Raw genomic sequence first — 57671 nt, 5'->3', positions numbered from 1 at the left:
ACACTTAAACTAAGAAGGAGGACACTTATGTCTGAAATTAGAATTTTGCATATTATGTCTTCTTTTGGTGGAGGCATTTCAACCTTTATTTATAATTTGGCTAAAGGAGCTAAGCATCAGCAAATGATTTTCGATGTAGCTACTTATAGCCGAGTACCCGCTGATTTTCAAAAGGCAATTGAAGCAACAGGGGGTAGAATTTATCAACTGGATAATCCTAAAAAAACTTCTTGGTCTGCTTTTAAACATAGTTACGCTCAAGCTTTTCACGATAATAGCTATCAGGCAGTTTATTGCCATATTTCAGGTTATCGTGCCCTAATCTACTATCTCTTAGCAAACAGATTACAAGAAGGGGATCGTTTTGATTTTTATATCCATGCCCATTATCGCTATCTTGATAACGATTCCTCTCTTAGGCATAAATTGTCACGCTTAATTGATCCTGTTATTAATAAGTGTTTATCGCGTCTTCCAATCGGGTGTTCACGTTCTTCAGTAGAAGAGCTTTTTAATTTAAAGCCCGATGCATCTTTTGTGGTCATACCAAACAGTATCGAGCCAAATGATTTCTTCTTTGATTGGGAAGATAAAAAGGCAGCTCATAATTTTTGGCTTAGCACATTTAATAAAAGGAGTGATAATAGTCTCTTGATCGGTCAGATTGGTCGTTTAACAGCAGTTAAGAATCATTCTTTCACTTTCGATATAGTGAGCTATAGTAAAACTCAAACTCAACAACTGCTTTTAGTGATTGCTGGTGATGGGGCAGATCGTGATAGTTTAGAAGCTCAAGTCCACCAAAAAGAGATTGAGCGTCAGGTCTTTTTTGCAGGCCGGATAAGTCCAATCAGAGAGTTGCTAGTAGGTATTGACTTATTAATTATGCCATCACTGTCTGAAGGGTTTGGAACCATTGCTATTGAAGCTCAAGCTGCAGGAGTGCCCGTAGTTGCAAGTGATCAGATACCTCAAGAGGTGGATTTGGGCTTTGGTTTAATTCAATTCGTCTCTCTTGATAGTGATCCTGAATTCTGGTATCAAAGTATTATTAACTTCTATCACCAAGCGAAGAATAAGATTCCTAACCAACAAGAACGCTTGAAAGAGATTCAAGCGAAATCTTTCACTAATGATGCAGCTGCAGAACTCTATCGCCAAGTATTAGTGCATCAAGTGAATCACTTTCAAATAGATTCGAGGTAGTTTATGAAACATTTCATGAAAAGATTAACGGGTTTTTCCTTAGGGCCGATTATTGGGGCTTTAATTTCACTGATTCAGATTCGAATTTTGACTCAGTTGTTAGTGGCCGATCAATACGGTGTCTCAGGATTATATCGTAATTTAATATTAAATATCCCTAACTTTCTTTATATTGGATTAGATCAAGCTTTTTCTCGTGAATTCCATCAAGCTTCCTCAAAAAAACATCTTTTTCAACAAGCAATTATAATTCCTATCGGAATGGGACTCTTTTTATCTCTCATAATGCTTATTTTTAATCTTCCTATAGCCACTTGGTTATTTGGTGATACTAGTGCAGGGTATATAGTGATTTGGAGTGCGCTATTACTGATTTCCATGATTATCGAACGCTTCGTACTTATTTCGATTCGTATGCAAGAGAAAGCTAAAGAGTATTCAGGCTTTACAATTTTATTGAAAAGCCTAATTTTTGTTACTTCCTTAGCAATGATTGCCATAGGTGTTCGAGATTATCGCGTGGTTGTTTTTGGAATGATTTTTGGCCAGTTAATAGGAGATGGATTGCTTTTCTATCGTTACAGAAACTTATTGCACTGGAAAGACTTTAATTTGGACCGTGTTCTAGTCAGGAAACTATTAGCATTTGGATTTCCGCTAATGGTAGCTATGTCGATTAATTCGGTCCTCAACACGATTGATAGTTTGATGTTAAGATCTTTTTCTACTAAGGATGAATTAGGTTATTATGCTGCAGGGATTGCCATCGTTAACATGATAGGTATTCTAAAAACAGCCTTCGCGACTTTCTGGGTCCCAACAGCTTATCGGTGGCACGATGAAGGCAAGGAAATGAAGCATTATAAATTTATATCAGATGCGGTTTTATTTATTCTAACGGCGATCTTCTTTGGTATTCTGGTCTTTCGACCAATAATCATGATGATTTTAGGAGAAAATTATCATCCCGTCCAATATATTCTTGGTTTGCTCTGTTTTCCACATATTATGTATACTCTTTCTGAGACAACGACTCTTGGTATTGTCTTCTCACGTAAGACTTACTTTAATACTTTAGTTTCTTTACTCGCTTTAGTACCTAGTTTTATTTTAAATCTCTGGTTAACTCCCAGATGGGGCGCTATAGGAGCAGCTACTGCTTCATGCGGAGCCTATATTATGTTTTATTTAGCTAGAACATACTTTTCAAGTCGAACAGGTTTTTATTTCAGCCAATCTAAACATCTTTTATCAATTGGTCTGATGCTTACCGCAGCTTATATCAATACAAATGATACGAGCTATCGTTTACTAATAACTTTGAGTTTAGCAGTGATGTGTCTTTTGGTCCAAATACCTACTATTAAAGATGCCTATCAAATATGGTTACATCCTGAGGAATGGGACTTTAATTAGTTAAGATTAATAAATCAGCAAGAAAGGAGTGACCCATGTTTTTATATTGTTTATTCTTAGTTATGAGTGTTTTTTTAGGTTCGCAGATTTTAGCCATTGAAACACCTATTGCACAAATCACTCTTTATCGCATACTTGCCCTATCCTCCATTCTTATTCTTGCTTGGCAAGTCTCGCATAAGGATCGGAATCTTCTTCTTGTAGTGCCTTCAGTAGCAACACGCATGCTTATATGCTTTTTAACCTGGTGGCTGATTGCTTTAACGACAGGTCTCTGGGCAGAAAGTTTTAAAGATTGGATCCAAGTTTTCTTCTTAATGACAGTCGGTATGTCTACAATAACTGCGCTTTATTTTTGGGTGGATTCTAAACGGCAATGGATGCGATTAGCTCAGGCTATGTGGTTTATGATGACTTGCTTAGTATTTTGGGGGCTCTTCGAAATTATCAGTAATGTGTATTTGTTTGCTGACTTAAGTAAATTAGATAAGTATGGAACTTTTTCAGCTCAGCCGTGGACTAGAATTCCAATCACTTTTTTTGCTAATCAAAATGATTATGCTACCCTTCTTTTAGCTTACCTGGTTCTATGCTCGGTGTTGTATTATTCGAGTCGTCGTCATTGGCATAGATGGACTATTTTATTTATGTTCATATTATCCTCATTCTTGATTTATCAAAGCGGTTCACGGATGTCTTTGATTTGTTTGTTTATCTTTATATTGATGCATTTTCTTCGTTACTATAAGTTCGATCTATTTGAAGGAAAAAGGCTATATCTAATGATATTTGTAGTTATTATGGCTTTCATTATTCCACCTGTACGTGAAAAGGTTTTTGAAGTAATCTATTTTGGTGGACCGAAAGCAGGACTATCTGGTGATACAAAACGAATGAACATCTGGCGAAATGGACTTATATATTTGACACAAACATTCGGTTTAGGGGTAGGGTCAGGTAATATTGAATACTGGGCAAAGGTGAGACCTTTTTGGCCGACGAATGAAATAACGAATATGCATAATTGGTGGCTCGAAATTCTAGTTTCAAATGGTATCCTATCTTTCCTGTTATATCTTTGGGCATATTTAGGGATGCTGAGACGGTTAAAATTTTTAGCTAGGCTAGGTCAAAAAGTTTCCCGAATACAAAGCGATATTTCCTTTGCTTTCTATAGTTTTCTAATTATTTTCATACTAGCAAGTATTACTAGCGCAAACAATATGTTGATAGAATGGCACTGGGTCTTCTTTGCTTTAATGATAAGCTGGGTTAAAATTGTAGATAAAGATGCACTGAGGCAAGATGATGAGATCAAAAGGAGATTAACGATATGAGTTTAGCTACTATATTTAATGAGTTTTACCGCTTTATTATTAATAATTTAAGAAGAATTATCTTTGGATCTGTAATTATTTCTCTTTTAGTAGTAGGGGGAAGATATGTTGTAAATCGCATAATTAATAGTGATACCATAGAGTCGTATAATTATTTAGCCCATGCATATCAGCAAGAACCTGCTTCTTTTCAAGTGATTGTAACGATGGAAGATGGGAGTTTGTTTTCAACAGCAGCTGTATTTGATGATTATTTTGCTACACCAGCTATCGTTGAACAAATTGAAAAACAGACTGGAGTGAAGTTTGGAAAATGGCTTCAAGCAGAACATGATCTCGAGATGTATAAAACAAACACTTTCCGGGGTGGATTAGCAGGAATTAGAGATGCTGCTTCAAACGTGATCACCTTAAGATTTTTGGTTGGTCAAAACGCTGAAGAAAATTTAAAAATCGCCCAAGCCTATGCTAATTTACTAAAAAACAATAAGTTGCCTTTTCTTGACAAGAATACAGTCACAATTATTCGCTCACCTGAGATCGGAGAAATGATACCGATTGACTTAGTTGAAGATGTTCCAAGTAAAGAGACCTTAACTCCTTTTCAAACAAAAGAAGCTAAAGGAAGTATTATTTATGGAATACTCGGTCTCTTCATAGGAGCTATGCTCTCAATTGTGTGGAGTATGATCCTTCATTATCGTAAACATAAAATTGGTTATGCATTTGACTATACATGGTCAATTAACGATCTTCATTTTATTTTTGATCGACAAGACAGTAAAGTAACGCTTGATAAGTTGATTCAAACACCCAGTAAAAATGATCGTGTAATTCTCAGACAGCAAAAACATCAAGAACCTCATGTTCAAGAATTGATTTCAGCCGATGGAAGTAAATATGGATTGCAAACCGCTAGTTTGGCTAATCTTGACTCTGATCATTTGCCAAATGAGATTGTAATCATTTTAGATGCCAATCTTACCGATAAAGATTGGTATAATGAACAGCGGCAGTTAGCAGAACTTTATCAAGCAAGAATTAAAATTATTCAATTGATTTAAGGAGAAGTGTTGAGATGAAAATAGAAAGAGAAGATATGGTCTCAATAATAACCCCTGTTTATAATGCTGAAAGATTTCTAAAAGAGACAATGATGAGTGTGTTTTCACAAACGTATTCTAATTGGGAGTGGCTATTAGTTGATGATCTTTCTTCTGATTCTAGTGCGCAAATTATTGAGCAATTTGCTAAGGAGGATCATAGAATTCAGTGGGTTCAGTTACCAGAAAATTCAGGTGCCGCAATCGCGAGAAATAAAGCAATCGACATGGCGAGAGGTAAATACCTGGCCTTCATTGACAGTGATGATGTATGGGAGGCTAACAAACTAGAAGTTCAGCTAGCTTTTATGCAAAAAGAAGGCCACGCCTTTACCTACACAAATTTTTCATTGATTGATGAAAAGGGAGAGACCGTTAAAGGGTCTGTTGAGTTGCCGCAAAGTTTAGATTATAGAGGGCTCTTGAAGAATACGGCAATCGCTTGCTCAACGGTTATGATCGATCGTGAAAAGACGGGTGATTTTAGAATGCCTTTAGTTCGTAAAGGGCAGGATACTGCCACCTGGTTGATGTTGATGCGTGAGCGAAAGGTTCGTGCTTATGCTTTAAATAAAGTTTTGAATCATTATCGGCAAGTTTCGGGATCTATTTCTTCAAATAAGTTTTCAGCATTGAAGCGAACATGGCATACCTATCGACAATTAGAAAAACTACCCTTCCATGAATGTCTTTATTATTATTTGCATTATGTTTTTCAAGCGATAAAAAGACGGTTATAATTTTTTTGCAAGACACTGTAAGACTAAGTGAAATTTTACGAATGTTAGGAGATAAAAAATGAATATTTATCAAAATTTATTAGATGGCAAAACAAAATTAGCGGTTGTAGGGTTAGGATATGTTGGAATGCCAATTGCTATTGAGTTTGCTAAGCACGTAGAAACAATAGGGTATGATAATAATGTCAATAAGATTGAACAATATCTTCAAGGCGTCGACCCTACACTTGAAGTAGGTGATGAAGCTGTTAAAAATACAACATTGACTTTTACATACGATCAAAAAAAGTTGCAAGAAGCAAATTTTATCATTGTTGCTGTTCCTACACCAATAAATCAAGATAAAACACCTAATTTAGATCCCGTTATTTCTGCTACTCGAACCGTTGGAAAAAATATGTCCAAAGGAACTCTTGTAGCTTATGAATCGACCGTCTATCCTGGAGTTACTGAAGAACTTTGTATTGCGGAGCTAGAAGAAAGTTCAGGTTTAGTTCATGGTGTTGATTTTTGGGTAGGCTACTCTCCTGAAAGAATTAATCCTGGCGATAAAGTCCATACTTTATCCAAAATCAGAAAAATTGTTTCAGCTACCACCCCAGAAGCTTTAGAAACCATGGCTCAAGTATACGAATTGGTTATAGAAGCAGGCGTACATCGTGCTCCAAGCATTAAGGTAGCTGAAGCAGCAAAAGTGGTTGAGAATAGCCAGAGAGATATTAATATTGCCTTTATGAATGAGCTTGCGTTAGTTTTTGATCGAATGGAAATTGATTCTCAAGATGTAATCGATGCTATGAACACTAAATGGAATGCTTTAGGTTTCTCGCCAGGTTTAGTAGGCGGGCATTGTATCGGTGTTGATCCTTATTATTTTGTTTATGAAGCAGAAAATTTGGGTTATCACAGTCAAATCATTCTTTCTGGCCGTCAAATAAATGATCAAATGGGAGAATTTATTGGGGATAAGTTAATTAAATTAATGGTAAAAGCAGGTAAGAAGGTAACGGATGCTCAGATTGTCATTTTAGGACTTACTTTTAAAGAACATACCCCCGATACCCGAAACTCCAAAGTAGCAGATATTATTAATTATTTACGAGCTTTTAATATTGAGCCTCTTGTTGTTGATCCTTGGGCTGACCCAAGAGATGCAAAAGCAGAATATGATGTGGATTTAACTGATTTAGGTCAAGTTCAGGACGCTGATGCGGTAATTTTTGCAGTAGCTCATGAGGAGTTCAAACAGTTAAATAATGCCAAAATAGAAAGTCTATTTAATCCTGCTTTACCGACTAAAGAAAGAGTTTTAATGGATGTTAAGAGTATTGTCGATGCTACTTATTTCAAAGAAGCAGGTTATACTTTCTGGCGCTTATAGTTTTAATTAATAGAAAATAAAAAGCTTCTCAAGAATTTCTGTCAAATTATGATAGTTATTCTTGAGGTTTTTCAATATTAATTTATTTTTGATCAAAAAAGCTTATTTAGATTTAATTGTATTTTAATTCAAACCAAGAGGTGCCGCAAAATGAAACTTAAAAAAATTCTCTTAGCCCTCCTACTTGTAGTCATTTTCTCAATACATAAAGTACACGCTATGACTGAATATGTACTGCCAAATATTAATGAAGTGGAAGCTTCTCAAACCCATCTAGACAGTGAGCAATTATTGGAATTACTACCTAAAAATGCTGATAGCAATGATCCCTTTTTGGCGCTAGTGAATCCACTTAATCCGGCAAATATTCAAAAGCCAGTTGATTTAATCACATCAAATGAAGGAATACCTTATGCTGCAAGTATTGAAAAGGAGCTTAATCAATTATTACAAGCTGGTGAAGAGTCAGGGTATCATTTCACGATAATTTCTGGTTATCGCACCAGTAATCAACAGGCAGATTTAGAAAGCACAAGAAAACAATCCTTGTTAGCAAGTGGCTATAGCGAAGCAGAAGCTAGCCACTTAACTAATCTTTATACAGCTCCTGCGAATGCTACCGAGCATATGACAGGTTTAGCGATAGATATCCTAGGCCAGGATTGGACGACTATAGGAGGAGGGTTAACAGAGCATTACAGTGAGGTAGGGTCTGCTCAATGGCTAGCGAACTACGCAGCAAATTATGGGTTTATTTTAAGATACCCTCGAGAAAAAACAGAAGTCACAACTTTTAATTTTGAGCCTTGGCATTTCCGCTATGTAGGAAAAGAACATGCCCAATTTATGATGAAACACGGCCTTGCACTTGAAGAATATTTAGCCCTTATCTATGAGCGGGATAAACAATTGGAAATGGAAAAGATGAGTCAGATCGCCGATAAACAAGCTGTACTTAAAGCAAGGGAATGGTTAGAAGAGCAAAGCAAAGTTATTAATGATTTGTTTGAAACGATTCCGCCAAAAAAATAAAAACAAATGCTCATCATCATTGAGGAAAACAAATGCTCATCATCATTGAGGAAAACCAATGATGATGAGCATTTTTAAGTATTTACAAGGCATGATAGATTATATTAACAAGACCGGCAGACAGCATAATTAAAATGGGATTTGCTTTAAATTTATTTAAAAAAAACATAGCCACCGAAAAAATAATAAGCATTAACCAATTAGGATCCATCCATATAATTCTTTCATTGCCCCAAATAGCATTGATGAAAATGGATAAGCCTGAACTAGCTATTAGAGCAACTACCACCGGTCTCAAGATAAACAAAGTGTCTTGCATAAGACTCAGTTTTTGATAGCGATGATAGAGATAGGCTAGAAATGTCACTATTATAATGGATGGTAATGTACAACCAATTGTAGCGGCAACCGCTCCACCTACGCCACCAATTTGAGTGCCAATGAAGGTTGAAGCGTTAATAGCTATAGGTCCAGGTGTCATTTGTGAAATAGTAATCAGATGACTGAATTCTTCTAATGTCAACCAGTGCTCTTGATGAACGACTAAATCCTCAATTATAGGCAGAGCGGCATAACCCCCTCCAAAGGAGAGAAGGCCAATATTTAGAAAAGTTAAGAATAATTGCCAATAGATCATTGAATCACCTCTTTAAAAAGGAATAAATAACGCCACAACATAAAGAAAAGACTATTAACCATGAAACAGGAAAATTGAAATAACTAACGAGAAGAAGAGCAAGCAAAAAAATTAGAATTAAATATTTTTCTTTTTTCTTTACAAGGTCTTTAACCATGTTATAAACAACTGAAACAATGACGGCAGCTACACCTGCTTGCATTCCTTCAAGCATCCAGGCAATCCATTGATTTTCAATAAAAGTTTGATAGAAGTGGGCAATAATGGAAATGATAGCAAATGGCGGCAGGACGGTGGCAAAAACAGTGGTGATAACCCCAAGCCATCCTGCAAGTTGATACCCTACAATTACTGCAGCATTTATCGCAATTGCGCCAGGTGAAGATTGAGCGATGGCAATCATATCAAGCATTTCGTTTTCTTCAAACCACTGATAATCATCGACAAATTGTTTTTTCATCAGACTAACGATTACATAACCGCCACCGAAGGTGAAGGCACTTAAAAGAAAAGTCACTCTAAATAATTTAAGATAAAACTTTAAGTTTCTTTGCAAAGAATCACTCCTAGTAATTGCTAGTTAATAGATAATTAAAATTATAGAGAGAAATCGATAAAATGTAAACCGAAGTTGAAGTATGACAAAACAATAAAATAAACCTATAATAGAAAAGAAATAGATGGAAAGGAACGTCGAAATGAAAAAATTAGGAATTGTCGTTAATCCAATTGCAGGCATGGGTGGCAGAGTTGGACTTAAAGGAACGGATGGAGAAGAAGTATTATCTGAAGCTATCAAACGGGGAGCTAAACCAGAAGCTCCGACTAAGGCGGTGAAAGCTTTGAAAGAATTGAATCCTCTTAAAGATGAATTAAAAGTGTATGTTGCTTCTGATGATATGGGAGAAAATTTAGTTAAAAAGACAGAATTGAACTATGAAGTTATTCATCAAATCAAACACGAGAGCAACGCGTCAGATACCATCGAGTTAGTGGAAAAATTACACGATTTAGAGGTGGATTTAATCCTATTTGCAGGAGGTGACGGAACAGCACGTGATATTGCTTCAGTAACTCAATTGTCAATCCCGACAGTTGGGATTCCAGCCGGGGTCAAAATACATTCACCAGTCTATGCGGTTACTCCTGAACACGCTGGCATACTAGCGCTTAGATATTTAAAAGATAAAGATCTTCCTTTGAAAGATGAGGAGGTCATCGATATTGAAGAGAATGCTTTTCGGCGTGACGAAATAATTACTAAAGTATATGGCTATTTAAGTGTACCTTATGATGAAAGTCATCTCCAGAACCTCAAATCACCTACTCCTCAATCCGATGAGGCGGCTCGAATATCTGCCGCATTAGATATTATTGATAGAATGGAAGAAGATGTTTACTATATTATTGGTTCGGGATCAACAGTTGCCCCTGTAATGTTGGAACTAGGTTTAAATCCAACATTATTAGGTGTTGATATTATTCGTAATAAACAGATCGTTAAAAAGGACGTCTATGAGCAAGAGATATTAGATATTATTGGTGATCAGCCTGCCAAATTGGTCGTAACACCAATGGGGGGGCAAGGCTATCTGTTTGGACGGGGCAATCATCAACTGTCTGATAAGGTTCTATCTAAGTTAGATAAAGAAGATATTATAATAGTTGCTACACCTGGAAAACTGAACACCTTAAAGGGACAACCGTTACTAGTATATACAGGGAACCGTAGAGTAGATGAAAAACTTGCAGGATATCATAAAGTTTTGCTGGGGTATCATAATTCAAGAATGTATAAGGTATCTGCCATTTAACATGCAAATTTTTTGTGAAAAAAGCATATAATGGCCAAGTGGATATCATAATATTAATAACAACTTTTAACCACTTGATTCCAGTTGTGAAAAGAACAACTAATACATTTTGTTGATAATATCCGCAATTTTATCCTTGCTTTTTAAAAATTAGCTTGTGAATACTATAGCTAAATTAATAAAATTACAAAAATTTCAAAACACTCGATAAAATGTAAGAGTTTCCTAGGGTTTTATGGTATGATGAAAGATGCATAGAGATACTATGTGATTTATCTAAAGGGGGAAAAGATTTAATGAAGACAGATATTCAAATCGCACAGGAAGCCAAATTGCAACCCATTGAAGAAGTGGCTGCAAAACTAGGCATTTCTAATGATGTGTTAGAACCTTACGGTAAAACCAAAGCTAAAATTGATTTTACTAAATTAGATATGGACAACAAGGATCTAGGAAAATTAATTCTTGTAACAGCCATTACACCAACTCCTGCCGGTGAAGGTAAAACAACTACTTCAATCGGTTTAGCAGATGGAATGTCTAAAATTGGTAAGAAAACAGCTGTTGCTTTACGTGAGCCTTCATTAGGGCCAGTATTTGGTATTAAAGGTGGGGCTGCCGGTGGCGGATACGCTCAAGTTGTTCCAATGGAAGATATCAACTTACACTTTACTGGTGACTTTCATGCGATTGGAGCAGCAACTAACTTAATCGCTGCCTTATTAGATAACCACATTCACCATGGTAATGAATTAGATATTGATACAAATCGTATTGTATGGCGTCGTGTTGTAGACATGAATGATCGTCAATTACGTAACATTGTAAATGGATTAGGTCGTCGCGTAGACGGTGTAACACGTGAAGATGGCTATGATATTGTAGTAGCATCAGAAGTTATGGCAGCATTCTGCTTATCTAATACTTTACAAGAATTAAAAGAAAAATTAGGAAACATGATTGTTGCTTATACTCGCAAAGACAACAAACCAATTACTGTTAAAGACATCAATGGAGCTGGTGCAGCTACAGCTTTACTTAAAGATGCAATTAAACCGAATATTGTACAAACTTTAGAAGGTACACCAGCATTTATCCATGGTGGACCATTTGCAAACATCGCTCATGGATGTAACTCAATTATTGCTACAAAATTAGCAATGAATTACGCTGATTACACTATTACAGAAGCAGGATTCGGTGCAGACTTAGGGGCTGAGAAATTCTTAGATATCAAGTGTCGTCAAGCTGGAATTGCTCCATCAGCAGTTGTCATTGTTGCAACGATCCGTGCTTTGAAAATGCATGGCGGCGTTGACAAGAAAGAATTGGGGCCAGAAAACGTCGAAGCATTACGTAAAGGTATGCCTAACTTAATGCGTCACATCAACAATATTAAGAATGTTTTTGGATTAAACCCAGTAGTTGCAATCAATGCATTCCCTACGGATACAGAAGCTGAAATTGAAGCTTTACGTGAAGAATGTGAAAAAGAAGGCGTTAAAGTTGTTCTTTCTACTCACTTCTCTGATGGTGGCGAAGGTGCTGTTGAATTAGCTAAAGCAGTGGTAGAAGCAGCTGATAAAGAAAGCAATTTCAAATTTGCATATGATGTGGAAGCTTCAATAGAAGAGAAAGTTGAAACATTAGTAACTAAGATCTATGGTGGTGCTAAAGTTGAGTTTGCTCCATCAGCTAAGAAGAAAATTAAACAGTTCACTGAACAAGGCCATGGAAACTTACCAATTTGTATGGCGAAAACTCAGTACTCATTCTCTGACGATCCAAAAGCACTTGGAGCTCCAGAAGGATTTACTGTAACAATTCGTGATTTAACTGTTTCTGCAGGTGCTGGTTTCATTGTTTGCTTAACTGGTGATATTATGAAGATGCCTGGTTTACCGAAAGAGCCAGCAGCAAACCGTATTGATGTAGACGAAAAAGGAAATATCGAAGGATTATTCTAAAAAGTAACACTTCTCAAATAAAATGAATAGTCGAGCGAGTAAATTATTGCTCGTTCGACTTTTACAGTGTAGTGAATAGAAAAGGGAGGATCTTATGGGTAAGATTTTAGATGGTAAAGAAGTTGGAAAAGCAATTCGCGAGCGCACGCGTCAAGAAGCAGAAGCACTTAGAGAAAAAGGAATTGTACCAAAATTAGTTGTTTTACGAGTAGATGAGAATCCGTCTTCAATGGCATACGAAAAAAATGCTATGAAAGTGATGGAAAAGTGTGGCATTGAAGCAGAGGCTCGGACCGAACTTAATGCGAAAACGACAGAAGATGTTTTGAAGATTATTGACGAATTAAATGAAGATGAATCAGTTTCTGGCGTGATCATTATGCAACCATTCCCAGAAGGCATTGAACGTGCAGAAATTGCTGAGCGTTTAAATCCTTTCAAAGATGTAGATGCCTTGAATCCTGTTAACTTAGGTAAATTAATTAATAATGACCCTACTGCAATGGCTCCTTCTACAGCTCAAGCGTGTATTGAGATTCTAGATTATTATGATTATGAATTAGAAGGCGCAGAAGTTTGTGTGATTGGTTCTTCACCAGTAGTAGGTAAACCACTAGCAGTTATGTTGTCAAACCGGAATGCCACAGTTTCAAATACCCATGTTTACACTAAGGACAACACAATTCATACTACACTTGCAGATATCGTGGTTTCAGCTACAGGAGCTTTAGGTTTAGTTGGCCCTGATTATATCAAAGAAGGAGCAACTGTTATTGATGTTGGCTTCGGTTATAAGGATGGTAAAGCAACAGGTGATGTTCGCTTTGATGAAGTTGAACCAAAAGCAAGTGCAATCACTCCAGTTCCTGGAGGCGTTGGATCTGTAACAACAGGTGTATTAGCTTCACAAGTAGTTAAAGGTGCTAAACTTCTAAATGGTATAGAATAGGAGCCGGTAATGAAAGAATTAAAAGTAACGGAATTTATAAATAAGTTAGCTTCTAATGAACCAACCCCCGGTGGTGGCGCTGCTGCAGGAGTTACTGCAGGTTTAGGAATCGGTGCTATTTTAATGGCTATGCTTTTTTCCCAAAGCGATAAATTATCAGAAGAAGAACAGTCTTTTTTAGCTCAAAAAATTGAAGATTTCGAAAAGAGTAAAGAAGTTTTTGTTAATATTATTGATCGTGATGCGACAGAATTTGAGCCTCTATCCGCTGCATACGGCATGCCAAGAAACAGTGATGATGAAAAGCAAGCTCGCCAGGAAGCTATTCAAAAAGGGCTTGTGATTGCTTCGCAACCTCCGATCGATTTAATTTCGGAAGTAACGAAAATTGTTGAGGACTTTGATAAAGTAATTCCTTTAATTAAAAAGATTATTATTTCTGATGTTGGTGTAGGTCTACAGATGTTAAGATCAGCAGTTCAAGCTTCTTCTTTAAATCTCTATATCAATGGCGGACAGCTTAAAGATAAAGATAAACAAGAAGAGTATTATGATTTAGCTAACACTAAAGTGGCTGACTTATCGACTCAATTAGATGAATATTACTCACAAGTAAAAGACATTTTAATCAAATAAGGTGAAGGAGATAATAGAATGACAAACGTTCAAGTAGATGAAAACGGATTGAAAAAAACACCAATGTACGACTATTATGTCGAAAAAGGTTGTAAAATTACCGATTTTGGTGGATGGGGATTGCCAATTCAAATTACTAAAATTGCTGAAGAGCATGAAGCCGTTCGTAATGCTGTAGGCCTATTTGATGCTTCTCATATGGGGGAAGTTCGTGTTAAATCAGGTAAAATGAATGCTTACGACTGGTGGAATGGTTTGATCACTAACGACGTACACAAGGCTACTTATAATGGTAAGGCTCAATATACTGCTGTATGTAAAGAAGACGGTGGTATGTTGGATGACTTAATTTACTATCGTCGTAATGATGATGAATTTGTGGCAACACCTAACGGATCAAACCGTGAAAAAATCGTTCAATGGATGCACGATCACAACCAAGATGGTCAAGTTGAAATTACAGATGAGACTTATGATTGGGGATTAATTGCCGTTCAAGGGCCAAATGCTGAAGCGTTATTAGCACGTATTACTGATACTGACTTGAAAGAAATTGAATACTATTCCTATAAACAAGATCAAGTAGTAGCAGGTATTGAAAGAGTTCAAATTTCACGTACAGGCTATACAGGCGAAGAAGGGTTTGAATTATATATTCCTTCAGAGCACATGGTTGACATTTGGAAAAAATTAGTTGAAGAAGGTCAGGACTTAGGTGTGAAAGAATGCGCCTTAGGTGCACGTGATACCTTGCGTCTTGAAGCAGGTTTACCATTATATGGAAATGACTTTGACGAAAGCGTCAATCCAATTGCTGGTGGTATTGCTTTTGCGGTTCCAAAAGCTAAAGAAGCAGATTATATTGGCAAAGAAGCCATTGCTGCATACCGTGCTGGTGATAAAAAAGAAGCGTCTCGCGGCTTTAAGATTGATGGTAAACAAATTGCGCGACATGGTATGGAAGTTAAAAGCCAAGATGGCGAAGTGATTGGTGTGGTTACTTCCGGAACTAAATCTCCTTCTTTAGGATATCCTTTAGGTTTTGTGCGAGTTAATAGTAATTTTAAAGTTGGCGACAAAGTAATTATTGACATTCGTGGTAAAGAGATTGAAGCTGAATTAACTAAAAAAGATTGGCTAAGTGCCAGTAAGTAAATTTATCTGAAAGTAGTTTCATTTTCTATAAATGTTTGATAAAATGGTCACATAAATAATATTAAGAAAAGGGGTCATTTATAATGTCACAAGTATTTTTTACAGAAGAACACGAATTTATCGAAATTTTAGCTCCTAACAAAGCACGTATTGGTATCACTGCTTTTGCTGCTGAACAATTAGGAGATATTGTTCACGTAGAATTACCAGAAGTTGACGATGAATTTGATGCAGAAGAAGAAATTGTTACTGTAGAATCAGTTAAATCTGTTTCTGAAGTTTACGCACCATTTGCAGGTAAAGTGGTAGCTATTAACGAAGAATTAGAAGATGCTCCTGAAACAGTTAACGAAGACGCTCAAGGTAAAGGATGGTTCTTCGAAATCGAAACAGAAGAAGATATTGACACATCAGCTTTCTTAACTGAAGAGCCTGCTGAATAAACATAAATTCTTATGAATTTCCTATTAGAGTGACTCTTAGTCACTCTAATATTTAGGTTAAAATTGCTATAAATTTAATAAATACGAATTAAAGAAAAAACAGATGAAGGAGCAGATCATGGCAAACTTTAGATATTTACCTAACACAGAGCAAGATCGCCAAGCAATGTTAGAAACAATTGGCGTAAAAGATATTATGGATATCTTCTCTGACTTGCCAGAAAATGTACGTCGTGAAGGTAAAATGAACTTACCTGAACCACTTTCTGAAATGGAAATTGTTAAAGAAATGACAAAAATGGCGGCCTTAAATACTTCATCAAGTCAAAAGCCTTTCTTCTTAGGCGCAGGGACTTATGACCACCATGTACCATCAATCGTAAAACACATTATCATGCGTCAAGAATTTTTGACAGCTTATGTTCCATATCAACCAGAAGTATCTCAAGGTGAATTACAAGCACTCTTTGAATGGCAAACGATGATTGCTGAATTAACAGGAATGGATTTAGCAAACTGTGGTATGTATGATGGGTACAATGCTGTTTCTGAAGCGGCAAACTTAGCCTTTGGACATGTTAAGAAGTCTAATAAGGTATTAGTTTCTAAAGGTTTGAATCCGCAAGCAATTGAAACAGTAAAAACATATGGATTTGGTAAGAATTACTCAGTTGAAGAAATCGCTTTAGAAAATGAAGTAACAAGTCTAGAAGACTTGAAAGCGAAACTCAATCCTGAAGTGGCAGCAGTGATTGTTCAATATCCTAACTTCTTTGGATCAATCGAAGACTTGAAAGCAATTAAAGCTGTTTTAGAAGGAACTAAGACCTTATTAATCGTTTCTGCTAACCCGTTAGCCCTTGGAAAATTAGAAAAACCAGGTGCTTTAGGAGCAGATATTACAGTTGGAGATGTACAGCCATTTGGTATTCCAATGTCACTTGGTGGTCCTCACTGTGGTTATTTTGCTGTCAATGATAAATTAATGCGTAAAATTCCTTCACGTATCGTTGGTGAAACGGTGGATGAAGAAGGAAGACGCGGATTTGTAATGACTCTATCAACGCGCGAGCAACATATCCGTCGTGAAAAAGCGACTTCCAACTATTCATCGAATCAAGCTCTTTTCGCTTTGTCTTCTTCTATAGCGATGTCAGCTTATGGAAAAGTAGGTATTCAAGAATTAGCCCAAGCTAATATTAATAATACTCATTATCTAGCAAAAGAATTAAAAGCAGCAGGCTTTGAAGTAGTTAATACAAAACCGTTCTTTAATGAATTTGTAATTAAATTAAATAAAGATATTCAACAAGTTAATAAAGCCTTATTTGAAAAAGGGTTTGTTGGAGGCTTTGATGCTTCAAAAGCAATTGGAATGGAAAACGCCTATCTACTTTGTGCGACTGAAAAGCGTACGAAAGAAGAGATGGATGATTTTGTAACTGCTTTAGTGGAGGTGGCAAAATAATGATCTTACAAGATTACGATAAATTAATTTTTGAAATTTCACAAGAAGGGCATACAGCGTATGATCTGCCAGTTTCTGAAGTAGAAGAATATGACTTGTCGGCTGAATTAGGCGAATATGCTCGCCAAGAACCTGCCCGTCTGCCTGAAGCTTCTGAATTACAGATTGTTCGTCACTATACGGCACTATCTAACCGCAACTTTGGGGTCGAGTCAGGACCTTACCCATTAGGATCTTGTACAATGAAGTATAATCCTAAAATAAATGAGGACGTTGCCGCAATGGACGGATTTGCCAATATTCACCCATTGCAAGATCCAGATACGATTCAAGGTGCCTTACAATTAATGTATGAGTTGCAAGAATACTTGAAGGAGATTACCCAATTCTCCGCTTTAACTTTGCAACCCGCTGCAGGAGCACAAGGTGAGTTGGCAGCTATTTTAGCTTTCAAGGCTTATTTTAAGTCAATTGGAGAATTAGAGCAGCGTCGTGTCATTTTAATTCCTGACTCTGCTCACGGAACAAACCCAGCAACAGCAATGGTAGCTGGATTTGAAACATTAGAATTACCTTCAACTCCAGAGGGTATCATTGATGTAGAGGCAGTTCGTGCAGCTGTTGGTCCAAATACAGCAGGTATTATGATTACTAATCCTTCTACAGCTGGATTGTTTGAAAAAGACGCGAAAGAAATTGTTGATATCGTTCACGAAGCAGGCGGATTAGCTTATTACGATGGCGCTAACTTAAATGCGATCATGGGCTTAACTTCTCCAGGAGCGATGGGATTTGATGCTTGTCACTTAAATCTTCACAAGACCTTTACTGGTCCTCACGGTGGTGGAGGTCCTGGTTCTGGTCCAATCGGAGTTGTAGACAAGTTGGCACCTTTCATTCCTGGACCAAATGTGGTTAAAAATGGAGACAAGTACGAATTAGAAATGCCTGAAAAATCTTATGGTCGTATTAAAGGCAACTTTGGTAACTTTGGTGTCAATGTACGTGCTTATACTTACATTCGAGCAATGGGTCCTGAAGGATTGCGTCGAGCTTCTGAAGATGCTGTGCTTAATGCTAACTATTTACGAGTACGCGTGAATGAATACTTCGATGCTCCATTCCCTAATTTCAATAAGAATGACTTTGTACTAGATTTAAGTCGTCATAAGAAAGATTATGGCGTAACTGCAAAAGATGTAGGTAAGCGTTTGTTGGATTTTGGAATTCACGCACCGACTACCTACTTCCCATTACATGTTCATGAGTGTTTAATGGTGGAACCAACTGAAACAGAATCAAAACAAGACTTAGATTATGTAGCAGATATCCTGATTAAGATCAATCAAGGAGCCATTGAAAACCCTGAAATTGTTCAAACTGCTCCGCACAATACACCTGTTAGACGGTTGGATGAAGCGGGCGCTTCTCGTAAACCAGTTCTAAAATATACTTTTGAAAAGCATGAATCTGATTCTTCAGAAGTAGAGTAAACAATTAGTTAAAAAACATCAACCGACTTAAAACGGTTGATGTTTTTTTGCCAACTTTTTAAAGGCTTAATGATAATCGTTTTAATTTGGGAATATAATTTGTTATAATGTAGAGAATAGGAGGTGGCTAGATTATGCAAGATAAAGAAAAGCTTGAAATGGAAATCACCAAACTTTTAGAACAGATGCAGAAAGATAAAATTAGAGTAACCCCCCAGAGACGGGCCATCTTGAAAATCATTTTGACAAAGGTAAATCACCCGAGTGTAGAAGAAATTTATCAGCAAGTCCAGGAAGTATACCCTACAATGAGTTTAGCCACGGTATATAATAATGTTCGCGCTTTTGTCAATGCAGGTATTCTACAAGAGTTAAATTTTGATGAAAAAACAAAGCGCTATGATCTAGTTTATCAGCCACATGGACATACTATTTGTCAATCATGTGGAAAAATTGAAGATGTGTTTTTAGATCAGTTCGCGGATTTGTATAAAGAAATTAGCCAACTGGAACGTTTTCAAGTTCAATCGATGGAAGTATCCTTTCGAGGACTTTGTCAAGAATGCTTAGGAAAGAAAAAAGTTTAATAAACCTATTAATATAAAGGGTCAAGTTACTGAATAACTTGACCCTTCATTGAGTTTTATAATAAATGATTATCGATAATGTATCCCCATTACTTTTTCCATGCGAGCGAGGGTTTGAGAAGCTGTTTCATTAGCTTTGACTGCCCCTACTTTGAGAATCTCGTAGAGTTCATCACTTTCAATGAGTTGTTGATAGCGAGCCTGAATAGGTTCAAGTACAGATACAATCAGATCGGCAAGATCAGATTTAAAGAGTCCATATCCCGAGTTTTGATATTGATTTACGATTGTCTCAATCGATTGACCATTAAGGCTCGAATAGATTTCAAGTAAATTAGCTACAGCGGGTTGGTTTTCTTTATCATAGTTGATAATTCCAATTGAATCAGTCACCGCTGATTTGACCTTTTTAATTATTTCGCGGGGTTCATCGAGCATAGAAATTTTATTTTTTTCATTTTTATCAGACTTGGACATTTTTTTATTTGGATCTTGCAGGCTCATCACACGCTTACCTGCGTTAGGGTAGAGCGGTTCAGGTTTAACCAGAACACCTTCACCAAAACGATTATTAAAACGGTCAACAAAATTTCTGGTTAATTCAATGTGTTGACGTTGATCATCACCTACGGGCACATATTTTGCATTATAGAGAACGATATCACCAACCATTAAAGCAGGGTAGCAAAGTAGGCCAGCACCCACAGACTCTTGCTTTGCAGACTTATCTTTATATTGTGTCATCCGCTCTAATTCGCCCACCCCTATTTGACAGGTGATCAACCAAGCTGCTTGTGCGTGAGCGGGTACTTCTGATTGAACAAACACAGTAGATTTTTTAGGGTCAATACCAATCGCTAAATACAAAGCAGCTAATTGCTTTGTCTGTTTTACTAATACTTTAGGGTCTTGAGGAACTGTAATGGCATGTTGATTTACAATACAATAGGTGGCGTGGTACTTATCTTGAAGATCAACAAATGACTTCATGGCTCCGATATAATTACCGAGTGTTGGAATGGACGATGGCTGAACGCCAGAAAAGATAGTTTCTTTCATGATACTCCTCTTTCTAAAGACTGATAGTTACGATAATAATTATAACCTATTTAACTATAAATGCTAGTATTCATTAAAAAGGAGATATTTTTCACAAACTTTTTTTATTCATCAGAAATTCTAATAATTATCATACATAAATCACTTATCTTAACTTGATTTAAAGCTTTTTTGTTGCTATAATTTTAATTATAGTAGTAAATACTTTGTGAAACTCACTTATTGTATCGAAATTTTTCGATTGTTATTAGTGGTATTTTAACAACTATCATTGAATATGTACGTGACCGTAAGAGAGAACAATGTTCACAAGAGAGGATGATCTTTTAATGGTAACATTATATGTAACTCCAAGTTGCACGTCATGTAGAAAAGCCCGTTCATGGCTAGAAGAAAATGATATTCCGTTTGAAGAACGTAATATTTTTACTGAACCTTTAACAATTAATGAGATAAAAGGGATTTTGAGGATGACAGAGGAAGGGACAGAAGATATTGTTTCGACTCGTTCTAAAGCTTATTCTGAATTAGATATAGAAATCAGTGAATTACCTCTAAATGACTTTTTCGAATTGGTGCAAAGTCAGCCAGGTCTTTTGCGTCGACCTATTATTTTAGATGATAAACGCATTCAGATTGGTTATAATGAAGACGAAATTAGACGATTCTTACCACGTGAAGTAAGAGCTCGCGAATTACGTCGTGCTAGAGCTTTAGTTAATGAATAATGCATGAGAATCAAGGGCCTTGGGGCCCTTTTTTGACTGGAAATTGTATGATCGTCTAGGCTTGCATCGCTAATGTATTTTTGCTAAGATTACTAAACATGACATAATGTTTGGTATGTCTAAATGGAAGTAGTATAATAGATAAGAAGGTGGAGGTGAATTGCTATGGAAATGGAACACATTAATGATAACTTAATAAAGGTTTTAATTGGGTCTGAAGATTTAGAAGAACGTGGAATTGATTTTCTGGACTTAATTGGAGATCAATCGCGCATTGAAAAATTCTTTTATTCAATTTTAGAAGAAGTGGATATTGATCATCATTTTCATGATTCAGAAGCTGTGACTTTCCAAGTGATTCCTAACAGCGAAGGCTTAGAATTATATATTAGCCGTGCCAATGTTGAGGAACTGGATGAGGTTTGGGAAGACGAATTGACACGTCGTCTCAAAGAACGAAAAGAAATGGTTCAAAAGGATCGTCTTTCAGAACAAAATGAAGAATCAAAGTCTGGTTCTGCTGGAAAGGCAGAATCATCTTCTGAGAAAAAATCCAAAGAATCGGCGATTGAGTCGATGATGAACTTATTTAATCCGAAATTTGCTCCAGATGAGAAAGAAAATTTAGCAGGTAAATTTACCGAAGAAGTCATTCGGTTCACTTCATTAGACGATTTTTTGAGATTAGCACGTGAAATCCCTAGTCAATTAATTAGGTCGGATCTTTATTATATGAATTCTACTTACTTTTTAGTTTTATATGATTTAGAAAAATCAATTAATAAAGAAAAACTAGCCACCAAATTGCTCGCTTTGTTTGAGTTTGGAGAAATATCGATGGTCACTTCTTCGGTTTTAGCTGAACACGGCGACTTATTACGTGGAGACGATGCACTGTTCTTTTTCGGGAATCAATTTTAATTTGATAATAACACTTTGACCTCCTTTTATCTGTATTTAGATAAAAGGAGGTTTTTTATGTATTTAGCCCTTAATCTATTCGGAGAATTCATCTATGCGGATCAAGCTAAGCGAGATCAAAAATATTTTTGTCTGAAATGCTCACAGAAAGTTATTCTGATAGAAAGGTCAAGAGGTCGGCCTTATTTTAGGCACATACAAAAATGTGCTGCAGATAACTATTATATTGAAAATAAGCTTGAAGGGTTGATAGATGAAAAGCATAAAGGAGAGAGTATTGAACATAAGAAAGCTAAAGACTTGATTATAGAAAATGGCCAAAGATTTGGTTACTTTTGTCAACAGGAAGTTCGATTTGAAAATATAAATCAAATTGCAGATCTTTTAGTCAAAGATAATACAGGCGATTGGATTATAGAGTTTCAAAAGTCAGTCATTCCAGCTCGAGCATTAAGAATCCGCCAACAAGCTTATCAAGACCTAGGTTACCAAGTGCAATGGTTAATCGATGATTGGCATTTTAAACATAAGTTTATGAGTCACTGGATCAGACGTTGTCTCTCCTTTTCTGCTGCATTGGGCTACCATTTATGGACCTTAGATATAAATAAACAAGAAGTGAATTGTTATTATCAGTTACCCTTAATCTATTGTACAGAGAGCTTAGAAATAAATTTTGCAACTTTAAGTAAAGATATGAACTGGATCAAAATTTTTAAAGAAGAGTTTGCTGGAAACTTAAAAAAGACTTCTTTTATGAGAAAAAAATCTATTTTTCAAAAAAAAAACTCGCAAAAATATTCTAGAATATGTCAATCGATAAAACTTAATCCCAGTTATCACTCTTATTTGCGGGAACTATACAACTATAAGCTCAATCTAAATACTTTACCGACTTGGATGTTTGATATGCATTGGGGAATGCTAGCTTTTAAAGAACCCGCTTGGTTAATTTGGGTGTGGGCTTATGAATCATACGTTTGGATGAATCGTGATAGGGATTTTTCTAATCGCACAGAGGACGACTTCTTGTTTAGGCATTTCTTTTCAAGGATGAATGCCCATTTAAAAGAGGCTCATTTTCATGTAGTGGACTTTCCTTTATTAAGTGATACTAAGAAATTAATTGAAGAAACTTTTTATATTCTTTTTTATGTTCTGAAGGATTTGCACGAATCTATTCTTTAAAAGACTGTAAAGAGTGGCTAAAAATGGTTCCCCTAAAAAATTAATTTATTAACTCTAAAATATGATTGATAACGTTCCCATTTATGATTTAATTATGATAAACTGTGATTATCATATGAAAAGGAGTAATGTTATGTCTACACAAAAATCACGCAAACGTTCTGAAATTGAAGAAAAATATACTTGGGATTTAAGATCTATGTATAAAGATCTAGAAGCCTTTGAATCCGACTTTTCTAAGGCTCAAAAGATGATTCAAGAAATAAAGGAATTGGAAGGAACATTAGGTCAAAGCCCAGAGCATCTCGCTAAGGCAATTGAGATGATGAAAGAAACTGAGCGAATTGTAGAGAACTTGTATGTCTATTCACATTTAGTAAGTGATCAAGATCAAACAGTTTCTGCCTCACAAAGTTTACAAGCGCGTACCTTACAGTTAATTACTGAATTGGACGGAGCGATTGCCTTTTTTGATCCGGAATTATTAGCGATTGAAGAAGAAAAGCTAAATGATTTTGTTAAAAACAATGAAAAACTTCAAAGCTATCGCCAATTTTTAGATAATGCCGTTCGTTTTCGTCCACACGTTTTAAGTCATGCAGAAGAGTTATTGTTAGCTAAAGCTGGTGAAATTTTTGCTACTCCAAGTAAGACATTTGGTTTGCTAACGGATGCTGATTTAAAATTCCCAACAATCAAGGATGAAGAAGGTCATGAAGTGGAACTCACACATTCGGTGTATGGGAAAATGCTAGAGTCATCAGATCGCAGGGTTAGAAGAGAGGCCTTTCAACAATACTATAGTGTTTTTGAACAATTTAAAAATACATACGCTAGTTTGATTTCTAGTCAAATGAAAGCACATAATTATCAAGCAAAAGTGCGTCACTTTGACTCAGCCCGTCAAGCGGCTCTCTTCCAAAATAATGTGCCAGAATCAGTTTATGATACCTTGTTAGAGGCAGTCCACTCTCGTTTAAGTCTTTTGCATCGTTATGTGGCTCTTCGTAAAGACTTATTAGGTATTGATGACTTAGAAATGTATGATATGTACACACCTCTTTTAGGGGAACCACCTATTAAAGTCACTTATGAGGAAGCACAGTCGATCATATTAAAAGCTGTAAAACCCATGGGTGAAGATTATGTGGCGATTATGAAAGAAGCCTTTGCTGATCGGTGGATTGATCTTTATGAAAATATTGGTAAGCGTTCAGGAGCTTATTCTTCAGGAACGTACGATTCTAAGCCATATATCTTAATGAACTGGCAAGATTCAATCAACCATTTATACACCCTGATTCATGAATTAGGTCATTCTGCTCATTCATACTTGAGTCGTGAAAATCAAGAACATATCTATTCTGGTTATTCTATTTTCTTGGCAGAAATCGCCTCAACTACTAATGAAAACTTATTGACATATTATTTATTGGATAAATATGAAGATCCCGAAATCCGTCTCTTTATCATTAATCACTTCTTAGATGGGGCTAAAGGAACCGTCTTCCGCCAAACGCAATTTGCCGAATTCGAACACTTTATGCATACGGCTGATGCTGAAGGAAAGCCTTTGACACAAGAATTTCTTTCAGACAATTACCGAGAGTTAAATGCTAAGTATTATGGTGAAGCGGTTAATTCGGATTCTGAAATCATCTTAGAATGGTCACGTATTCCACATTTCTATTATAATTACTATGTATTCCAATATGCTACAGGATTCTCAGCCGCAACTTATTTTGCAGCTAAGATTTACCAAGGAGATAAAGAGGCTTTAGAAAATTATAAAGGTTTCTTGAAATCAGGTTCTTCTAAATATGCTGTGAATACGATGAAGGACGCAGGATTAGATATGACTCAAGCTGACTATATTTTAGCGACACTAGATGTTTTTGAAGAAAGACTCGACGAGTTTGAAACACTCTTAAAAGAACATCGTTCAAAATAAGGAAGTAAAAAAATTAACAAAAGACCTCACATCAGAGCAATAAGTTGATGTGAGGTCTTTTGTTTTGAAGGAAGTTAATCTTTAGTAGGAAGATATGCCTCTAGTCGATAAATAGGATGGCCTTTAGTTGAGAATTTTTCTTCGTATTCAGTCTGAATATTCCCTTCGAAATCACTGTTATGTAAGTCTAACCATACTTGACGTAAAACATAACCATACTGACTTAATGAAGCTAAAGAATATTGGAAGAGCCCCATATTATCTGTTTTGAAATGGATATCACCTTCAGAATTAAGGATAGTTTGATATTGACTTAAAAACTTGGGCGAGGTTAGCCGTCTTTTAGAATGCCGAGCTTTAGGCCATGGATCTGAAAAGTTGAGGTAAACACGACTTACTTCCCCCGTTTGAAAGAAAGTGCTAAGATCACCACCATGGGCATTGATAATTTGCAGGTTTTCAAGTTCTTCAGCGAGCTGTAATTCAAGAATCGATACAGCAACAGAGGTTTGTAATTCGATGGCAACATAATTAATCTGAGGATGTGCTTTTGCCATTCCAATTATAAATTGTCCTTTGCCTGAACCGACTTCGATATGAATGGGTTGGTCTTTAGCAAAACGTTTCTGCCATTTTCCCTTAAAGTCTTGTGGGTTTTGCGTGACATATTGAGGGTAAGACTGAAGCTTTTCAGCCGCCCAAGGTTTGTGACGTAATCTCATGAGGTCTCCTTTTTAATGTTCGTAGATATTTTTCAATAGGACAACAGTTTCATTTACTTGGTAATGTCGATCCTCTGCATAATATTCTTTAATTAGATTGAGACAAGCTAAAAGACTATACCATTTGACTCGTTTTTGAAAAGAATCCGAAAGCGGAAATTGGTAAAGTTCAAACCAACTCATCCAATCCTTAGGTGAGAAATAGTGACAAAGTAAGTAACAAATATCAAATAAAGGATCAGCAATTTTAACATTATCCCAATCGACCAAATATAAATGTTTTTCATCAGTTAGTAAAAAGTTGTTATGATTAAGATCTCCATGACAAATACAGTAATCAATAGTAAAGAAATCTGAATCAATCATTTGAGTCATCGTGGCAATAATTTGGTTAAAGTAAGTATGCGACTGTAAAGAAATCGGAAGGCCTTGATAATAATCTTGAAGTAAGTCCTTCGGAGAGGATTCTTGAGCATTTGCGCGCTTGAGCAAATTTAATAGGGAGTCATTTTGATGAATGGATCGTATTAAATCAATAACTTTTGAACTAGCCATATCTTCTTTTCTTAAACGTTGTCCATCTTCCCATTCTTGAGCAGTCAAGATATCGCCAGTGTAAGTTCGCTGGGTCCATTTTAATTTAGGTGTAATGCCTTCGGCTGCTAAGGCAGCGATAAAGGGCGAGGTATTGCGTTTGAAGAAGACTTTTTCATCTTTACTGACTCCCATGTAGGCTTGACCCGTATTTCCACTTAAGGGAGTCATTCTCCATTCTTCACTGTCATGGTACATGTCCTCGCTCCTTTCTTTAAAGTGATACTTTTTATTTTAACATGCTAATCTTTTAGGTCAACTGCTTTATGCTGGTTAAGTCATAAAGTAGAAGTTAAATCTAATTAAATCATTTGAGTATTAAGATATCAGTTTTGATTAGAGCAAAAAAAGCACCCGAAGGTGCTGGAAAATAAATTAGGCTTCAAAGGTACTGAGAATCTCTCCCGTATAGATATCCGCAACAAAATGATAGTGAATTATTTTCCCATTTTCTTTGCGTGAGATACCTCCTGTATAAACCAAAGGACGAGAATCATACACTGTATATTCGATCGGGTCATAATCAATCCAAGAACCTGTAATTTCTCCTTGCAGTTCAAAGGCCTCGCGAATACTTTCTAAAACTTTCCCTGCACTTAAGGGACGATTTTCTTTGAAAAGCAGAGTACCTGCGGCGCCGATAATGATTCCTGATAGTAAGACAATCGTTCCAAGTAGACTATTGTTTTTATTTTGTGACATAATTTTCCTCCTTATTTTGCTAACAATTTTAACTATGCAATGTTAGGTTGATCATACCACAAATTCCCATCTAAGAATACTCTCCTTACTTGGAAGCCAATTGCTTTTAAGCTTTATTTGTGACAAAATAAAGGTAATCTAATAACTGATAATTAAGGATGAGGAGGGTGTGGCTTAGCCACGGATGATATGAATGAAAAAACATTTGCACTAATTAAACAACTCACTGAATTACAAGGTATTTCAGGACATGAAACACGCGTTAGAAACTTTATGCATCAAGAGATGTCTCCGCTTGTTGATGAAATTTATCAATCAGCTTTGGGGAATATTTTTGGCGTAAAACATAGTCAGAAAGAAAATGCACCACGTTTGATGGTGGCTGCTCATATGGATGAAGTAGGCTTTATGGTGCGTGAAATTACCGATCGCGGTCTGTTTAGAGTAGTTCCGATTGGTGGATGGAATCCTTATGTGATTTCGGCTCAACGCTTTACCCTTCAAACTAAAAAAGGGGACTATCCAGTGGTTTCGGGAGCTGTGCCACCTCATTTATTGAGAGAAAAAGGGTCTCAATCTGCACTTAAGGCGGATGCTATTTTGTTTGATGCTGGCTTTTCTTCTAAAGAGGAAGCAGAAGAATTTGGTGTCAGACTGGGTGATCCAATTGTGCCTCAAGTTGAAACGATTAAAACGGCAAATGGCAAAGGAATTCTTTCGAAAGCATGGGATAATCGCTATGGGTGTACAGTCGTATTAGAAACTCTACGTGAAATTCAAAATGAAGAACTTGCAAATGAACTAATTATTGGAGCAAGTGTTCAAGAAGAGGTAGGCTTAAGAGGTATTAGAGGAGCAGTTCATGAGTTCAAACCCGATCTTTTTATAGCAGTGGATTGTTCGCCTGCTAACGATATTGAAAAAGCCACCCAAAGTGAAGGACAGTTAGGTGAAGGTTTCTTATTAAGAATTCAAGACCCCGGTATGATCACACATAAAGGTTTGCGTGAATATATTGAAGATACTGCTTCCACCCATAACATTCCTTATCAATCTTTCTTCTCCAAAGGGGGTACAGATGCTGGAGCAGCCCATACTATGAATAATGGAGTGCCTAGTGCTGTGATTGGAGTCCCAGCCCGTTATATCCATGGGCATCAAACTCTATTTACAATCGCCGATTACGAAGCAGCAAAAGAAATGCTTTTACATTTAGTTCGTCATTTCGATCGCACGACATATGAGTCAATTATCAAAGGATAGAAGGAGCATATTCATGAAGAGTTTAGCATTTTATAATAGAGAAGGAATTGGAGATGTTTTGCTTTTAACCAATGGCGTTACTGACGAAGATCATTTGATTCATGATAGTAAAGCGAATGTTACAGTAATACTTGATCGTACCAATGATCAGGTAATGGGTATCAATATTCATAATATATCCAATCATTTTACACCGACCGGTCAAGGCCACGTTCGCTTGAATGAGGAAGAAAGATGCCTAGTGAAAAACATCATTAAAGATGCTGGTTTCGATATAGAAATTGAGATCGATCAAGAGGAAAAATTTGTAGTAGGTTATGTAGAAGAGTGTATTCCTCATGAAGATTCAGATCATTTAAATATTACTCAAACACGCGTCAGTGACCAAGAAATATTACAGATTGTGTGTGGGGCAGCTAATATAACTCAAGGGCAAAAGGTTTTAGTGGCTAAGCCTGGGGCAGTTATGCCTTCGGGCGCAATTATATGGCCTGGTGAATTACGAGGCGTTCCTTCTAGAGGCATGATTTGTTCTACCCGAGAGCTTGGTTTAGAAGATATTCAAAATGATCCAGGCATCTGGGAGTTGCCGAATCATTTTGAAGTAGGAACAAGTTTAGCAGAAGTAATTCAAAGCTATTAATTTAGAGGAAAAATCATAAAGGAGATCGCTATGACTTCTGAATATAAAGGTCCTGCTTATAAGAAAGGACGCTCTTTAGCTGATAGCAGAAAAAGAAAATTTCAGCGTGGGATGACCGGACATCGTAGTTCAGATAAAAAGCTTGAAGAACCCGCAATTAAACGCGCGCAAAAAATAAATAAAGACTCATTAATTGGTAAAAATCCAGCAAATTCAAGTACTTTAAAGAACGATGAATTTTCGCAAGATATAGATCACACTAAAGACTATCAAACAGTTTTTGCTCAAAATGCTCATCAACATAAATTTGATAAAGCCAGTCAGGCGATGAGGTCTAAGGAAAATAAGGACGAACAATTTGATAGTGAGGTAAAAGAGACCGATCCTTCCTTTGCCTACGAAATTCCCTTTTTGCGCAAAAATGATTATCAAAGGGTTAGGATGGAAATCAACGATCAAAAGAATTATAATGATTCTTTGTTTACAAGAGAAGCAGAAACTATAAAAAAGGAAAGTCAAACCATAGAAGCACGATTAGCTAATATTGACCATTCCTTGAAAGCAGTTCAGCGTATGCAAGATGGCTATCAAGAGAAGTGGTCTAAGCGCCAAGTTGACCGACAGCTACTTAAGCGTTTGATAAAGGACAAACAATCCTTTCTCTTGTTTGCTAAGGAGGATAATGAATAATGTTAAATAAAAATACGGTATATCATTTCGTAGGGATTAAAGGTTCTGGAATGTCTGCTCTAGCGTTAGTTTTACACGGCGAAGGTTACCAAGTACAAGGAAGTGACGTGGCAACCTACTTCTTTACTCAACAAGAATTAGAAAACCAAGCGATTAAAATCTTAGAATTTTCACCTGAGAATATTGAAGAAGGTCAAACGATTATCGCTGGGAATGCATTCAGCGATGAACATCCCGAATTAGTCAAGGCTAAAGAGTTGGGATTGCCAATTTATCGCTACCATACCTTTATAGGTGATCTGCTTGATCACTATACGTCAATTGCTGTAACCGGTTCGCACGGAAAGACTTCCACCACAGGGCTTTTATCTCATACACTTAAAAATTTAGCACCACTTTCTTATTTAATAGGTGATGGTACCGGTTTTGGCGATGAAGATTCAACCTACTTTGCTTTAGAAGCCTGTGAATATCGTCGCCATTTTATGGCCTATCGACCAGATTATGCCATTATTACTAACATTGATTTCGATCATCCAGATTATTACAAATCCATAGATGATGTATTCTCTGCTTTTAATGACTTTAGTCAACAAGCTAAGAAGGGTATCATTGCTTGGGGGGATGACCCTTATCTTTCGAAATTAGAATCTAATGTCCCAATCTATCGGTACGGACTCAATGCTAACCACCTTTTTCATGCTGCTAACATTGAGCGAACTCAAGCTGGATCAGAATTTGATGTGTTTATTAATAAACAATTATTTGGTCACTTTTATCTACCTGCTTATGGACAGCATAATATTTTAAACGCTCTAGCAGTCATTACTTTCCTTTATTTGGAAGGATTCAAAGCCAAAGATATTGCAGAGCAAATGAAAACTTTTGCAGGAGTAAAACGGCGCTTTTCAGTGCGGCAAGTTCAAGATTTGATTATTATTGATGATTATGCCCACCATCCTAGTGAAATAAAAGCAACCATTGATGCGGCACAACAAAAATACCCAGATCGTCGTGTGGTAGCAATTTTTCAACCCCATACTTTTAGTCGGACGGTTGCATTATTGACTGAATTTGCTGAAGCTCTATCGATTGCAGATCATGTTCATTTGGTTGATATCTTCACCTCAGCTAGAGAGCAATCGGGAGATGTAAAAATTGAAGATTTAGCCGAAATGATCAATGATAAAGTCGAAATTATTTCTCAAGACCATTTATCTCCTTTAATGGATTACAAAAATGAAGTACTCTTATTTATGGGGGCAGGCGATATCGATCACTTGGCACGTCAGTTTGAGACGGCTTATGCAAGACTTCATGTAAAAAATTTATAATGTTATTTGATACTCAAAGCCAGCGAATCCGTTGGCTTTTTTAATAAAGATAGGAGTGGAACAATGTCAAAACGAACTTTGCTTTTAATTGACGGGTCGAGTTTAGCTTATCGGGCTTTTTTCTCAATTCTTGATATCGAACGGTTTAAAAATCGGGCGGGCTTACATACGAATGCTCTTTATTCATTTAAAAGAATGTTAGATAACGTCTTAAACCAATTTAAACCAACGCACGTTTTAGTTGCTTTCGATAAAAGCGATGTAACTTTTCGAACCGGAAAATTTCAAGATTACAAAGGAGGTCGCCAAAAAACGCCTTCTGAATTTAAAGAACAAATGCCTTATTTCAGAGTGCTTTTAGAAGCATATGGTATTAAACATTACGCTCTTGGTAATTATGAAGCAGATGATATTATCGGCACATTAGCCCACCAAGCAGATGATGCCGATGAAGTCATCGTTTTATCTGGTGATAAGGATTTAACGCAATTAGCCTCTGACAAGACAACCGTTTATATTACACGCAAAGGTGTCTCTGATATAGAAGCCTATACACCCGAATCGATTCAAGAAAAATGGGGTATTACACCTTTACAAATAATTGATATGAAAGGCTTAATGGGGGATTCCTCAGACAATTACCCGGGAATCACAAGAATTGGTGAGAAGACTGCGCTCAAACTACTTCATCAATTCGGATCGGTGGAAGCAATGTATGAGCGTTTAGATGAACTAAAAGCTTCTAAAATGAAAGAAAATATTATCAATGATGAAAAAAATGCGCGTATGAGTAAGGATTTAGCACGTATTCTTCATGATGCGCCAATTGAGATCACTATTGAAGATATGATACTTCAAAAACAAGATACCAATGCTTTGGTTGAATTCTATCGCCAAATGGACTTTCATTCCTTTCTTAAGGATTTACAGGCCGATCAAAGTGATTCTGATGCCATTCATCAAGCTGCCAAAGACCTACCCAACATTTCGATTGAAGTAATTGAGTCAGCTGAAGCGATTAACCAAACTATTCTTCCTGAGCAAGCGGTTTATTATAGTGAAACCTTACAAGATAATTACCATTTTGCTCCTGTTGAAGCAGTGGCATGGTTAGATTATGAAAAGAATATTATGTACATCTTGCAAAAAGACCAAGCCTTTTCTAGTCAAGTATTTAAAGACTGGCTAGCAGATCCATCTAAACAAAAAATCTTCTATGATTATAAGCGGGAAGCGGTTATCGCCTCTCGCTATGGTGCAACAATTCGAGGCATCGAAATGGATGTCTTAATTGCTACTTATTTGATTGATACGCATAATAATCAAGAACTTGTAGATATTGCCAATCTTTTGCAACTTCCTGTTACGGTTCAATATGATGAGGCAGTCTATGGTAAGGGAGCGAAACGAAAAATTCCGGAAGATGGAACTGTTTTCTACCAACATTTAGCTAACAAACTACAAACTTTAAAAGAAGTAAAAAGCCCTTTAGAGAAACGATTAGACGGTTTGGAGATGACTGAACTTTATCAAGAAATAGAAATGCCTCTAGCACAAACCCTAGCAGAAATAGAAATCCGAGGAATTAAAGTTGATCGTTCGACTTTAGATGACAAAAATGAGCAAGTTCAAATCCGAATGCAGAAAATAGAAGAAGAAATTCACGAAATGGCTGGCCGTGAATTTAATTTGAACTCTCCTAAACAATTAGGAATTGTTCTCTTTGAAGATTTGGGGCTACCTGTTATCAAAAAGACTAAGACGGGTTATTCAACAGCGGCAGACGTTTTGGAAAAGTTAACAGATAAACATCCGATTATTCCTGCCATTTTGGGATATCGTCAAATCGCCAAATTACAATCGACTTATTTAGCAGGGCTCCCTCCTTACATTAAAGAGGATGGTAAAATTCATACACGTTTTGTACAAACTTTAACTCAAACAGGACGCCTCTCATCAACGGATCCTAACTTACAGAATATTCCTATTCGGATTGAAGAAGGTCGAATGGTTCGACAGGCTTTTGTACCAAGCAAGAAGGGCTGGAAGTTATTTGGGGCGGATTATTCACAGATCGAATTAAGAGTTCTCGCTCATATTTCGCAAGATCAACACATGCAAGAAGCGTTTATAAATAATGAAGATATCCACTCTGCTACGGCTAGAAGAGTCTTTAACCTAGAAGATGATCAGGCAGTAGATGCAGACCATCGTCGCCAAGCCAAGGCAGTTAACTTTGGAATAGTATATGGAATTTCTGATTATGGTTTATCACAAAATCTAAACATTACTCGTAAAAAAGCCAAAGCTTTTATTGATCGTTACTTTGAGATGTTTCCAGGCATCAAAACATTTATGGAATCGATTGTGGAAGAAGCTAAAGAAAAAGGCTATGTAAAAACGCTCTTCAATCGTCGGCGCTATTTACCAGATATTCACGCTTCTAATTTTAATGTTCGTTCCTTTGCAGAACGAACAGCCATGAATTCGCCAATCCAAGGAACCGCTGCTGATATTATTAAAGTTGCCATGGTTCAATTAGATCATCGCCTAAAAGAAGAAGGATGCCAATCACGTATGATTTTACAAATTCATGACGAATTAATTCTTGAAGGTCCAGAAGAAGAAGTGGTGCTGTTAGAAAAAATAGTTCCACAAGTGATGGAGGAAGCTGCTGATTTAAGTGTTCCATTGAAAGTAGACTATCATTATGGAGACAGTTGGTTAGAGCTTAAATAGGATAAAAAAGCTCACAGTTATTAATTAGATACATGAAATTTAACCGGTTTTATCTGATGCATCTAAGAAATTATAATAACAAGTGGGTTTTTTATTTAATAGATTTGATGCGTTTCCATATAGTTGACAACTCTAACATAAAAATTCCATTAAACAAGGCGGATAAATTTTTTGAACTACATTCATTATAAGTAACAAAAATAGATTTGACAGACTCTAACTTTTCCTGTAGAGTTAACTAACTGCTGTGAAAACGTTAACAATCAGTGGTAAAATAAAAGGGGGTTATTTATGATCACGAATGGGTTTCACTTCATCGCGTTTATGCTACTGTTTATCGGAATAATGGTGTGGCTGGAAAGTAAATACAAGGATTCAAAGTTTTTCACTTATGTACCAGCTTTAATCATTATCTACTTTGGAACCATGCTCTTTTCTACTTTTGGATTTTGGCAAGGGGAGGAAGTCTTAGGTGCAAGGGGAGCGATTAAGGATGCTATTCTTCCAGCTATGATTTTTCTAATGCTTCTAAGAGCTGATTTAAGAGATATTGCTAAGTTAGGCTGGAAAATGATACTTTCATTTTTCTCAGCAACAATCACGATTACAATAGGTTTTGTGATCGCTTTCACCTTATTTAAAGGCATCTTATCACCGGATGCTCCGCTCACGCTTGGTGCTTTAGCTGGAAGTTGGGTAGGTGGCGTTCAAAATATGTCAGCTGTTATGGAATCTCTAAATCTAAATAGTGAAAGTATGGGTTATACATTGCTAATTGATTCAATCGATTATTCAATGTGGATCATGTTCTTATTGGCCATGGTTCCATTCGCTAAGAAATTTAATAAGTGGACCCAAGCTGATACTTCTGCTATCGATAGTGTCAATTCGAACTTGACTGTTAAGTTCGACAAAATTAGTTCTGCTATCCAACATCATCATATTCTTTTGTTATTAGGTCTAGCCTTTAGCTTTACCGCTCTTGCGCAAACTTTAGCTAGTTACTTGCCTGGTAATTTTGAAACAGGTTGGACAATTATTATTGTCACTTTTATTGGATTGGCTTGTGCCATGACACCTTTAGGTAAGATTCCGGGAGCCCCTCAAGTTTCCAATGTTCTTCTTTACTTATTGATTGGCTTAATTGCTGCAACTTCAAATTTTGCAGAGTTAACTCAAGCACCGGCATATATCTTGACTGGTTTTGTTATTTTATTGGTTCATGGAGTATTAATGTTAATTATAGCTAAGATTTTCAAACTGGATTTATTCACCTGTGGGGTTGCTTCACTGGCAAATATTGGAGGAGTAGCATCTGCGCCTGTTTTAGCAGCCGCTTATTCCCAATCATTAGTTCCAATTGCTGTTTTAATGGCTTTAATCGGTGTAAGTACCGGGACATTTATTGGAATTTTGATCTCGCACCTCTTAGCGTTTATTGCTTAGAAAAAAATATCACATATATACCGGAGTTAAATTGAGACGATTGGAGCATTCAATCGTCTTTTTTATGTTAAAAATAAGACAATTTCTTTAAAAACCGTTGAAATTTCATACCAAAGATGAAAGTCAACCTTGCTTAGTATATAATTATTGATGTATGTTACAGAAAAGGAAGGTACTTATGAAAAATTTGATAAAACAAATGATGCGTTTTGTTTTTGTCGGAGGAACTGCTACTTTGCTGGATATGGGTATACTCTACCTTCTCAACTATCACTTCGGGATCAACCATCATATTGCTGCGACAATCGCTTTTGTGATTGCAACCTTTTATAATTATCACCTGTCGATGAAATTTGTTTTCAAGAGTAAGTTTGAAGCAGGAGATCGTCATAAAGAATTCCTGGCTTTTTTCATCTTGAGTATTGTAGGACTTTTAATCACCTTGCTAGGGCTAGCTATTTTTGTGGATTGGCTCAAATGGGATGTGATGGTGTCTAAAATATTGGTAGGTGTGATTGTGATGATTTTTAATTTTGTGACGCGTAAAATTTATTTTGAAGGGGAGGCAGACCTACAATGAAAATTACAATTCTCATTCCCTTTTATAATGAAGAAGAAATGATTGAAAAAACTCACAATGTTTTGACTAAAGAACTTGAAAAAATGCCAGATATTCTATTCGAATTACTCTATGTCAATGATGGATCATCGGATAAAACCTTAGACTTGATGCGTCAAATTGCGCGAAGCGATGACCGAGTCAAATATCTTTCATTTAGTCGTAATTTTGGCAAAGAAGCGGGCATGTTAGCGGGTTTTGACTATGCGAGTGGTGAGGCTGTTATTATCATGGATGGCGATTTACAGAATCCACCTCGCTTAATTAAAGAAATGATTGCTAAATATCAAGAAGGTTATGATGTGGTGAATGCTAAAAGAAGTCGTGACGGTGAACGTAAATCGACTAGCTTTTTTGCCAAACTTTTTTACAAAATTGCCAATCGTTTGATGGATGTAAAATTAACTGATGGTGTCTCAGACTTCCGTTTGATAGGACGCCCAGCTATTAATGCTATTACTTCTTTACGAGAATATAATCGTTTCTCTAAGGGACTGTTTTCTTGGATTGGATTTAAGGAGACAGTGATAGAATATGAAAATGAATTGCGTGAAGCGGGTCAGACGAAATGGTCTTTCAAAAAATCTTTAAACTATGCATTAGATGGAATATTATCATTTTCCAATCAACCTTTAAGGATGATCTTTGGTTTGGGGATGGCTTGTATTGTGATAGCGGGTATTTATATTTTGTGGCTATTAATTAACTATTTTATTGATCCTAGCCAATCAGTTTCTGGCTATTTTACAACGATTTTTGCCATCGTTTTTTTTGGAGGTGTCCAATTGGTTTCAATTGGTGTCTTGGGTGAATACATCGGTAAGATTTTTTATGAAGTTAAGGGTAGACCTCACTATATTATTCAAGAAAGTAACATTGAGAAGGGAGATCAAGAATGAAGAAAAAAACATGGATATATGGGATGAGCGGCTTAGCTCCCTTGGCATTGATGCTAGTCGGATGGTATTTGAATGGGTTCTTTCCCTTTGGAGAAAAGTCTTTTTTAGCTATCGATTTTAATCAACAATTTATTGATCTCTATATTTTTATGCGAAATGCCCTCTATTCAGGAGATTTTGGCGCATTTTTTTACTCTTTTACTAAATCAATTGGAGGAAATATGGTGGGTGCATGGGCTTATTATTTAATGAGCCCCTTCAACCTTTTTTATTTGATCCTACCACTAAAGTGGATTTCTTATGCCATCTTTTTGTCGGTATGGTTGCGGTATGGCGCTATGGGCTTGTCGATGGCTTATTATCTGATCAAGCGTCACGATGGACAAGAAAGGCCTTATTTAACCTTACTTATAGCGACTGCCTATGCTTTGAATGGGTTTGCGGTATCTTATCAAATGACACCGATTTTCATGGATGCTCTCTGGTTAATGCCAATTCTATTGGTGGCTCTCGAGCGAGTGCTTGATGGTGAAAAACCGTATGCTTATATTTTCCTTTTAGCATTGACCATGGTGATCCAGTATTATATGGGGTATATGATTTGTTTGTTTATCGTCTTTTATAGCTTTTATTATTTATTTACCGAACACTATCATACATATAAGGGTTATTTTATTAAATACATAGGACAGAATGTTTTACGTTTAGGTCTCTTTTCCTTATTAGGGATTGGACTATCTGCACTAATTTTGGTTCCTAATATTTATAACCTTCTCTTTTCAAAAGCAGCCTTAGACTCAACTATGACCTTTGATTTAAAATTACAAATCAATCCCTTTGATATCTTTGCTAAGCTTATGATTGGAGCTTTTGATAATGAATCATGGTCAGCTGGACCTAATTTGCCCAATATTTATATTGGATCATTAGCTATGGTGGGAGTGATCAGTTATTTCTTAGCGCAAAAAATCAAAGCCAGTCATAAATGGGCCAGTTTTATTATCCTGGTAATTTTCTTTTTCTCCATAACGCACGAATTTACCAGTAAAATTTGGCATATGGGACAAAACCCTGCTGGTTTCTTCTATCGGTTTTCATGGATTTTAGTCTTTTTCCTACTGCTGTTAGCCTATCAAGGTTTAAAAGACAGGAAGATTCAAAGTCAGGAAGTCTTCATCGGTATCGGTATTGCCTTGTTGATTCAATCGGTGGTTATGGTTAAGGACTATTCATTCTTGACCCCTGAACAAAGACAAGTTTCTGCTTTTATCTTCGGAGTGATGTGGTTGATTCTTTACTTAGTAAAACGACCGAACTTAAAATGGATCTTAGTTCTTTTATTAAGTTTCGGGGAATTGACTGCCAATGCCTACCTTTCACAAGGAAGACTTAATCATAATAATGCGTTCAAATTCGAAAATGCACTAACTGTTATTGATGAAGCGATTGACCAAATTCGCCCGAACGACCAAGAGTTTTACCGTATTTCTAAAACTTTTTACCGTTCTAAGAATGATCCGATGACTTTTTCCTACCCAGGCATGACGACTTTTACTTCTAGTTTGGAAGGATCAACTCGTGATTTGTTTGAAAATATAGGGAATTCTGCTATTGATGCGTCAATTTATTATTATGGTTCACCTCTAACAGATGCTTTGCTCGGTGTAAAGTATTTTGTAAATAACGAGCCGTTTTCTAGTGATGATCAAGCTGTGATTGATAAGACCTATATTTTCCCAACGGATGTGACGCGCTTTGATATAGTTAATGATGCTAATAAAGTAAATGAAACGGATCGCTTTAGTATCTACCAAGTCCCTAAAACTTTGCCGATCGCTTTTGGGGTAAGTGACCAAACAGCACAATTAAAACTAGACCAAGATCGTCCGCTTGCGAATCAAAACGCAATTGGCCAAGCTCTTCTTTCTGATCATGCTAAAATTATTGAGCCAGTTGAAACTGAAATGCTTTTAACTAATTTGATTCACGGTGCCACAGAATCGGGTGATCAAATCTTTTCTAGAGACGATAACACTATTCAAGGATCTATGAAATTAACTTTCACTCCCACAACAGATGATCCTTACTTCATAGAAGTCCCTCAGAGTTTATCAACTTATAAGGGAGAAGTAGATCTTTTATTAAATGGACAAAACTATGATTATCGATCAAAATTTGGATCAACTCAAGTCTTTAATATTGCTAATCAGGCAAAAGGCCAAGTACAAGAATTAGAAATAATTATAAAAGCTGATCGCCAATTTAATCTGACGAATCTTAAGGTTTATCGCATGAATCAAAGCAAAGTTAATCAGTTAATTGATGAACGCCAAGTAGAAGCTTTAAAAGTAACGAAGTGGGGATCTAACTTTGTAAAAGGAGAAATTAATATAATAGATAGTCCTTGGGTATTTACTTCTATTCCTTTTGATACTGGCTGGCAAGTAAAAGTCGATGGAAAACTAGTTGAGGACAAGAAAATTTGGGATTCACTCTTAGCTTTTGAAGTAGAACCTGGGAACCACCAAATAGAATTAGTTTTTCGACCAAGAGGACTTCTATTAGGAGCTGGGATAACGAGTATAGCAGTGATTGGTGTGTTGTCTTGGGTTCTTTTAGAGCGAAAATACAAAAAACTCTTGATTTTTGCACCAGTGGACGAGTCTTTCAATACAGAACAAGATAATCACCAATTGCTAAATGAAATAAAAAAGACTGATAAAGAGTCATTAGTTCAACCCATATCAGCGATACACCAGCAAACAGATGATTTCAAAGTAGAGGAGTAGATTTGAAGATGGAAGAAAAACATCATTTAGCAATCTCTTGGACACTTGGTTTTCATCTCTTGTCAGCCTATTTAATAACAGCAATGCTTAACTTACTTATGTACCCCGAATTAAATCTTTTGACGGATTTGGATAATCAGTTGTCCCTTCTATCCTATCTGAGTAGGGTTGTTTTGATCTTTTTGCTTTTGCTGGCGTGGGAAATAAATTTTGCAAAAAGTGATGTAAGAGTAACGACTTTTTCTTTCGTCTTAGTTATTTTTACTTTCCTGACCGCTTGGCAAAGCACGTCTGCTTTTATAATAATCGGGTTGTTTTTTGTTTTAACTACTTACTATGCCTATCTATTTTTTAATAAGATAACGGGACAAAAAACGGTTTTGGTAGGCAGTTTATTTATATTTGTACAAATTGTATATAAAATGTTCGTTTCTCATCAATCAGGAATTGATCAAGAGTTTATAGTAGTGTTTAATTCAATGGATAAAACATTACTCGTCCTATTTATTTTAAGTATAATCTTAGCCTTTTTTCTAACTCATTCTTCTAATCTAGCAAAATTTAAGTTATGGGCTCGTCCTACTCGGCTATGGGGATTATTAATAGTAGCACTTTTGATATACGCGTCTACAGCAGGGGTGTGGTTAATTGCGAGAGTCTTAGTTTATGCCTCACCGACTTATGATATGGGGATTTTTTCCCAAATGTTTGCGAATATGTCTAAAGGATTGGGTCCTATTACTAGCTTAGAAAGAGGTGAAATCCTCTCTCACTTTGCTGTACACCTTTCGCCTATTCATTATTTAATCCTGCCGATTTATTGGTTGTTACCGAGTCCTCAGACCATTCAAGCTGCCCAAGTGCTAGTTGTGATGTCGGGTCTTATTCCTTTATATTTGATTTTAACTAAGCTGAAGTGGAACTCTAAATTACGCATGGTCTTTTTGTTGCTTTATTTGTGGATGCCTTCTTTGACTTCAGGACAATTTTATGACTATCATGAAAATTGTTTCTTAGCTCCCTTAGTTTTGTGGTTGATCTATGCAAATCTTTGTCAATCACCTTGGAAGATGGTGTTGGCTAGTTTATTGTTATTAGCTGTAAAAGAAGATGCAGTTATTTATGTGGTTTGCATTGGCTTCTACTTTTTAATGCAACATCAATGGCCTCAATCTAATGAGAGTAAACGAGCGATTATTATCTGTCAGATTGTTTTACCAATTAGCTATTTTATAGGAGCGGTTTTTTGGTTGAGTCATTTTGGGACTGGAGCAATGACAGGTCGTTTTGCTAATTTCATGCTTCCAGACCAAGAGGGGTTGGTTTATGCAGCTATAAATGCTATCAAAAATCCGTTTTATACGCTAGCAAGTATTTTTACCTATGATAAAATAAAATATTTATTAGTTATTTTTGCTAGTCAAGCATTTCTGCCTTTGATGCAGTCTTCTTGGCGAACGTATCTGTTACTCATACCACTCTTTGTCATTAATCTTGTAAGTGACTGGCCTTATCAAGTGGATCTGTTTAAACAGTATCATTTCGGAACCAGCACTTTAATTCTTTTTATGTCGATCATTACGATTGAAAATTGGCAGAAACATAGGAGGAATATTTTTCTTAATAAGTGGTTTTCCTATGATCAACTTGCAAAATTTTTAGTAACTTTAGCTTTCTTGGTCAGCATATCTTTCTTTGCCGCTTTGGTTGGTCCTAGAAAATATGATTATCAAGCTTATCAAAACAATCCAGAATTCTATCAATCAATCCAAAAGACATTGGATCAAATCCCTAGAAATAGCAAGGTTGTCACAGTTTCTCCCTATACGACGCCTTTATCTACTATTTCAGAATTATATGACCTCTTTTATCATAATAATCGTGAAGTAGATTCAACGATTGATTATGTTGTATTCAATCGGCCAATCTTAGAAGGGCAATCTGAGGAAAAGCAAGTCATTGAAAAATATTTTGCAGCTGGGTATACCGAGAGTGAACTATCTAGTCCAGAAGTTGTTGTATTAAAACATTAGTTAAAAGCCACCTGTTCTGAGGTGGCTTTTTTAATTAGCTTGTTGGCCGGTAATAAGCCTAACCCCGACAAAATATAAAATTCATGATAAAATAGAAGAATAGATTGGATGAGGAGTTGTTAACATGCCAGAACTACCAGAAGTGAATTCTGTTATGCTTGGACTGAATCAATTAGTCCAAGGCAAGACAATTAAAAAGGCGCGAGTTTATTGGCCAAGAATCGTTGGAAGGGAGACTTTTGAAGAAGCCCAATCTTTTGCTATGGAGCTTGCCAACCAACAGATACAATTGGTTGATCGACGAGGCAAATATTTAATATTTTATTTAAGTGATAAAATTATGATTTCGCATTTGCGTATGGAAGGTAAGTATCAGTATATTCCTAAAGATCAGATAGGAGATTATCAAAAGGATAAGCATACTCATCTTGAATTTTCTATGACGGATGGCAGTCTTTTAAATTATCATGATGTAAGAAAATTTGGTCGGATAGAACTGATTAAAAAAGAATCAATAGAAGTCTTTTTTAGAGATAAGAAATTAGGACCGGAACCTATTGAATCAGAATTTAAGTTAGAAAAATTTCAAGTTAGTTTGGCAAAAATTAATCGAGCTATTAAGCCGGTTCTTTTAGAACAAAAAGTAGTTGCAGGTCTAGGCAATATATATGTAGACGAATCACTATTTAGGGCAGGTATCCATCCTTCCAGTCTGGCCAGCTCAATCCCTCCTCATCAGATTAAACGATTACACCAATCAATTATTCAAGTAATTGCCGAAGCAGTCGAAGCGGGAGGCTCATCTATTCGAACCTATCGTAATACATTAGGAGAAGCAGGAAAATTCCAGCACGCTTTAAAAGTTTATGGTCGAAAGGGTCAGCCTTGTGTTAATTGTGGTTCATCAATTGAAAAGATTCAATTGGCTCAAAGAGGAACACATTACTGTCCTAATTGCCAAAAAATTTATTGTTAATCATTGATATGATATAGAATAAGGAGGATTATGATGACGCAATTAATAGCTTTAACGGGGGGGATTGCCACAGGCAAATCAACCGTAGCCCATGAAATAAAAATGCTGGGTTATCCCTACATTGATACGGACCAAATCGCACGGCAAGTGGTCGAGTTTGGTACTGAGGGTTTAAAAAAGTTGGTTGGTCGTTTCTCTGATAAAATTTTATTAGCTTCTGGCCAGTTAAACCGTCAACTATTAGCATCCATCGTTTTTAATGACTCTCAGTCTTTAAAGGATCTGAATCAAATTCTACATCCTTTAATTCTTGATGAGACCAAACACCAAATAGAAAAGTTTGATGATCCTTTTATTTTCGTAGAAGTACCCTTGTTATATGAGGTGGGCTGGCAAGATTTTTTTGATGAAGTGTGGGTCATTTATGCGCCATATTCTATTCAATTAGAGCGTTTGATGCAGCGAGACCAGATGGACCAAGAAACTGCGCAAAAGAAAATCACTAGTCAAATACCAACGATTGAAAAAGTAGTTCAAGCCGATCGGGTGATTGATACGCAATTTGATAGAGAGTCTGTTGCTGACCAAGTGAGTCAAGCGTTACAAGCTTTGTCAAATAAGTTATAATAGATATAGAAACTTTTAAAAGAATTAACTATGTATTTATAGAAAGGGGGAGCTTTGATGGAATGTCCAAAATGTCATCAGCAACAATCAAAAGTAATCGATTCGAGGCCTGCAGAAGATGGTGCTTCCATTCGTCGCAGAAGAGAGTGTATGGCCTGCGGATTTCGTTTTAACACTTATGAGCGAATTGAAAGAACGCCACTTTTAGTTGTAAAACGCGATGGTACCCGTGAAGAGTTTAACCGTGACAAGTTATTGCGTGGTATTGTTAGAGCCGCAGAGAAAAGGCCAATTAGTCGTGAGCAAATGGAAGAAGTGGTGAGTCGCGTAGAAAATAGAATTCGAGAAGTTTGTGAACAAGAAATTGCTAGTAAAGATATTGGTGAATTTGTGATGCCCTTATTAATGGAATTGGATGAAGTCACCTATATTCGTTTTGCTTCGGTCTATCGTGAATTTCAATCGCGTGAGATGTTTATAAAAGAACTAGAAGCCTTAACATCACATTCAAAAACATCAGAGCAAGAGGATCATGGTTTTACAGATTAATCCTTATCAACCTTATCAAGTTAAAATGGGTTTGCCTTTGTCATTCCAGCAAATTCAATGTTTGACTCAACTTTATCAACCTATTATTGGAGCTAAAGCTATCAGTTTATATATGACTTTGGCGCATCAACCTCAAGAAAAACTTAAGTGGACATACCGAATGATGCATTCACGCCTATTGCCTGTACTTAATATGGGTATTCAAGATTTTAATCAAGCACGGATCCATTTAGAAGCTGTCAACTTAATTAGAACCTACCGAGATGAGGCATCGCATGAGGATTATTCACGACAAACGATCTATTATGAAATCCAGATGCCATTGTCACTTGAACATTTTTTTAAACACCCCCAATTATCGCTTGCATTATATAATCAGATAGGAGATGAAGCTTATTATGGCTTGCTTCGTTTATGGAAAAAGGAAGATTTAGGTCAAATGGATTTGAGTGAAATTAGCCTACCCTTCGCAGAAGTTATAAAAGCTAAAAATCAGAACTTTAGGCTAAGCGAGTTGGAAGAAGCGACTGAAGGAATTCAATTACAAGATCAATATGCAAGTTTTGAACCAGATGAAGAGATCTTTCAAAAACAGTTTGATTTAGCCTTTTTTTATCAAGTGTTAGCTAGTAAGCAAATCGAAAAGCAGGATTTGAGTCAAGCGATTTTATTACAAGTAGTTAGTTTAAGTCAGTTTTATGGCCTTGATGAAGAAGCGATGGCACAAGTTGTCAAACTTGCCCAAAATCCAATCACTCACCAGATTGAACTCGAACTATTGAAAACATATGCTGCTAAACATCAGTACTTTAAAGCGCGCCAAATGAATAATCAACCAATGAAAGAAGATTCACTCAGTTTAACTAATGAAGAATTAGCGGATTTGAAAAACAAATTGCAATCACAGTACACAAGCTTTACAGCTCAAGAAATTGAAATTTTACTTATTTGTGAACAGATGAATCCTACTGCCTTTTTAAATCAGATCAAAGAAGAAGCCGGAGGTTTTGCGACAAGTTCAGAACACTATTATTTGAATGAGTTGATGGATAATTCTCGGCTCAGCCGATCGACCTTAAACTTCTTAGTCTATTATTTAATTGTGATGGAAGGACATGCAAATTTTGAAAAAGGAAGATCTAATCGCTTAGCCAATGAGTGGCAACAAGAAGGACTAACTAGCCCAGCTCAAGCCCTTGATTTTTTATATCAGCAAAAGCTCTTTAAAGCTAAGCAAAATGAAATTAAAGATAAAAAAGCAAGTCAATCTTCGAAAAAAATAGGGTTTAATAATAAAATAAAGCAAGAAGAATTAGTGCCTGCTTGGTTGAAGGATCGTCAAGCTCAAAATGAACATTCGAACCTCATGAAAAAGTTTCCTCAAGGGGAAGATCCAACCAAGTCTCCATTAGAAAATGGTAAAAGTAATTCTTCAGATCAAATTAAAGAAGAAGAAATTCGAAAACAACTACAAAAACTCTTAAAGAAGGGGGATGACTAAGATGCAATCCATCAAGCAAGTGATGCAAAAGTTTGAAAACCAAATACCCCAATCAGCTTCTAGTCGAGAAATCACACAAGATCTTCTAAATTATCCAGCCATCAAAAACTTTATTGAAGTCAATCAAGAAAAGATTTCACAGGAAATGATTATGAACTCTTTGTCTAAACTTAATGAGTATCGGATGGAAAAAGAGGCTTTGGCGACAGGGAAAGAAGGGCAAAATCCCGGATTTACTCCTGAACTCTTTATAAATTATAACTATATAGATGTGACTTATGTTCCAACTAAAAGCTATTTGGACATGCAGGCTGAAAAACAAACGGCAGCCTTAATTGATAATCGGATGATGGCTTTGGACGTACAAAAAGCTAATCTTGAAGAATATGATTTAACGAGTCCTCAGCGTTTGGAATTAATGCAGGCAGTTACCCGCTTCATTGAAGAAGTTAAAGAGGACTTACGTTTGGCTAGAGGTATGTATATCTCCGGACCCTTTGGTGTAGGTAAGACCTATCTACTAGGAGCACTAGCCAATGCTTTAGCCGGACTGGGCTTTAAGGTATCAATGATCCATTACCCTACCTTTACCACCGAAATGAAAGCCTTAATTGGTCAAGACAATCAATTGTTTATGATGCTTGATCGTATTAAAAGAGTACCGATTTTAATAATTGATGATATCGGAGCAGAATCCAACTCTGCTTGGTTGAGAGATGACTTGCTCGGAGTAATATTAGAACACCGAATGAAAGAGTCTTTACCGACTTTTTTCACTTCTAACTTTACAATGTCAGAATTAGAAGTGCACTTAGCTGCCAGTCGAAATGCTTCAGATGTGACCAAAGCGGCAAGAATTATGGAAAGAATCAAGTTTTTGGCAAAGGAATGGGAATTATCCGGTACCAATCGTCGGTTAGCTAATCGTTAAACTGTAAAGAGAGGATAGATCATTAATGAGAAATGAATTCGATTCAACTAATTTTAAAAAGGAACAACGTTTTATCCTATTGGTCTTGGCAATCGCATTGATTATTCAGATAATTGTAGCAGGTCTCTACTTTTTTGTTGAAAAGCAGACCGTTTTGCTTTTTCCTATGTTCTTAGGAATATTGGCTAGTTTTACAGGGATTGGACGATTGAGTCAGTTAAATAATTAATTCTTGCAATTTTTTAGAATTGATGGTTTAATAAAATTAACTCAAGATAAGAAATTAATGAGAAGATATGAAGTTTAATTCCCTCATTTTTAGAGAGAGGTCGTTGGCTGAAAGACCTTAATGATAATTAGCTTTACCCCTTCTTTTATGCTCGACCCAAGCAGTGGTGGTAAGTCGAGACGTCGGAGGCGTTAACTCTACAAGATTATCTTATTAAAGATAATGAACTTGGGTGGAACCACGTCTATAACACGTCCCATTGGTTATTATGAACCAATGGGACGTTTTGCTTTCATCTTGAAAAGTTATAAGGAGGAAAAATTATGTCAATAATTCAATTAACATTACCGGATGGTGCTGTCAGAGAGTATTCGGCTGGAGTTACCCCTTTTGAAGTTGCCGAGTCAATATCGCGCTCTCTTGCGAAAGCAACAATTGCTGGGAAATTTAATGGTGAACTGATCGATCATAATCGTCCCATTGATTCGGATGGATCAATCGAAATTATTACCAATAAAAGTGAGGAAGCTCTTCAAATAATGCGTCATTCCACTGCACACCTTATGGCCCATGCAATGACACGTCTCTATCCTGGTATTCATTTTGGAGTAGGACCAGCAATTGATTCAGGGTTTTATTATGATACGGATAAGGACGAACAGGTTACTGAAGAAGATCTGCCTAAGATTGAAAAAGAAATGAAAAAGATCATTGCGGCAAATTACCCCATTGAACGTCGAGTGGTGTCTCGCCAAGAAGCCTTAGAAATCTTTCAGGATGATCCTTATAAGAAAGAATTAATTAACGACTTACCAGAAGATGAGGTATTAACAGTTTATACCCAAGATGATTTTAATGACCTGTGTCGAGGGGTTCATGTTCCATCAACCGGCAAAATTAAAACATTCAAACTTCTATCCTTAGCTGGAGCATATTGGCGCGGAAATTCTGATAATAAAATGATGCAAAGAGTTTATGGAACTGCCTTTTTTAATCAAGAGGATTTGGATGAATTCTTACGCATACGCGAAGAAGCAAAAGAACGTGATCATCGTAAATTAGGTAAGGAATTAAATATTTTTATGATTAGTCCTGAGGCGGGTTCTGGCTTACCTTTCTGGTTACCTAATGGTGCAACGATTCGCCGTACGATCGAGCGCTATATAATTGACAAAGAGATTTCTTTAGGTTATCAACATGTGTATACACCGATTATGGCAAAAACCGACCTATATAAGACTTCTGGTCATTGGGATCATTACCAAGAAGATATGTTTCCACCTATGGATATGGGGGATGGGGAAATGCTCGTTTTAAGACCTATGAACTGTCCTCACCATATGATGATTTATAAAGATGATATCCATTCTTATCGTGAATTACCAATTCGAATAGCAGAATTAGGTATGATGCATCGCTATGAAAAATCGGGTGCCTTATCTGGCTTACAAAGAGTTCGTGAAATGACACTTAATGATGCACATATTTTCGTTCGTCCAGACCAAATTAAGGAAGAATTCAAGCGTGTTCTTCAGTTAATCTCGGAAGTTTATGAGGACTTTGGAATTACTGATTATCGTTATCGCTTATCCTATCGTGATCCTCAAGATACCGAAAAGTATTTTGATGACGATGAAATGTGGGAAAAAGCTCAAGCGATGTTAAAAGAAGCGATGGATGAATTAGAATTAGAATATTTTGAAGCAGAAGGTGAAGCAGCCTTCTATGGACCAAAACTAGACGTTCAGTTCAAAACAGCTATAGGTTTAGAAGAAACCATGTCAACAGTTCAATTGGATTTCCTGTTACCTGAACGATTTGATTTAACATATGTTGGAGAAGACGGACAAAATGATCACCGGCCAGTTGTTATTCACCGCGGGGTCGTTTCAACGATGGAACGTTTTGTTGCATACTTAATTGAAGAATATAAGGGAGCCTTCCCAACATGGTTAGCGCCTGTCCAAGTTGTTCTTCTGCCAGTTAATCTAGAAGCACATGGCGAAAAAGTTGAAGAGATTTATCATGCCTTGAGAAATGTTGGTGTTCGAGTTGAAATGGATTTGCGAAATGAAAAACTCGGTTATAAGATCCGTTCTGCACAAACTTCCAAAGTTCCTTACCAACTAGTAATTGGTGATCAAGAAGTCGACTCCGGCACTGTGAATGTGCGCCGATATGGACAGGATAATTCTGAGTCATTGCCAGTTGCAGATTTTATTGCTTTGATTCAAGAAGATATAAATAATAAATCCAAAAAATAAAGTAATTCAAAGTACTAGAATCACCCATCCTTATCTTTGTTACGAATAGTTATTTGTAACATTTAGAGGATGGGTATTTCTTTATTAACAAATAAAAAGTTACAGTCTTATTGTTAGACTTTCTAAATAGATTGATGTAAAATCTAATGATTCGAGGAGGTAGATTTATGTTTTTAGCATGGAAAGAAATGATTCATTCAAAATCAAGATATATCATGATTGTATTGGTTTTAACCTTGTTAGCTTATTTAGTCTTTTTTTTAACAGGCTTAGCGTTTGGGTTGGGAGAAGCCAATCGGTCTGCTATCGATTTGTGGCAAGCTGATCAAATAATCTTATCATCTTCAGCTAACGGACGGTTAAATGCATCATTGATTCAGGATGAATGGATAGAAGATCTAAGTAAAAATCATTTAGAAGGAATTAGTCTTTTACAACTGGTTGCAAAAACGAAAGAAAAAACTGAAGCGGAAGAGGACCAAAAATTATCCTTGAGTCTTTTAGCTACCGATGAAGATGGATTGGCTCAGCCTAATTTGATCGAGGGAGAAAAAATAACCGAACCTTTCCAAGTAATTGGGACATCGACACTTAAAGATGTGTATGGTTTTGAGATAGGCGATCAGATTCAATTAATTGGGAAAGATCAAAAACTTGAACTTGTTGGATTTACTGGTGATCAAATGTTAAGTGTTACACCCTTATTATATTCGAATTTAGAAACAAGCCAAGAATTAAAGGGGAAAATGACTGAAGATGCGAAGTATTCTGCTCTTTTAGTTCGTGATCACGACCTATTAAAGGAATTAGCTAATGATGAAAACTTACAAGTTTTCACTATTGCTGATTTTATTGAAAAGTTACCTGGCTATCAAGCTCAAAACTTAACTTTTATCATGATTATTGTCTTTTTAATCATTATCGCAGCAATTGTTGTAGGCATTTTTATTTATGTCTTGACCGTTCAAAAAGTAAAAATCTTTGGCGTTATGAAAGCTCAAGGAATTTCTAGTTTTTTCATTGGCAGCTCTGTGGTACTTCAGACGTTAATTATGGCGGTTATTGGGACATTAACAGGCCTTATATTGACCGTTTTGACCGCTATTTATCTACCTGCTAAAGTCCCTTTTGCTTTTTCATGGCAGTTGATAACAATTACCATGGTTTTAATGATCATTTTTGCGGTTGTAGGAGGACTACTCTCTGTTAAACAGATTGTCAAAATTGATCCAAGTCAGGCCATAGCATAGGAGGTAATTATGAAAGCGATCGATGTAAAAAATATTGAGAAAAGTTATCAAGATGGTAATAAGACGATCCAAGCTTTGAAGACGACGAACTTTTCAGTTGACTCAGGAGAGTTTGTAGCGATTATAGGTCCCTCTGGTTCAGGTAAGAGTACCCTGTTGTCAATTATTGGTGGACTCCAAACGCCTTCAAATGGCCAAGTCTATTTAAAGGATCAGAACTTCTCAACTTTAAGTGAAAAAGAACGTACCAAGATGCGGTTTAATGAAATAGGATTCATTTTACAATCATCGAATTTAATCCCTTTTCTAAAGGTGAAGGATCAGTTACGTTTAGTTGATAAAATTAATAAAAAAACCTTTCAGAGAGAACATGCACAAGAATTACTAAAAAAACTAGGCATCGATCAGCTGAAGGATAAATATCCCGCCGCTTTATCAGGTGGGGAACGTCAAAGGGTAGCGATTGCGAGAGCCTTGTATCACGATCCAACACTTGTTTTGGCGGATGAGCCCACTGCCAGTTTGGATAGCGAACGTGCTTTTGAAGTGGTAGATATTTTGGCGGAAATGTCTAAAAAAGAAGATAAGGCTATTATAATGGTGACACACGATACACGGTTAATCTCAAAGTGTGATCGAATTTTTAAAATGGAAGATGGAAGATTGTCACAAAAGTAAAAAACAACACAAGAAATCCCTAGCTTGATCGAACCAAGCCAGGGATTTTAATGTTTATCTGAAATTATCAAAAAGATTTTTGAAAAAGTTCGTAATCGGGTTATCGCGATGATTTTCCAGACTCGTTTCTCGTTGCTCATCTTCTAAGCTATCTGATTCTTCAGAAGTCTGAGTTTCATCTTCAGTAGCTTTAATCTCTTCAGGACTAGGTTTATGATTAACAGGTAGCTTCTCATTTTTGTAAAGATCTGGGTGCTCTGCTAAGGCATCTAAGATTAGGGTTAGTTGATCATATGATGAGGAAAAACTTCCGTCTTCTTGTATGAAATTGCCCATCGAAATAGCAATAATCTCGCGCCCGTTTTCTTTGCCTGTTGCTACAAAACTATCTCCTGCTCCATCTGTTAAGCCAGCTTTTAGACCATTGATACCTTCCCGTTCTAATGATTGACCAGGTAAAAAGGGATTAGGTGTATGAATAAGTTGTTCATAGTTGCCACCTTGCTGGAAAGTATAATCCTTGACTGATGAAATTTCTATAAGTTGTGGAAACTCAGTGATAACATGTTGAGTCATCAATGCTAAGTCTTGAGTCGACATAGCATTTTCATTACTATCAATGGAACCTGGCATACGCCATCCTTCAGGTATGAACTCATTAGGAACTCCAGAAGTTGTATACAAGTCAAAATCGACAATTCCCCACTTATGAAGTTGATCGATCATTGCTTGAGTAGCTGAAGACTCTGAGCCGTAAATCTCTCGCATCAATAGAGAAGCAGCATCATTACCTGATTTCATAATTAAAGCGTGAAGGAGGTCGTCAACAGAGTATTTTTCGCCAGCTATTAAAGGTGTACTGGTTAATTCCGGATTATCGGAGAGAGCTTGAGTAAGATCACTAGGCGCTTCAATCTCACTGGTCAGTTTTAATTTGCCATCTTCGATTGCTCGATATGTGAGATAAGCTGTAAGTATTTTTGTGGTAGAGGCAATAGGATAAGGAATATTGGCGCCTCTTTGAGCTAATATCCGGCCTGTTTCAACATCTACTACGATAAAGGATCTTGAACTGATAGACTTGTCAAAAAAACTGGTCAATTCTTCCGGATAATCATCTGGCATGACGATCGGTTTGTATTCTTTAGCCTTATTGATATCTCTCGTTAGATCAGGAAGTTTCGACAAATTTTCAACTTGAGCGGTGATAGACTGTGGAAAAATTGTGCAAACAAGCATTAGTAAGACTATCCTTCCAAAAATAGATTGCCAATTTTTGGGATGAGTATGCATGGGGTATCCTCCTTTAAATGAGTGACTAACAAGAAAGCTAGCCAATAAACTATTTTATATTATAGCGAATTCTGTTTTTAAGTCCAATTGAGATGAGCTTTTTTTCAAAAAATCAAGAAATAATCAATTTTTACTCATATTTAAAATGATGATGTTATTGAATTGAGAAAATTTTGATAAGTTCGATAAATTGAGTTAAAAATTTATAATTTGATCATTAGTTCTTAATGGTTTATTCAATGTCTGTCTAGAGGATTAAATTAGGCCTTGTATTTTTATTTATACACAGTGGATAGATGAAGGAGAAAATGACGAGTATAGATGGATTGGGAAATTCATCGAATAAAATAAAATTATTGAAGTGATAAGCGGTAATGGTACCACTCATTAATTATTAAATTTAATTCTCCCATAAATGGATCAACTGTTCCAACTCCGTCAGTCATTAGGACTAAAGCGTATATTGCTTGACCGTTTTCATAAAAAATACCAGTGTCGTGATAAGCATAATCGAATTGGCCGTATTTAGTTGCCATTCCGTCATTAATATATAGTTTAAACCGTTGACCGTGCTCAGACTCACTCAAATATTCTACAATTGGAAGATACTTTTTGTTGTCAGCAATTTTTGTTAAATAGCCCAGCAGTGTATTAGGTGTGGCAAAGTTTAGATTAGAGTATAGAGTATCGGGTATTTGAGTAGCTCCTGAATTTTCTATTAAAGCATGATTGAAATGACCGAAATTATTTTGATAGTAATTGATTAAGATATTCCATGCGGTATTATCGGAATAGACTAATAGATTAGCAATCAAATCCTCTAAGCGATACGAAGATTGAATCGGATTATTGGTGATTTGTCCGCCACCTGTTTCAAAGTCATAAGTGCTAGCCGGTAACTGGCTATCCCAATTTATTTTCCCTTCTTCAATTAAATCTAAATAAAGGACAGCCGTGCCGACTTTATTGGTAGAAGCAGCATTTAAGGCTATATTTTCGTTTAAATAGTAAGACTCATCAATTATATAATTTTGATAAGCAATACCTAGGCGTGAAGCTGGGTAGTTGTATTTATCTATGAGTTCATTAATTAGTTCATCAATAGAACCATATTGACTATAATCTCTTGAAAAGGCAATTTTTTCTTGTTTTTTTGAGCTGTCCTTTTCAGGTGAAGGCGAGTCATCGCTTGTTTTTTTTGTAGAATTTACCTCTTGGGTTGATGTATGAATGGTAGTCTCATGTGAGTTTAATTCGGTTTGAGTAAGAGAATTATTTTGACAGCCAGTTAAAAAAACAAAAATAATTAGAATGAATAATCGTTTAAAAGACATTTTTATCTCCTATCAATAATAATTTAATACTTAACAATGGTGTGTAAAAATATATAATGACAACAACTACCCCTATATTAACATTAAATAAGAAACGGTCTAATTATTTAGTTTTCTTTATACGAAAGCTCATTTTTTCATTTTAAATTTTAAAGCTGAGAGGGATGATTATAGTATTCATCTTCTGGTATAATAATGGTTAATAATAGAGGAGGTGGATAATGGCAAGCTGGAAAGAGCTAATTAAAAGTGAAAGACTTGAAGAAAGTTTATTCTTGTTGATGTCAATTTCAGTTCTGTTACCTTTTTACATTGGTAGTGCGATTATTCTTGTGACCACTTTATATTTAATATATCGCCATCGTATAGATTTAGGTCAAGTGATTCGCACTCAAAGTTGGTTATTTATTTTTTTGATATATTGCTTTGTCGTAGCAATTTATTTTAGGAATTATATCGGCACTGCAGTAATAGCGATTCTTTTCCTCATCATATGTCTGTTCACTTTTTATTATCGTTCAATCACTCACCAACTCTTTTTAAATCATTTGAAGATTTTTACTTGGGGATCGATTCCTTTAGCGTTAATGGCTTTTGTCGAATATGCTCATTATGTTTTGACCCACGGATATGATTTGCTTTATATTTTCAAATATCATAATCCTCAAACACGTGCCGAAGCAACTTTTTTTAATCCCAACTATTATGGACTTTATATTGCAATGGTAATGGTGATGGCTATTTATCTGTTTGCAAAGTCAAAAAGGTCACTGGATCGATGGTTATCCCTTATCGCTATCGTTCTAAATTTAGTCTGTTTAATTCTTACAGCTTCAAGATGGTCGATCCCTACGTGTATCGTGGGAATTGTTTTAATGGTATTCTTCTTAAAACCTAAAATTGCTTGGTTAATAGGCTTTGCATTAGCAGGCGGGTTTTTAACTCTATTTATTAAGCCGGATTTATTACCTCGGTTCACAACTTTAGCCCATGCTTTTGATGATCGTTTCGCAATTTGGTATACAGGTTGGCAAATATTTTTAACCAGTCCTTTGATTGGCAGAGGTCCAATGGCGTATGTGACTTTTTATTATCTTTTTGCTGACCAAGGAAAAATGCATGCTCATCAATTATTAATCGACACACTTGCTAATTACGGTTTAGTAGGTATTATGCTGTTAGTAATGGCGTTTAGCCATTATTTTAGAAAAATGATGGATCAACTCTTTAAAGCTGAAACAAGGTTAGAAATAGGTTTAATGGTGTCAATGTTAATTACAGTTTTATTTCATGGTATGATGGATGTAGGTATTTTCTGGATACAGACGGGGTACATACTTTTAGCGATTTTAGCGGTTCCCTTCTCGATGATCGAGCAGTTAGCAAAAGAGTAGAGTGAGTAATAATAGTTTTTTGATAGAAAGATCCAAAGAAATAATACAAAAGGCCGTGCCAACAAATCTTAGAGAGGTTGGCACGGCCTATTTTTTTATTGCTGGTAATGATACCATTCGTTGATACGTAAATTTAGCTCTCCCATGAAGCTGTCTACAGTACCGATATCATTGGTCATTAAAACCAAACTATAAATGGGTTTACCGTTTTCGAAGTAAATGCCGGTATCATGATAGCCATTACCATATTGTCCATATTTAGTAGCCATTCCTTTGTCAACGTACAGCTTAAAACGTTGTCCTTCTTGAGCAATTGACATATAATCGATGATCGGCTGATACTTATCTTCTCTAGCAATCCGATTCAAATAACCAATTAACATATTAGGTGTCGCAAAATTCATATTATGTGTTAAAGCAGTAGGTTTATTACTGATGCCTGATAGTTCTATTAAATCATTACGATAGTCTCCATAGTTATTATTGTAATAATTAATTAAAATATTCCATGCTGTATTATCGGAAAAAACCAAGAGATTAGAGATCAATTCTTTTAAGCTATATGATGAACGTGGAGGACTATTAGTTATCTTCCCGCCCCCTTCTTCAAAATCTTGGGATGTAGAGGGGAGTTGACTGTCCCAATCTAATGCTCCCATCTCTATTAAGTCTAAATAGAGGACAGAAGTACCAACTTTATTAGTAGAAGCAGCATGGCGCGCTTTATTTTCGTTCAAGAAATAGCTTTCCTCAGTCACAAAATTTTGATAAGCAATGCCTAAATTAGATGAATCGAATCCGTATTCATCAATCAAATCTTCGATAACTTCTTCTACAGAGTTATATTGCCCATAATCGATTGAAAAAGAAGTATTTGTTTCTAAGTTGTCAGTATCTTCACTTTCTTTGCTTGTGGTGGTTGTAGTAGAATCATTTATATTCGATTTAACTTCCTCTTCAGAAAGAGTAGTAGATTCTTGTTCAGAAGTATCAGTTTCAGGTTCGTCGGTCCTTAAGACCTCTTCAAGGGTAGATACTTCTAAAGCGGGATCCGCTGTTGTGCCAGGATCTACATTTGTAGCATTTTGCTTCTTATTAATCGCTTGTCTCAATTTATCTGCTTTGGATAAAGTTGTTTCTTTGTTAGGTACTTCTGATTCATCTGATTCGGTAATTTCATTGACAGAAGATATTTCGCTAACATTCTCTTCTTCGCTTTGTTCTTCTAAAGCCCCAGAACTTTCGATAGAAGAAGTCTGAAGAACTGTTGTTTCAAGGGTAGAGGAAGGCGAAGTATTGTTAGATAACTTTTCATTCTGACAGCCGGTTAAACTGATGCAAGTAAGTGTTAGTAATGTCATTAATTTTAGATCCATTGAAAAACTCCTATAAAATTTATATGTCTGCAGTATTATATCATCAATTATATGGGATAGCTAAACAAAAATAAAATTAAAGAAAAATAAACTTGCTATTTATTTCTATTCGTGATAGAGTATATGAGTTGAGAAAACAAGTAGAAACATACCGTTTCTCGCCGGACATTAGAAGATGTAGGGCAAATCATTTATAAAAATAGAGAAAAAATCTTTTTTATAAATTGGTAGAGGCGGCGCGTTTAAATAGACGGGCTGTTTTTGTTTTTATTTGTCACTCATAATAATTATGGAGGTGGACTCATATCGCTAAAGAAGCATTGATTAATGGACAAATTCGCGCGAAGGAATTGCGTGTTATCGGTGATAATGGAGAACAAATTGGAGTTAAATCGCTACAGGACGCCTTAACGATTGCTGAATCTTTTGATTTAGACCTAGTACTCGTTTCACCACAAGCCAATCCGCCAGTTGCACGGATTATGGATTATGGGAAATACCGTTACGAGTTACAGAAAAAAGAAAAAGAACAACGTAAGAATACAAAAGTAGTCAGTGTTAAAGAAGTACGTCTCAGTCCTTCAATTGATGATCATGATTACCAAACAAAATTACGTCAAGCAATCAAGTTCTTGGAAAAAGGCGATAAAGTTAAAGCAAGCATTCGTTTCAGAGGTCGGTCAATTACCCATAAAGATTTAGGATTAGACGTCTTAGAAGACTTTATTGAAGATACTAAAGAGTTTTCAACTGTCGAATCAAAACCAAAAATGGATGGCCGTAGCATGTTTACTGTGCTCGCACCAAACACAGAATCATAATATTATCAAGAAGATAAGGAATTTAGGAGGATTATTATGCCAAAACAAAAAACTCACCGCGGGTTAGCTAAACGCGTTAAGAAAACAGGTTCAGGTAAATTGAAACGCTCACGTGCATTTACTTCCCACCGTTTCCACGGTAAGACCAAAAAGCAACGTCGTCAATTACGAAAATCAGGTTTAGTTTCTGCTTCAGATATGAAACGAATCAAGCAACAAATTTCAGCTTTATAGGAATAAAGGAGGAAGAAAAAGATGGCACGCGTAAAAGGTGGATATGTAACACGTCAACGTCGTAAACGTACTTTAAAATTAGCAAAAGGTTATTACGGAGCGAAGTCTAAATTATTCAAAACGGCTAAACAACAAGTTATGAAATCATACATGTATGCATTTCGTGACCGTCGTCAAACAAAACGTAATTTCCGTCGTCTATGGATTACTCGTATTAATGCAGCCGCTCGTCAAAATAATATGAGCTACTCTGTGTTAATGAATGGTTTGAAAAAAGCTGGTATCGAGGTTAACCGTAAAATGTTAGCAGATATTGCAGTGAACGACGAAGTTGCTTTTTCAGCTTTAGTTGAAGAAGCAAAGAAAGCATTAGCTTAAATTAAATAAAAAGTCTATAAAAAAGGGCTCTATGTCAAATAGGGTTGATGCCCTTATGGAGACTAAGCAACGAATAGTTGCTTGGTCTCTTTTTCTTTTCTTCCTGACACATACAATCTTGATATTAAAAGTATTCTATTTTTAAAATGAGA

52 protein-coding genes are annotated in these 57671 nt (G+C 36.2%); 43 read left to right on the top strand and 9 right to left on the bottom strand.

The window, feature by feature from the left end:
- The first annotated feature begins 27 nt into the window (after positions 1-27).
- The 7 genes from HF969_RS06975 (at position 28) to HF969_RS06945 (ending at position 8215) form a co-directional block, all read left to right on the top strand.
- Positions 28-1206 (top strand): glycosyltransferase, encoded by a 1179-nt coding sequence (locus HF969_RS06975; protein ID WP_090290044.1) that lies wholly within the window; start codon positions 28-30, stop codon positions 1204-1206.
- 3 nt (positions 1207-1209) lie between these two features.
- The gene (locus tag HF969_RS06970; protein WP_090290045.1) at positions 1210-2622 is read left to right on the top strand and encodes a lipopolysaccharide biosynthesis protein; all 1413 of its coding nucleotides are present in this window, start codon (positions 1210-1212) and stop codon (positions 2620-2622) included.
- Between the two features lie 35 nt (positions 2623-2657).
- The gene (locus tag HF969_RS06965; protein WP_090290046.1) at positions 2658-3959 is read left to right on the top strand and encodes an O-antigen ligase family protein; all 1302 of its coding nucleotides are present in this window, start codon (positions 2658-2660) and stop codon (positions 3957-3959) included.
- Positions 3956-5023: a hypothetical protein gene (locus HF969_RS06960; RefSeq protein ID WP_090290047.1), complete on the top strand. Its 1068-nt coding sequence runs from the start codon at positions 3956-3958 to the stop codon at positions 5021-5023. Before HF969_RS06965 ends, HF969_RS06960 begins: the two co-directional genes overlap by 4 nt.
- A 14-nt stretch (positions 5024-5037) precedes the next feature.
- Entirely contained in the window at positions 5038-5802 is a 765-nt protein-coding gene (locus HF969_RS06955) for a glycosyltransferase family 2 protein (RefSeq protein ID WP_090290048.1), read from the top strand.
- Positions 5803-5860: 58 nt separating this feature from the next.
- Positions 5861-7183 (top strand): nucleotide sugar dehydrogenase, encoded by a 1323-nt coding sequence (locus tag HF969_RS06950; protein ID WP_090290049.1) that lies wholly within the window; start codon positions 5861-5863, stop codon positions 7181-7183.
- A gap of 150 nt (positions 7184-7333) precedes the next feature.
- Positions 7334-8215, top strand: a complete 882-nt coding sequence (locus tag HF969_RS06945) for a M15 family metallopeptidase (protein ID WP_090290050.1) — start codon at positions 7334-7336, stop codon at positions 8213-8215.
- A gap of 82 nt (positions 8216-8297) precedes the next feature.
- Here HF969_RS06945 and HF969_RS06940 read toward each other — a convergent pair whose 3' ends face one another.
- The gene (locus HF969_RS06940) at positions 8298-8852 is read right to left on the bottom strand and encodes a chromate transporter (protein WP_090290051.1); all 555 of its coding nucleotides are present in this window, start codon (positions 8850-8852) and stop codon (positions 8298-8300) included.
- 4 nt (positions 8853-8856) lie between these two features.
- A complete protein-coding gene (locus tag HF969_RS06935) occupies positions 8857-9408 on the bottom strand; it encodes a chromate transporter (protein WP_090290052.1) in 552 nt (183 codons plus the stop codon).
- Between the two features lie 142 nt (positions 9409-9550).
- Here HF969_RS06935 and HF969_RS06930 point away from each other — a divergent pair, with 142 nt between their 5' ends.
- The 9 genes from HF969_RS06930 (at position 9551) to HF969_RS06890 (ending at position 19364) form a co-directional block, all read left to right on the top strand.
- Positions 9551-10666 (top strand): ATP-NAD kinase family protein, encoded by a 1116-nt coding sequence (locus HF969_RS06930; protein ID WP_090290053.1) that lies wholly within the window; start codon positions 9551-9553, stop codon positions 10664-10666.
- Positions 10667-10962: 296 nt separating this feature from the next.
- Positions 10963-12633: a formate--tetrahydrofolate ligase gene (locus HF969_RS06925; RefSeq protein WP_090290054.1), complete on the top strand. Its 1671-nt coding sequence runs from the start codon at positions 10963-10965 to the stop codon at positions 12631-12633.
- A 94-nt stretch (positions 12634-12727) separates the two neighbouring features.
- Positions 12728-13582: a bifunctional 5,10-methylenetetrahydrofolate dehydrogenase/5,10-methenyltetrahydrofolate cyclohydrolase gene (locus tag HF969_RS06920; RefSeq protein WP_090290055.1), complete on the top strand. Its 855-nt coding sequence runs from the start codon at positions 12728-12730 to the stop codon at positions 13580-13582.
- Positions 13583-13591: 9 nt separating this feature from the next.
- Positions 13592-14218 (top strand): cyclodeaminase/cyclohydrolase family protein, encoded by a 627-nt coding sequence (locus HF969_RS06915; RefSeq protein WP_090290056.1) that lies wholly within the window; start codon positions 13592-13594, stop codon positions 14216-14218.
- 18 nt (positions 14219-14236) lie between these two features.
- Positions 14237-15373 carry a glycine cleavage system aminomethyltransferase GcvT gene (gene gcvT / locus HF969_RS06910; protein WP_090290057.1) on the top strand — a complete coding sequence of 379 codons (1137 nt, stop codon included), beginning with the start codon at positions 14237-14239 and terminating at the stop codon, positions 15371-15373.
- Between the two features lie 83 nt (positions 15374-15456).
- On the top strand, positions 15457-15816 hold the full coding sequence (gene gcvH, locus HF969_RS06905) for a glycine cleavage system protein GcvH (RefSeq protein WP_090290058.1): 360 nt from the start codon (positions 15457-15459) through the stop codon (positions 15814-15816).
- 118 nt (positions 15817-15934) lie between these two features.
- Positions 15935-17284 carry an aminomethyl-transferring glycine dehydrogenase subunit GcvPA gene (gene gcvPA, locus HF969_RS06900; protein WP_090290059.1) on the top strand — a complete coding sequence of 450 codons (1350 nt, stop codon included), beginning with the start codon at positions 15935-15937 and terminating at the stop codon, positions 17282-17284.
- Positions 17284-18777, top strand: coding sequence for an aminomethyl-transferring glycine dehydrogenase subunit GcvPB (gene gcvPB / locus HF969_RS06895; protein ID WP_090290060.1), 1494 nt, complete (start codon positions 17284-17286; stop codon positions 18775-18777). The genes gcvPA and gcvPB overlap by 1 nt, the downstream gene beginning before the upstream one ends.
- A 134-nt stretch (positions 18778-18911) precedes the next feature.
- A complete protein-coding gene (locus HF969_RS06890) occupies positions 18912-19364 on the top strand; it encodes a Fur family transcriptional regulator (protein WP_090290061.1) in 453 nt (150 codons plus the stop codon).
- Between the two features lie 69 nt (positions 19365-19433).
- On the opposite strand, the gene trpS is transcribed toward HF969_RS06890, so the two are convergent.
- Positions 19434-20423: a tryptophan--tRNA ligase gene (trpS, locus tag HF969_RS06885; protein ID WP_090290062.1), complete on the bottom strand. Its 990-nt coding sequence runs from the start codon at positions 20421-20423 to the stop codon at positions 19434-19436.
- A 329-nt stretch (positions 20424-20752) separates the two neighbouring features.
- Here trpS and spxA point away from each other — a divergent pair, with 329 nt between their 5' ends.
- The 4 genes from spxA (at position 20753) to pepF (ending at position 25211) form a co-directional block, all read left to right on the top strand.
- Positions 20753-21151, top strand: coding sequence for a transcriptional regulator SpxA (gene spxA, locus HF969_RS06880; protein WP_090290093.1), 399 nt, complete (start codon positions 20753-20755; stop codon positions 21149-21151).
- A 165-nt stretch (positions 21152-21316) separates the two neighbouring features.
- Complete coding sequence (locus tag HF969_RS06875) at positions 21317-22072, top strand: adaptor protein MecA (RefSeq protein WP_090290063.1); 756 nt, start codon at positions 21317-21319, stop codon at positions 22070-22072.
- 57 nt (positions 22073-22129) lie between these two features.
- Positions 22130-23260: a competence protein CoiA gene (locus tag HF969_RS06870; RefSeq protein WP_090290064.1), complete on the top strand. Its 1131-nt coding sequence runs from the start codon at positions 22130-22132 to the stop codon at positions 23258-23260.
- A 133-nt stretch (positions 23261-23393) separates the two neighbouring features.
- Positions 23394-25211 carry an oligoendopeptidase F gene (gene pepF / locus HF969_RS06865; RefSeq protein WP_090290065.1) on the top strand — a complete coding sequence of 606 codons (1818 nt, stop codon included), beginning with the start codon at positions 23394-23396 and terminating at the stop codon, positions 25209-25211.
- 74 nt (positions 25212-25285) lie between these two features.
- On the opposite strand, the gene trmB is transcribed toward pepF, so the two are convergent.
- The 3 genes from trmB to HF969_RS06850 all read right to left on the bottom strand — a co-directional run bounded on the left by trmB (position 25286) and on the right by HF969_RS06850 (position 27229).
- Positions 25286-25933, bottom strand: coding sequence for a tRNA (guanosine(46)-N7)-methyltransferase TrmB (trmB, locus tag HF969_RS06860; protein WP_168427182.1), 648 nt, complete (start codon positions 25931-25933; stop codon positions 25286-25288).
- Positions 25934-25945: 12 nt separating this feature from the next.
- Positions 25946-26725 carry a phosphotransferase family protein gene (locus tag HF969_RS06855; RefSeq protein WP_168427181.1) on the bottom strand — a complete coding sequence of 260 codons (780 nt, stop codon included), beginning with the start codon at positions 26723-26725 and terminating at the stop codon, positions 25946-25948.
- 177 nt (positions 26726-26902) lie between these two features.
- The gene (locus HF969_RS06850) at positions 26903-27229 is read right to left on the bottom strand and encodes a PepSY domain-containing protein (RefSeq protein WP_090290066.1); all 327 of its coding nucleotides are present in this window, start codon (positions 27227-27229) and stop codon (positions 26903-26905) included.
- Between the two features lie 189 nt (positions 27230-27418).
- On the opposite strand from HF969_RS06850, the gene pepA reads away from it, so the two are divergent.
- The 19 genes from pepA (at position 27419) to HF969_RS06755 (ending at position 50689) form a co-directional block, all read left to right on the top strand.
- Complete coding sequence (gene pepA / locus HF969_RS06845; RefSeq protein WP_090290067.1) at positions 27419-28492, top strand: glutamyl aminopeptidase; 1074 nt, start codon at positions 27419-27421, stop codon at positions 28490-28492.
- 13 nt (positions 28493-28505) lie between these two features.
- Entirely contained in the window at positions 28506-29135 is a 630-nt protein-coding gene (gene ytpR, locus HF969_RS06840) for a YtpR family tRNA-binding protein (protein ID WP_090290068.1), read from the top strand.
- 30 nt (positions 29136-29165) lie between these two features.
- Positions 29166-29825: a hypothetical protein gene (locus HF969_RS06835; RefSeq protein ID WP_090290069.1), complete on the top strand. Its 660-nt coding sequence runs from the start codon at positions 29166-29168 to the stop codon at positions 29823-29825.
- Positions 29825-31159 carry a UDP-N-acetylmuramate--L-alanine ligase gene (gene murC, locus HF969_RS06830; RefSeq protein ID WP_090290070.1) on the top strand — a complete coding sequence of 445 codons (1335 nt, stop codon included), beginning with the start codon at positions 29825-29827 and terminating at the stop codon, positions 31157-31159. Before HF969_RS06835 ends, murC begins: the two co-directional genes overlap by 1 nt.
- A 63-nt stretch (positions 31160-31222) precedes the next feature.
- Entirely contained in the window at positions 31223-33898 is a 2676-nt protein-coding gene (gene polA / locus HF969_RS06825) for a DNA polymerase I (protein ID WP_090290071.1), read from the top strand.
- Between the two features lie 291 nt (positions 33899-34189).
- Complete coding sequence (locus tag HF969_RS06820) at positions 34190-35344, top strand: DUF819 family protein (protein ID WP_090290072.1); 1155 nt, start codon at positions 34190-34192, stop codon at positions 35342-35344.
- 178 nt (positions 35345-35522) lie between these two features.
- A complete protein-coding gene (locus HF969_RS06815) occupies positions 35523-35924 on the top strand; it encodes a GtrA family protein (protein WP_090290073.1) in 402 nt (133 codons plus the stop codon).
- Positions 35921-36862, top strand: a complete 942-nt coding sequence (gene pgfS / locus HF969_RS06810; protein ID WP_090290074.1) for a glycosyltransferase PgfS — start codon at positions 35921-35923, stop codon at positions 36860-36862. Before HF969_RS06815 ends, pgfS begins: the two co-directional genes overlap by 4 nt.
- Positions 36859-39651: a YfhO family protein gene (locus HF969_RS06805; RefSeq protein ID WP_090290075.1), complete on the top strand. Its 2793-nt coding sequence runs from the start codon at positions 36859-36861 to the stop codon at positions 39649-39651. The genes pgfS and HF969_RS06805 overlap by 4 nt, the downstream gene beginning before the upstream one ends.
- Before the next feature lie 8 nt (positions 39652-39659).
- Positions 39660-41684, top strand: a complete 2025-nt coding sequence (locus tag HF969_RS06800; protein WP_090290076.1) for a DUF2079 domain-containing protein — start codon at positions 39660-39662, stop codon at positions 41682-41684.
- 124 nt (positions 41685-41808) lie between these two features.
- The gene (gene mutM / locus HF969_RS06795; protein ID WP_090290077.1) at positions 41809-42660 is read left to right on the top strand and encodes a DNA-formamidopyrimidine glycosylase; all 852 of its coding nucleotides are present in this window, start codon (positions 41809-41811) and stop codon (positions 42658-42660) included.
- A 33-nt stretch (positions 42661-42693) separates the two neighbouring features.
- Entirely contained in the window at positions 42694-43287 is a 594-nt protein-coding gene (gene coaE, locus HF969_RS06790) for a dephospho-CoA kinase (RefSeq protein WP_168427180.1), read from the top strand.
- Between the two features lie 57 nt (positions 43288-43344).
- Positions 43345-43836 (top strand): transcriptional regulator NrdR, encoded by a 492-nt coding sequence (gene nrdR / locus HF969_RS06785; RefSeq protein ID WP_090290079.1) that lies wholly within the window; start codon positions 43345-43347, stop codon positions 43834-43836.
- The gene (locus tag HF969_RS06780; protein ID WP_090290080.1) at positions 43820-45337 is read left to right on the top strand and encodes a DnaD domain protein; all 1518 of its coding nucleotides are present in this window, start codon (positions 43820-43822) and stop codon (positions 45335-45337) included. Before nrdR ends, HF969_RS06780 begins: the two co-directional genes overlap by 17 nt.
- Position 45338: 1 nt before the next feature.
- The gene (gene dnaI / locus HF969_RS06775) at positions 45339-46268 is read left to right on the top strand and encodes a primosomal protein DnaI (RefSeq protein ID WP_090290081.1); all 930 of its coding nucleotides are present in this window, start codon (positions 45339-45341) and stop codon (positions 46266-46268) included.
- 25 nt (positions 46269-46293) lie between these two features.
- Positions 46294-46497 (top strand): hypothetical protein, encoded by a 204-nt coding sequence (locus HF969_RS06770; RefSeq protein WP_090290082.1) that lies wholly within the window; start codon positions 46294-46296, stop codon positions 46495-46497.
- 323 nt (positions 46498-46820) lie between these two features.
- Positions 46821-48761, top strand: coding sequence for a threonine--tRNA ligase (gene thrS, locus HF969_RS06765; RefSeq protein WP_090290083.1), 1941 nt, complete (start codon positions 46821-46823; stop codon positions 48759-48761).
- Between the two features lie 167 nt (positions 48762-48928).
- Positions 48929-50011: an ABC transporter permease gene (locus HF969_RS06760; RefSeq protein WP_168427179.1), complete on the top strand. Its 1083-nt coding sequence runs from the start codon at positions 48929-48931 to the stop codon at positions 50009-50011.
- A 9-nt stretch (positions 50012-50020) separates the two neighbouring features.
- On the top strand, positions 50021-50689 hold the full coding sequence (locus tag HF969_RS06755; RefSeq protein WP_090290085.1) for an ABC transporter ATP-binding protein: 669 nt from the start codon (positions 50021-50023) through the stop codon (positions 50687-50689).
- 54 nt (positions 50690-50743) lie between these two features.
- Here HF969_RS06755 and HF969_RS06750 read toward each other — a convergent pair whose 3' ends face one another.
- Together HF969_RS06750 and HF969_RS06745 are read right to left on the bottom strand one after the other, a co-directional pair.
- Complete coding sequence (locus HF969_RS06750) at positions 50744-51982, bottom strand: D-alanyl-D-alanine carboxypeptidase family protein (protein ID WP_090290086.1); 1239 nt, start codon at positions 51980-51982, stop codon at positions 50744-50746.
- A 353-nt stretch (positions 51983-52335) separates the two neighbouring features.
- On the bottom strand, positions 52336-53316 hold the full coding sequence (locus HF969_RS06745; RefSeq protein WP_090290087.1) for a serine hydrolase: 981 nt from the start codon (positions 53314-53316) through the stop codon (positions 52336-52338).
- Positions 53317-53537: 221 nt separating this feature from the next.
- Here HF969_RS06745 and HF969_RS06740 point away from each other — a divergent pair, with 221 nt between their 5' ends.
- Positions 53538-54710: an O-antigen ligase family protein gene (locus HF969_RS06740; protein WP_090290088.1), complete on the top strand. Its 1173-nt coding sequence runs from the start codon at positions 53538-53540 to the stop codon at positions 54708-54710.
- A 95-nt stretch (positions 54711-54805) separates the two neighbouring features.
- Here HF969_RS06740 and HF969_RS06735 read toward each other — a convergent pair whose 3' ends face one another.
- Positions 54806-56086 carry a serine hydrolase gene (locus tag HF969_RS06735; RefSeq protein ID WP_090290089.1) on the bottom strand — a complete coding sequence of 427 codons (1281 nt, stop codon included), beginning with the start codon at positions 56084-56086 and terminating at the stop codon, positions 54806-54808.
- A gap of 320 nt (positions 56087-56406) precedes the next feature.
- Here HF969_RS06735 and infC point away from each other — a divergent pair, with 320 nt between their 5' ends.
- From infC to rplT, 3 genes are read left to right on the top strand one after another with little or no spacing between them, the layout of a single operon-like run.
- Positions 56407-56907 (top strand): translation initiation factor IF-3, encoded by a 501-nt coding sequence (gene infC, locus HF969_RS06730; protein WP_143406561.1) that lies wholly within the window; start codon positions 56407-56409, stop codon positions 56905-56907.
- Between the two features lie 36 nt (positions 56908-56943).
- The gene (rpmI, locus tag HF969_RS06725) at positions 56944-57141 is read left to right on the top strand and encodes a 50S ribosomal protein L35 (RefSeq protein ID WP_090290091.1); all 198 of its coding nucleotides are present in this window, start codon (positions 56944-56946) and stop codon (positions 57139-57141) included.
- A gap of 21 nt (positions 57142-57162) precedes the next feature.
- Positions 57163-57519, top strand: a complete 357-nt coding sequence (gene rplT / locus HF969_RS06720; protein ID WP_090290092.1) for a 50S ribosomal protein L20 — start codon at positions 57163-57165, stop codon at positions 57517-57519.
- The last annotated feature ends 152 nt before the right edge of the window (positions 57520-57671 follow it).

It is taken from the genome of Facklamia miroungae (genome assembly GCF_012396555.1).
Taxonomy (GTDB): Bacteria; Bacillota; Bacilli; order Lactobacillales; family Aerococcaceae; genus Facklamia; species Facklamia miroungae.
This window is presented reverse-complemented; position numbering and strand designations above follow the sequence as displayed.

What these genes read in the sequence shown, in the direction of transcription:
- HF969_RS06975 (WP_090290044.1), top strand. Translation starts at nt 28, where the DNA reads ATGTCTGAAATTAGAATTTTGCATATTATGTCTTCTTTTGGTGGAGGC.
- HF969_RS06970 (WP_090290045.1), top strand. Translation starts at nt 1,210, where the DNA reads ATGAAACATTTCATGAAAAGATTAACGGGTTTTTCCTTAGGGCCGATT.
- HF969_RS06965 (WP_090290046.1), top strand. Translation starts at nt 2,658, where the DNA reads ATGTTTTTATATTGTTTATTCTTAGTTATGAGTGTTTTTTTAGGTTCG.
- HF969_RS06960 (WP_090290047.1), top strand. Translation starts at nt 3,956, where the DNA reads ATGAGTTTAGCTACTATATTTAATGAGTTTTACCGCTTTATTATTAAT.
- HF969_RS06955 (WP_090290048.1), top strand. Translation starts at nt 5,038, where the DNA reads ATGAAAATAGAAAGAGAAGATATGGTCTCAATAATAACCCCTGTTTAT.
- HF969_RS06950 (WP_090290049.1), top strand. Translation starts at nt 5,861, where the DNA reads ATGAATATTTATCAAAATTTATTAGATGGCAAAACAAAATTAGCGGTT.
- HF969_RS06945 (WP_090290050.1), top strand. Translation starts at nt 7,334, where the DNA reads ATGAAACTTAAAAAAATTCTCTTAGCCCTCCTACTTGTAGTCATTTTC.
- HF969_RS06940 (WP_090290051.1), bottom strand. Translation starts at nt 8,852, where the DNA reads ATGATCTATTGGCAATTATTCTTAACTTTTCTAAATATTGGCCTTCTC.
- HF969_RS06930 (WP_090290053.1), top strand. Translation starts at nt 9,551, where the DNA reads ATGAAAAAATTAGGAATTGTCGTTAATCCAATTGCAGGCATGGGTGGC.
- HF969_RS06925 (WP_090290054.1), top strand. Translation starts at nt 10,963, where the DNA reads ATGAAGACAGATATTCAAATCGCACAGGAAGCCAAATTGCAACCCATT.
- HF969_RS06920 (WP_090290055.1), top strand. Translation starts at nt 12,728, where the DNA reads ATGGGTAAGATTTTAGATGGTAAAGAAGTTGGAAAAGCAATTCGCGAG.
- HF969_RS06915 (WP_090290056.1), top strand. Translation starts at nt 13,592, where the DNA reads ATGAAAGAATTAAAAGTAACGGAATTTATAAATAAGTTAGCTTCTAAT.
- gcvT (WP_090290057.1), top strand. Translation starts at nt 14,237, where the DNA reads ATGACAAACGTTCAAGTAGATGAAAACGGATTGAAAAAAACACCAATG.
- gcvH (WP_090290058.1), top strand. Translation starts at nt 15,457, where the DNA reads ATGTCACAAGTATTTTTTACAGAAGAACACGAATTTATCGAAATTTTA.
- gcvPA (WP_090290059.1), top strand. Translation starts at nt 15,935, where the DNA reads ATGGCAAACTTTAGATATTTACCTAACACAGAGCAAGATCGCCAAGCA.
- gcvPB (WP_090290060.1), top strand. Translation starts at nt 17,284, where the DNA reads ATGATCTTACAAGATTACGATAAATTAATTTTTGAAATTTCACAAGAA.
- HF969_RS06890 (WP_090290061.1), top strand. Translation starts at nt 18,912, where the DNA reads ATGCAAGATAAAGAAAAGCTTGAAATGGAAATCACCAAACTTTTAGAA.
- trpS (WP_090290062.1), bottom strand. Translation starts at nt 20,423, where the DNA reads ATGAAAGAAACTATCTTTTCTGGCGTTCAGCCATCGTCCATTCCAACA.
- spxA (WP_090290093.1), top strand. Translation starts at nt 20,753, where the DNA reads ATGGTAACATTATATGTAACTCCAAGTTGCACGTCATGTAGAAAAGCC.
- HF969_RS06875 (WP_090290063.1), top strand. Translation starts at nt 21,317, where the DNA reads ATGGAAATGGAACACATTAATGATAACTTAATAAAGGTTTTAATTGGG.
- HF969_RS06870 (WP_090290064.1), top strand. Translation starts at nt 22,130, where the DNA reads ATGTATTTAGCCCTTAATCTATTCGGAGAATTCATCTATGCGGATCAA.
- pepF (WP_090290065.1), top strand. Translation starts at nt 23,394, where the DNA reads ATGTCTACACAAAAATCACGCAAACGTTCTGAAATTGAAGAAAAATAT.
- trmB (WP_168427182.1), bottom strand. Translation starts at nt 25,933, where the DNA reads ATGAGATTACGTCACAAACCTTGGGCGGCTGAAAAGCTTCAGTCTTAC.
- HF969_RS06855 (WP_168427181.1), bottom strand. Translation starts at nt 26,725, where the DNA reads ATGTACCATGACAGTGAAGAATGGAGAATGACTCCCTTAAGTGGAAAT.
- HF969_RS06850 (WP_090290066.1), bottom strand. Translation starts at nt 27,229, where the DNA reads ATGTCACAAAATAAAAACAATAGTCTACTTGGAACGATTGTCTTACTA.
- pepA (WP_090290067.1), top strand. Translation starts at nt 27,419, where the DNA reads ATGAATGAAAAAACATTTGCACTAATTAAACAACTCACTGAATTACAA.
- ytpR (WP_090290068.1), top strand. Translation starts at nt 28,506, where the DNA reads ATGAAGAGTTTAGCATTTTATAATAGAGAAGGAATTGGAGATGTTTTG.
- HF969_RS06835 (WP_090290069.1), top strand. Translation starts at nt 29,166, where the DNA reads ATGACTTCTGAATATAAAGGTCCTGCTTATAAGAAAGGACGCTCTTTA.
- murC (WP_090290070.1), top strand. Translation starts at nt 29,825, where the DNA reads ATGTTAAATAAAAATACGGTATATCATTTCGTAGGGATTAAAGGTTCT.
- polA (WP_090290071.1), top strand. Translation starts at nt 31,223, where the DNA reads ATGTCAAAACGAACTTTGCTTTTAATTGACGGGTCGAGTTTAGCTTAT.
- HF969_RS06820 (WP_090290072.1), top strand. Translation starts at nt 34,190, where the DNA reads ATGATCACGAATGGGTTTCACTTCATCGCGTTTATGCTACTGTTTATC.
- HF969_RS06815 (WP_090290073.1), top strand. Translation starts at nt 35,523, where the DNA reads ATGAAAAATTTGATAAAACAAATGATGCGTTTTGTTTTTGTCGGAGGA.
- pgfS (WP_090290074.1), top strand. Translation starts at nt 35,921, where the DNA reads ATGAAAATTACAATTCTCATTCCCTTTTATAATGAAGAAGAAATGATT.
- HF969_RS06805 (WP_090290075.1), top strand. Translation starts at nt 36,859, where the DNA reads ATGAAGAAAAAAACATGGATATATGGGATGAGCGGCTTAGCTCCCTTG.
- HF969_RS06800 (WP_090290076.1), top strand. Translation starts at nt 39,660, where the DNA reads ATGGAAGAAAAACATCATTTAGCAATCTCTTGGACACTTGGTTTTCAT.
- mutM (WP_090290077.1), top strand. Translation starts at nt 41,809, where the DNA reads ATGCCAGAACTACCAGAAGTGAATTCTGTTATGCTTGGACTGAATCAA.
- coaE (WP_168427180.1), top strand. Translation starts at nt 42,694, where the DNA reads ATGACGCAATTAATAGCTTTAACGGGGGGGATTGCCACAGGCAAATCA.
- nrdR (WP_090290079.1), top strand. Translation starts at nt 43,345, where the DNA reads ATGGAATGTCCAAAATGTCATCAGCAACAATCAAAAGTAATCGATTCG.
- HF969_RS06780 (WP_090290080.1), top strand. Translation starts at nt 43,820, where the DNA reads ATGGTTTTACAGATTAATCCTTATCAACCTTATCAAGTTAAAATGGGT.
- dnaI (WP_090290081.1), top strand. Translation starts at nt 45,339, where the DNA reads ATGCAATCCATCAAGCAAGTGATGCAAAAGTTTGAAAACCAAATACCC.
- HF969_RS06770 (WP_090290082.1), top strand. Translation starts at nt 46,294, where the DNA reads ATGAGAAATGAATTCGATTCAACTAATTTTAAAAAGGAACAACGTTTT.
- thrS (WP_090290083.1), top strand. Translation starts at nt 46,821, where the DNA reads ATGTCAATAATTCAATTAACATTACCGGATGGTGCTGTCAGAGAGTAT.
- HF969_RS06760 (WP_168427179.1), top strand. Translation starts at nt 48,929, where the DNA reads ATGTTTTTAGCATGGAAAGAAATGATTCATTCAAAATCAAGATATATC.
- HF969_RS06755 (WP_090290085.1), top strand. Translation starts at nt 50,021, where the DNA reads ATGAAAGCGATCGATGTAAAAAATATTGAGAAAAGTTATCAAGATGGT.
- HF969_RS06750 (WP_090290086.1), bottom strand. Translation starts at nt 51,982, where the DNA reads ATGCATACTCATCCCAAAAATTGGCAATCTATTTTTGGAAGGATAGTC.
- HF969_RS06745 (WP_090290087.1), bottom strand. Translation starts at nt 53,316, where the DNA reads ATGTCTTTTAAACGATTATTCATTCTAATTATTTTTGTTTTTTTAACT.
- HF969_RS06740 (WP_090290088.1), top strand. Translation starts at nt 53,538, where the DNA reads ATGGCAAGCTGGAAAGAGCTAATTAAAAGTGAAAGACTTGAAGAAAGT.
- HF969_RS06735 (WP_090290089.1), bottom strand. Translation starts at nt 56,086, where the DNA reads ATGGATCTAAAATTAATGACATTACTAACACTTACTTGCATCAGTTTA.
- rpmI (WP_090290091.1), top strand. Translation starts at nt 56,944, where the DNA reads ATGCCAAAACAAAAAACTCACCGCGGGTTAGCTAAACGCGTTAAGAAA.
- rplT (WP_090290092.1), top strand. Translation starts at nt 57,163, where the DNA reads ATGGCACGCGTAAAAGGTGGATATGTAACACGTCAACGTCGTAAACGT.